Source organism: Paraburkholderia sediminicola (genome assembly GCF_046030555.1).
Classification (GTDB): domain Bacteria; phylum Pseudomonadota; class Gammaproteobacteria; order Burkholderiales; family Burkholderiaceae; genus Paraburkholderia; species Paraburkholderia sediminicola_E.
The window spans coordinates 57,364-115,034 of the sequence record NZ_JAQQCH010000021.1 but is presented as its reverse complement, the minus strand read 5'-3'; the positions used below and the strand labels follow the sequence as shown (position 1 = coordinate 115,034).

The 57,671-nt window shown below is 61.8% G+C and carries 51 protein-coding genes (2 of these 51 only partly in view); 18 read left to right on the top strand and 33 right to left on the bottom strand.

Annotation, left to right across the window (positions count from 1 at the left end; translation table 11 throughout):
* The 14 genes from PQQ52_RS26320 to PQQ52_RS26255 all read right to left on the bottom strand — a co-directional run.
* Positions 1-2,186, bottom strand: the 5' portion of a protein-coding gene (locus PQQ52_RS26320; protein WP_408217838.1) for a thiamine pyrophosphate-dependent enzyme. The gene continues 67 nt to the left of window position 1, outside the view; only the first 2,186 of its 2,253 coding nucleotides appear in the window; it begins with the start codon at positions 2,184-2,186; its stop codon lies off the left edge, out of view.
* A gap of 97 nt (positions 2,187-2,283) precedes the next feature.
* A complete protein-coding gene (locus PQQ52_RS26315; RefSeq protein ID WP_408217835.1) occupies positions 2,284-3,708 on the bottom strand; it encodes an FAD-binding oxidoreductase in 1,425 nt (474 codons plus the stop codon).
* 5 nt (positions 3,709-3,713) lie between these two features.
* On the bottom strand, positions 3,714-5,057 hold the full coding sequence (locus PQQ52_RS26310; RefSeq protein WP_408217832.1) for an MFS transporter: 1,344 nt from the start codon (positions 5,055-5,057) through the stop codon (positions 3,714-3,716).
* Positions 5,058-5,143: 86 nt separating this feature from the next.
* Complete coding sequence (locus PQQ52_RS26305; protein WP_408217829.1) at positions 5,144-5,890, bottom strand: HpcH/HpaI aldolase family protein; 747 nt, start codon at positions 5,888-5,890, stop codon at positions 5,144-5,146.
* A 68-nt stretch (positions 5,891-5,958) separates the two neighbouring features.
* Complete coding sequence (locus tag PQQ52_RS26300; protein WP_408217826.1) at positions 5,959-6,660, bottom strand: GntR family transcriptional regulator; 702 nt, start codon at positions 6,658-6,660, stop codon at positions 5,959-5,961.
* 61 nt (positions 6,661-6,721) lie between these two features.
* Positions 6,722-7,276, bottom strand: a complete 555-nt coding sequence (locus PQQ52_RS26295; RefSeq protein WP_408217824.1) for a flavin reductase family protein — start codon at positions 7,274-7,276, stop codon at positions 6,722-6,724.
* An 11-nt stretch (positions 7,277-7,287) separates the two neighbouring features.
* Positions 7,288-8,385 carry an LLM class flavin-dependent oxidoreductase gene (locus PQQ52_RS26290; protein ID WP_408217821.1) on the bottom strand — a complete coding sequence of 366 codons (1,098 nt, stop codon included), beginning with the start codon at positions 8,383-8,385 and terminating at the stop codon, positions 7,288-7,290.
* On the bottom strand, positions 8,382-9,134 hold the full coding sequence (locus tag PQQ52_RS26285) for an ethyl tert-butyl ether degradation protein EthD (protein ID WP_408217818.1): 753 nt from the start codon (positions 9,132-9,134) through the stop codon (positions 8,382-8,384). The genes PQQ52_RS26290 and PQQ52_RS26285 overlap by 4 nt, the downstream gene beginning before the upstream one ends.
* Before the next feature lie 13 nt (positions 9,135-9,147).
* Positions 9,148-10,566: an amino acid permease gene (locus PQQ52_RS26280; protein WP_408217815.1), complete on the bottom strand. Its 1,419-nt coding sequence runs from the start codon at positions 10,564-10,566 to the stop codon at positions 9,148-9,150.
* A gap of 60 nt (positions 10,567-10,626) precedes the next feature.
* Positions 10,627-11,769, bottom strand: a complete 1,143-nt coding sequence (locus tag PQQ52_RS26275; protein ID WP_408217812.1) for an aminotransferase class V-fold PLP-dependent enzyme — start codon at positions 11,767-11,769, stop codon at positions 10,627-10,629.
* A gap of 52 nt (positions 11,770-11,821) precedes the next feature.
* The gene (locus PQQ52_RS26270; RefSeq protein ID WP_408217809.1) at positions 11,822-12,910 is read right to left on the bottom strand and encodes a porin; all 1,089 of its coding nucleotides are present in this window, start codon (positions 12,908-12,910) and stop codon (positions 11,822-11,824) included.
* Between the two features lie 111 nt (positions 12,911-13,021).
* On the bottom strand, positions 13,022-14,410 hold the full coding sequence (locus PQQ52_RS26265) for an MFS transporter (protein WP_408217806.1): 1,389 nt from the start codon (positions 14,408-14,410) through the stop codon (positions 13,022-13,024).
* 93 nt (positions 14,411-14,503) lie between these two features.
* Positions 14,504-15,688 (bottom strand): acetylornithine deacetylase, encoded by a 1,185-nt coding sequence (gene argE, locus PQQ52_RS26260; protein WP_408217803.1) that lies wholly within the window; start codon positions 15,686-15,688, stop codon positions 14,504-14,506.
* 100 nt (positions 15,689-15,788) lie between these two features.
* A complete protein-coding gene (locus PQQ52_RS26255) occupies positions 15,789-16,991 on the bottom strand; it encodes a pyridoxal phosphate-dependent aminotransferase (RefSeq protein WP_408217800.1) in 1,203 nt (400 codons plus the stop codon).
* A 484-nt stretch (positions 16,992-17,475) separates the two neighbouring features.
* On the opposite strand from PQQ52_RS26255, the gene PQQ52_RS26250 reads away from it, so the two are divergent.
* Positions 17,476-17,619 carry a hypothetical protein gene (locus tag PQQ52_RS26250; protein ID WP_408217797.1) on the top strand — a complete coding sequence of 48 codons (144 nt, stop codon included), beginning with the start codon at positions 17,476-17,478 and terminating at the stop codon, positions 17,617-17,619.
* A gap of 44 nt (positions 17,620-17,663) precedes the next feature.
* On the opposite strand, the gene PQQ52_RS26245 is transcribed toward PQQ52_RS26250, so the two are convergent.
* Positions 17,664-19,001 carry an NAD(P)/FAD-dependent oxidoreductase gene (locus PQQ52_RS26245; protein WP_408217795.1) on the bottom strand — a complete coding sequence of 446 codons (1,338 nt, stop codon included), beginning with the start codon at positions 18,999-19,001 and terminating at the stop codon, positions 17,664-17,666.
* Between the two features lie 360 nt (positions 19,002-19,361).
* On the opposite strand from PQQ52_RS26245, the gene PQQ52_RS26240 reads away from it, so the two are divergent.
* The 5 genes from PQQ52_RS26240 (at position 19,362) to PQQ52_RS26220 (ending at position 26,800) form a co-directional block, all read left to right on the top strand.
* Positions 19,362-19,823 carry a (2Fe-2S)-binding protein gene (locus tag PQQ52_RS26240; protein ID WP_408217792.1) on the top strand — a complete coding sequence of 154 codons (462 nt, stop codon included), beginning with the start codon at positions 19,362-19,364 and terminating at the stop codon, positions 19,821-19,823.
* A 2-nt stretch (positions 19,824-19,825) separates the two neighbouring features.
* A complete protein-coding gene (locus PQQ52_RS26235) occupies positions 19,826-22,039 on the top strand; it encodes a xanthine dehydrogenase family protein molybdopterin-binding subunit (protein WP_408217789.1) in 2,214 nt (737 codons plus the stop codon).
* Between the two features lie 524 nt (positions 22,040-22,563).
* Positions 22,564-25,296: a xanthine dehydrogenase family protein molybdopterin-binding subunit gene (locus PQQ52_RS26230; protein ID WP_408217786.1), complete on the top strand. Its 2,733-nt coding sequence runs from the start codon at positions 22,564-22,566 to the stop codon at positions 25,294-25,296.
* Positions 25,293-25,811 (top strand): (2Fe-2S)-binding protein, encoded by a 519-nt coding sequence (locus PQQ52_RS26225; RefSeq protein ID WP_408217783.1) that lies wholly within the window; start codon positions 25,293-25,295, stop codon positions 25,809-25,811. The genes PQQ52_RS26230 and PQQ52_RS26225 overlap by 4 nt, the downstream gene beginning before the upstream one ends.
* A gap of 2 nt (positions 25,812-25,813) precedes the next feature.
* The gene (locus PQQ52_RS26220; protein WP_408217781.1) at positions 25,814-26,800 is read left to right on the top strand and encodes a hypothetical protein; all 987 of its coding nucleotides are present in this window, start codon (positions 25,814-25,816) and stop codon (positions 26,798-26,800) included.
* Between the two features lie 37 nt (positions 26,801-26,837).
* On the opposite strand, the gene PQQ52_RS26215 is transcribed toward PQQ52_RS26220, so the two are convergent.
* Positions 26,838-27,269 carry an NUDIX hydrolase gene (locus tag PQQ52_RS26215; protein WP_408217778.1) on the bottom strand — a complete coding sequence of 144 codons (432 nt, stop codon included), beginning with the start codon at positions 27,267-27,269 and terminating at the stop codon, positions 26,838-26,840.
* Between the two features lie 267 nt (positions 27,270-27,536).
* Between PQQ52_RS26215 and PQQ52_RS26210 the strand changes: the two genes are divergently transcribed.
* Positions 27,537-28,424, top strand: a complete 888-nt coding sequence (locus tag PQQ52_RS26210) for an SDR family oxidoreductase (protein ID WP_408217775.1) — start codon at positions 27,537-27,539, stop codon at positions 28,422-28,424.
* A 76-nt stretch (positions 28,425-28,500) separates the two neighbouring features.
* Here the strand turns inward: PQQ52_RS26210 and PQQ52_RS26205 are convergent, their stop codons facing one another.
* Positions 28,501-28,989 carry an SRPBCC family protein gene (locus tag PQQ52_RS26205; RefSeq protein ID WP_408217772.1) on the bottom strand — a complete coding sequence of 163 codons (489 nt, stop codon included), beginning with the start codon at positions 28,987-28,989 and terminating at the stop codon, positions 28,501-28,503.
* 220 nt (positions 28,990-29,209) lie between these two features.
* A complete protein-coding gene (locus tag PQQ52_RS26200; RefSeq protein WP_408217769.1) occupies positions 29,210-29,728 on the bottom strand; it encodes a P-loop nucleotide/nucleoside kinase family protein in 519 nt (172 codons plus the stop codon).
* Between the two features lie 209 nt (positions 29,729-29,937).
* Between PQQ52_RS26200 and PQQ52_RS26195 the strand changes: the two genes are divergently transcribed.
* The 4 genes from PQQ52_RS26195 (at position 29,938) to PQQ52_RS26180 (ending at position 34,960) form a co-directional block, all read left to right on the top strand.
* Positions 29,938-30,879, top strand: coding sequence for a LysR substrate-binding domain-containing protein (locus tag PQQ52_RS26195; RefSeq protein ID WP_408217766.1), 942 nt, complete (start codon positions 29,938-29,940; stop codon positions 30,877-30,879).
* Positions 30,880-30,992: 113 nt separating this feature from the next.
* A complete protein-coding gene (locus tag PQQ52_RS26190; protein WP_408217763.1) occupies positions 30,993-32,756 on the top strand; it encodes an L-lactate permease in 1,764 nt (587 codons plus the stop codon).
* A 78-nt stretch (positions 32,757-32,834) separates the two neighbouring features.
* The gene (locus PQQ52_RS26185; protein ID WP_408217760.1) at positions 32,835-34,001 is read left to right on the top strand and encodes a CaiB/BaiF CoA transferase family protein; all 1,167 of its coding nucleotides are present in this window, start codon (positions 32,835-32,837) and stop codon (positions 33,999-34,001) included.
* Positions 33,998-34,960 carry an HpcH/HpaI aldolase/citrate lyase family protein gene (locus PQQ52_RS26180; RefSeq protein WP_408217757.1) on the top strand — a complete coding sequence of 321 codons (963 nt, stop codon included), beginning with the start codon at positions 33,998-34,000 and terminating at the stop codon, positions 34,958-34,960. Before PQQ52_RS26185 ends, PQQ52_RS26180 begins: the two co-directional genes overlap by 4 nt.
* A 19-nt stretch (positions 34,961-34,979) precedes the next feature.
* On the opposite strand, the gene PQQ52_RS26175 is transcribed toward PQQ52_RS26180, so the two are convergent.
* The gene (locus PQQ52_RS26175; RefSeq protein ID WP_408217754.1) at positions 34,980-35,339 is read right to left on the bottom strand and encodes a hypothetical protein; all 360 of its coding nucleotides are present in this window, start codon (positions 35,337-35,339) and stop codon (positions 34,980-34,982) included.
* Positions 35,340-35,518: 179 nt separating this feature from the next.
* A complete protein-coding gene (gcvA, locus tag PQQ52_RS26170) occupies positions 35,519-36,406 on the bottom strand; it encodes a transcriptional regulator GcvA (protein WP_408217751.1) in 888 nt (295 codons plus the stop codon).
* Between the two features lie 110 nt (positions 36,407-36,516).
* Between gcvA and PQQ52_RS26165 the strand changes: the two genes are divergently transcribed.
* The gene (locus tag PQQ52_RS26165; protein ID WP_408217748.1) at positions 36,517-37,359 is read left to right on the top strand and encodes an EamA family transporter; all 843 of its coding nucleotides are present in this window, start codon (positions 36,517-36,519) and stop codon (positions 37,357-37,359) included.
* 53 nt (positions 37,360-37,412) lie between these two features.
* Positions 37,413-38,186, top strand: a complete 774-nt coding sequence (locus tag PQQ52_RS26160) for an SDR family oxidoreductase (RefSeq protein WP_408217745.1) — start codon at positions 37,413-37,415, stop codon at positions 38,184-38,186.
* A gap of 187 nt (positions 38,187-38,373) precedes the next feature.
* Here the strand turns inward: PQQ52_RS26160 and PQQ52_RS26155 are convergent, their stop codons facing one another.
* The 9 genes from PQQ52_RS26155 to PQQ52_RS26115 form a co-directional block, all read right to left on the bottom strand.
* Positions 38,374-39,933 carry a methyl-accepting chemotaxis protein gene (locus PQQ52_RS26155; RefSeq protein ID WP_408217742.1) on the bottom strand — a complete coding sequence of 520 codons (1,560 nt, stop codon included), beginning with the start codon at positions 39,931-39,933 and terminating at the stop codon, positions 38,374-38,376.
* 249 nt (positions 39,934-40,182) lie between these two features.
* Positions 40,183-41,547 carry a sensor histidine kinase gene (locus PQQ52_RS26150; protein ID WP_408217739.1) on the bottom strand — a complete coding sequence of 455 codons (1,365 nt, stop codon included), beginning with the start codon at positions 41,545-41,547 and terminating at the stop codon, positions 40,183-40,185.
* Complete coding sequence (locus PQQ52_RS26145) at positions 41,534-42,256, bottom strand: response regulator transcription factor (RefSeq protein ID WP_408217736.1); 723 nt, start codon at positions 42,254-42,256, stop codon at positions 41,534-41,536. Before PQQ52_RS26145 ends, PQQ52_RS26150 begins: the two co-directional genes overlap by 14 nt.
* A complete protein-coding gene (locus tag PQQ52_RS26140) occupies positions 42,246-43,805 on the bottom strand; it encodes an alkaline phosphatase family protein (RefSeq protein WP_408217733.1) in 1,560 nt (519 codons plus the stop codon). The genes PQQ52_RS26145 and PQQ52_RS26140 overlap by 11 nt, the downstream gene beginning before the upstream one ends.
* A complete protein-coding gene (locus tag PQQ52_RS26135) occupies positions 43,802-44,530 on the bottom strand; it encodes a TonB family protein (protein ID WP_408217730.1) in 729 nt (242 codons plus the stop codon). The genes PQQ52_RS26140 and PQQ52_RS26135 overlap by 4 nt, the downstream gene beginning before the upstream one ends.
* Position 44,531: 1 nt before the next feature.
* Positions 44,532-44,930 carry an ExbD/TolR family protein gene (locus PQQ52_RS26130; protein WP_408217727.1) on the bottom strand — a complete coding sequence of 133 codons (399 nt, stop codon included), beginning with the start codon at positions 44,928-44,930 and terminating at the stop codon, positions 44,532-44,534.
* 2 nt (positions 44,931-44,932) lie between these two features.
* Positions 44,933-45,625: a MotA/TolQ/ExbB proton channel family protein gene (locus PQQ52_RS26125; protein ID WP_408217724.1), complete on the bottom strand. Its 693-nt coding sequence runs from the start codon at positions 45,623-45,625 to the stop codon at positions 44,933-44,935.
* Positions 45,626-45,637: 12 nt separating this feature from the next.
* The gene (locus PQQ52_RS26120) at positions 45,638-47,809 is read right to left on the bottom strand and encodes a TonB-dependent receptor (RefSeq protein WP_408217721.1); all 2,172 of its coding nucleotides are present in this window, start codon (positions 47,807-47,809) and stop codon (positions 45,638-45,640) included.
* 221 nt (positions 47,810-48,030) lie between these two features.
* Positions 48,031-49,722, bottom strand: coding sequence for a glycoside hydrolase family protein (locus PQQ52_RS26115; protein WP_408217718.1), 1,692 nt, complete (start codon positions 49,720-49,722; stop codon positions 48,031-48,033).
* Between the two features lie 392 nt (positions 49,723-50,114).
* On the opposite strand from PQQ52_RS26115, the gene PQQ52_RS26110 reads away from it, so the two are divergent.
* Both PQQ52_RS26110 and PQQ52_RS26105 read left to right on the top strand, forming a co-directional pair.
* Positions 50,115-50,579, top strand: a complete 465-nt coding sequence (locus PQQ52_RS26110) for a YjjA family protein (protein WP_408217716.1) — start codon at positions 50,115-50,117, stop codon at positions 50,577-50,579.
* 312 nt (positions 50,580-50,891) lie between these two features.
* Positions 50,892-51,389, top strand: coding sequence for an acyl-CoA thioesterase (locus PQQ52_RS26105; protein WP_325043564.1), 498 nt, complete (start codon positions 50,892-50,894; stop codon positions 51,387-51,389).
* 108 nt (positions 51,390-51,497) lie between these two features.
* Here PQQ52_RS26105 and PQQ52_RS26100 read toward each other — a convergent pair whose 3' ends face one another.
* Both PQQ52_RS26100 and PQQ52_RS26095 read right to left on the bottom strand, forming a co-directional pair.
* Positions 51,498-52,937, bottom strand: a complete 1,440-nt coding sequence (locus PQQ52_RS26100; RefSeq protein ID WP_408217859.1) for a sensor histidine kinase — start codon at positions 52,935-52,937, stop codon at positions 51,498-51,500.
* A gap of 73 nt (positions 52,938-53,010) precedes the next feature.
* Positions 53,011-53,985, bottom strand: coding sequence for a response regulator (locus tag PQQ52_RS26095; protein ID WP_408217713.1), 975 nt, complete (start codon positions 53,983-53,985; stop codon positions 53,011-53,013).
* A gap of 233 nt (positions 53,986-54,218) precedes the next feature.
* On the opposite strand from PQQ52_RS26095, the gene PQQ52_RS26090 reads away from it, so the two are divergent.
* Positions 54,219-55,091: an intradiol ring-cleavage dioxygenase gene (locus PQQ52_RS26090; protein WP_408217711.1), complete on the top strand. Its 873-nt coding sequence runs from the start codon at positions 54,219-54,221 to the stop codon at positions 55,089-55,091.
* A 27-nt stretch (positions 55,092-55,118) separates the two neighbouring features.
* Here the strand turns inward: PQQ52_RS26090 and PQQ52_RS26085 are convergent, their stop codons facing one another.
* Together PQQ52_RS26085 and PQQ52_RS26080 are read right to left on the bottom strand one after the other, a co-directional pair.
* Positions 55,119-55,673: a TonB family protein gene (locus PQQ52_RS26085; RefSeq protein WP_408217708.1), complete on the bottom strand. Its 555-nt coding sequence runs from the start codon at positions 55,671-55,673 to the stop codon at positions 55,119-55,121.
* Positions 55,674-55,752: 79 nt separating this feature from the next.
* Positions 55,753-56,385, bottom strand: coding sequence for a CGNR zinc finger domain-containing protein (locus PQQ52_RS26080; protein ID WP_408217705.1), 633 nt, complete (start codon positions 56,383-56,385; stop codon positions 55,753-55,755).
* Between the two features lie 177 nt (positions 56,386-56,562).
* Here PQQ52_RS26080 and PQQ52_RS26075 point away from each other — a divergent pair, with 177 nt between their 5' ends.
* Complete coding sequence (locus PQQ52_RS26075) at positions 56,563-57,258, top strand: alpha/beta fold hydrolase (RefSeq protein ID WP_408217702.1); 696 nt, start codon at positions 56,563-56,565, stop codon at positions 57,256-57,258.
* A 79-nt stretch (positions 57,259-57,337) separates the two neighbouring features.
* Positions 57,338-57,671, top strand: the 5' portion of a protein-coding gene (locus tag PQQ52_RS26070; protein WP_408217699.1) for an alpha/beta fold hydrolase. Its footprint extends 521 nt past the window's final position; the window shows 334 of its 855 coding nt (coding positions 1-334); its start codon is at positions 57,338-57,340; its stop codon lies off the right edge, out of view.

The following is a 57,671-nucleotide window of genomic DNA, read 5'->3' as shown; positions in this document are numbered from 1 at the left end:
CGCGTCGATAACCTGTCCCAGCGGCCAGGGTTCGTAATGACTTCCGCGCGATAGAACGACGGGCACAGCACCGCCGCATGCGAAACCTCGCCACACAAGCCACAGCCCACGCAACTGTTCAGCACGGCGGCCACCGGTTCGCGCCGCAGCGGATCGGGGTTGTCGGCCACCGTCAGCGATGGACAACCCGACAGGCGAATACACGAGTGGTCACCCGTACAGGTGTCGGCATCCACGCCGAATCGCTCGCGCACGACCCGTTTGCCTTCGCTTGCCAGCTTCTTCATCAGCGGCTTGACGCGGCGCTGCCGGTTCAGCATGCATTCGGATTGCGCGATGATGACCTTCGGTCCCGTCTCTGGCGTGGTGAGTGCATCACGCAACGTGTCGCGCATCTGCGTGACGTTGTAGGTATGGGTGATCGTCTTGACCCACTTCACGCCGACGCCGCGCACCGCTGTTTCGATCGGATTGTTGGTCGCGCGAATCGCATTGGACGCACGCGACGACAGAATGTCCTGCCCCCCCGTCGCGGCAGAATAGCCGTTATCGACGATCACCAGCACGTTATTGTTCTTGTTGAACACCGCATTGCCAACGCCGCTCGTCAGCCCGTTATGCCAGAAGCCGCCGTCGCCCATCATGCTGATCGTGCGGCGCTGCGTTTCGCGGGTATTGAACGCGGCGGAACCGGCCCAGCCGAGTCCGTAGCCCATGGTCGTCGCGCCGAGATTGAACGGCGGCAGGATCGAGAACAGATGGCAGCCAATGTCGCAGCTGACATGGTGCGGCCCGAGTTCGCGCTCCACCAGTTTCATCGCAGTGAAGATCGGGCGCTCCGGACAACCGGTGCAGAACGATGGGGGTCTTGGGTGCAATTCAGGCAACTCAGGCATCGGGGCAGGCATCGGCTCGGCGACCGGCGCAAGGGCCTGCGGCACCAAAGCGTCGTTCGACACATCCGCAACGGTGGCGACGCGGACCGGCACGGACACCGGCCGCTGCGGCGCGATCGCCGCGAGCACGCCCTCGGACAGCCCCGCCCGACCGTTCCAGTCCGGCCAATAGCGTTCGAAGAACTTCAACAGTCCCTTCATCACCACCACGGGCGTATATTCGCCGGCGCGCGGCAGCATGTCCTTGCCGTGCAGCCGCGCCTCGATATCGGCCTGTCTGAGGATCAGGCTGACGGACTGCTCGACGAACTCCGGTTGACCCTCCTCGATCATCAGCACCGCACGTTTGTTCTCGCAGAAGCCGCGCACTTCATCGTCGACCAGGGGGTATGCGACATTCATCACATAGAGCGGCACATCGGTATTGCCGTGAATGTCCGCAAGACCGAGCAATTGAAGCGCGCGCATCAGCGTGTTGTACATGCCGCCTTGCGTGACGATGCCGATATCGCCTTGCTCACTGCCGAAGAATTCATTCAGTTTTTCACGTTTGATGAAGTCGATCGCGGCCGGCCAGCGGCGCTGAATCTTTTCCTCTTCGTGAAGAAAACTCGCGGGCGGCAGAACGATCCGGCTGACATCGCGCACCGGCTTCTCGATCGCATCCTTGAGCGTGAACGCGGGCCGGACATTCTCCTTCGCGATGAAGCGCCCATGCACATGACACGCGCGGATCCGCATCTGCAGCATGACCGGCGTATTGCTCGCTTCGGATAGTTCGAAACTTTTCTCGACGGCATGGACGATCGAAGGCAGATTCGGGCGCGGGTCGAGCAGCCAGATCTGCGACTTCATGGCGAAGGCGTGCGAGCGTTCCTGCATGATGCTGGAACCCTCACCGTAGTCCTCGCCGACAATGATCAGCGCGCCACCCGTCACGCCGCCCGAGGCGAGATTGGCGAGCGCGTCGGAGGCTACGTTGGTACCCACAGTCGCCTTGAAGGTCACCGCGCCGCGTAGCGGATAGTTGACGGAAGCCGCCAGCGTCGCCGCAGCGGTCGCCTCGCTCGCGCTGCTCTCGAAGTGCACGCCGAGCTCTTCGAGAATATCGTTTGCGTCGGCAAGCACGTCCATCAGATGCGAAATCGGCGCACCCTGATAGCCCGCCACGTACGACACGCCCGATTGCAGCAATGCCTTGGTGACGCCCAGAATCCCCTCTCCGCGAAACTCCTCGCCTGCCGGCGTGCGCAGCTTTTCTACTTCAGCCTTAAACGATCTTTCAGCCATATCAATGCTTTCCTGTGCGATGAGCGTATCGGGCGCGGCACACATGCAGGCCTGCTGCGAGCCGCCGCCCCGTTCATGTTGGGTCGTTCGGTACGGCTCAGTCCGTATCGAGCAATTTGTGCGGGTTCAGAATGTTGTAGGGGTCGAGCGCGGCCTTGATGGCGCGCATCGCGCCGACATGCTCGGGCTTGCGCGTATGGCCGAGTACGTCACGCTTTTTTAGTCCGATCCCGTGCTCGGCGGATACCGAACCGTTGTATTCGCGTGTGAGGTCGTAGACGAGCGTTTCGATTTCCCGCGCCGTTTCCTTCGATATATCCGGACGATGCACGACCACGTGCAGATTGCCGTCGCCGAGGTGACCGTAGACCAGCGCGACGCAGTCCGGCCAGCGTGTTTTCAGCGCCGCCTCGCAACGCTGCGCGACCTCGCCGATCTGTGCGATCGAAAAACTGATATCGAACGCCACCATGCCGGGAATCAGCTTGGGGTACTCGCCCGGTGCGTCGCGGATCGCCCAGAACGCCAGCGCGTCGCGCTCGTTCGACGCAATCGCGGCATCGGTCACGGTGCCGTCTTCGAGCAGATGCGCGAGCACGTTCTCGAAGTCCTCAGCGTGCCGTGTCGCGTCGCCTCCCGTGCTTTCGAGCAGCACGTAGAACGCGTGACGCTGCACCAATGGCGCGCGCAACGCGGGCAACCTCTCGAGCACGAAATCGTAGTAGCCTGGCCACATCACTTCGAAGGCCGATACGCCGGCCGGCAGTTCCGCCTGGGCCACCGTCAGCAACCGCGTCACGGCCGCGTAGTCGGCGAGCCCACACCACGCCGTTGCCACCGAACGCGGGCGGGGCCGCAAGCGCAGCACTGCCCGGGTCATCACGGCAAGGGTCCCTTCGCTGCCGATCAGCAGATTTTTGGTGTCGTAACCGCTGTTGTTCTTGATCATCGGCTGCAACTCGCCGATCACGGCGCCGTCGGCACACACGGCTTCGACGGCGAGCACCTGGTCGCGCATCATGCCGTAGCGGATCACGCGGTTGCCACCCGCGTTCGTCGCCAGATTGCCGCCGATCGTGCAACTGCCTCGCGCGCCGAGATCCAGCGGGAAGAACCATCCGGCCGCCAGCGCAGCCTCCTGGACGGTTTGCAGTGCCGTGCCGGTCTGAACCGTCATCGTGCCCGACACGGTATCGAGCGACTCGATCGCGTTCATGCGTTCGAGACTCAGCGCCACTTCCCCGCCGCACAGACAGGCGCCGCCCGCCAGCCCGGTCAGGCCGCCCTGCGTGACGACGGGCTGCCTGTGCCGATGACATATCTCCATCGCGCGCGCTACTTCGGCGGTACCGCGAGGACGGATCAGCGCACGCGGCAACGCGCTCGGCACACCGCTCCAGTCAGCGAAACTGCGGCTGCCGAATGTGTCCGGCAGCGTCACGACATCGGCGCCAAGCTGCGCGATCAATTCGCTAATGACGTCGGCTGGCGATGCCGCGTCTTCATGGGTGGGCTGGGTCATGATCGTCAGGCGTGTCCGGTGGGAGGTTGGAGTCGAACCGGCTCGCGCGTGTCGTCGCGCAGCACGGCCAGCAGGACCGCGCCAAGCAGGGTGGCGGCGGCGAACAACACCATCGCAAAGTTCATCGACCCCGTGGTCTGCTTGATCCAGCCAACGATATAGGGCGAAAAGAATCCCGGCAGATTGCCGAGCGAGGTGATCATCGCGATCGCCGCCGCGGCCGCCGAGCCGCGAAACAAAGTGGTGGGCAGATTCCAGAACACCGGCAACGACGCCATCAAACCGAACATCGCCAGCGTCAGCACGAGCATCGACAATACGACGTTGTGCAGCACGAGCGGACTCACCGCCCACGCGCACGCGGCCAACACAGCGAGTACGATCAGCACAGGGCGCGTGTTGTGATGGCGATCTACGTAACTGGCGATCCGCATCATCGCGAGTACGGCGATAGACCACGGTATGGCAGTCAACAGACCGATTTGCAACGGGTTATCAACGCCCGCCGATTTGACGATGGTGGGCAGCCAGAATACAAAACCGAAGAACGACATGCCGTAGCAGCCGTAGATCGCACTGAGCAGCCAGACGCGCGGCGAACGGAACACGTCGGCGAGTCGCGCATCCGCCGCACCGGTTTGCTCAGCGGCAAGCGCTTCGCTGAGGGCGAGCTTCTCCTCGGCGCTCAGCCATTTCGCTCGCTGTGGCGTGGCGTCGAGATAGAACAGCGAAGCAACGCCGAGTGCGACTGCGGGCACGCCCTCGATCAGAAACAGCCACTGCCAGCCATGCAGCCCGAGCCATCCCGGCAGACTGTGCAGAATCAATCCCGACGCGGGACCGACAAGGAGCCCCGCCACCGCGATCGCCGTCATGAAGATCGCAGTCATACGCGTGCGATACCGCGTGGTGAACCACTGCGTCAGATAGAAAATGATGCCCGGAAAGAAGCCTGCTTCCGCCACTCCGAGCAGGAAGCGCATGATGTAGAACTGCGTGGGCGTGGTAACGAACAGTGTGGCGGCCGACAGCAGTCCCCACGAAATCATGATGCGCCCGATCCATCGATGTGCGCCGAAACGTTTGAGCATCATGTTGCTCGGCACCTCGAACAGCACATAGCCCGCGAAGAAGATGCCCGCACCCAGCCCGTACACCGTTTCCGAAAAGCCGAGGTTCTGAAGCATTTCGAGCTTGGCAAAGCTCACGTTCATCCGGTCGATCTGCGCGATCAGATAGCAGGCGAACAGAAATGGCATCAGGCGCCACGCGATCCTCGCGAACAGCGCCCGCTCGACTCCGTGCTCAAGCGTCGGCGCGGACGCGAGAGCGGTGCTACGTGCAGTCATCGTGACTCCAGACGAAAGAATGGACGTGTTCAGGCCGCAGCGCACGCATGACGCGTCACCGCACATCTCAACCGCTGTCTGCTTCGTTACGCGGTGCGGGTTTTCAGAGCGGCGCGCGCATCGGCCACACCGCGTCTGACCAACTCGATATCGTTCGCTACCACGGCCAGCGCGTAGCCGGCCTCAAGCCGCATGGCGGCATCCGCGGCGCTGGACGTGAAAATGCCGCAAGGCAGGCCGCTTTCGAGCGCAGCCCGCCGGACCAGTTCACAATCGCGTTCAATCTCGGCCGGCAGCGTCGCGCCGCGCGACATGGCGAGGTCTCCCGTGCCGATGAATATGTAGTCCACGCCCCTCGCCCGCGAGATCGCACTTGCCTGTTCGACGCCCGCGACAGTTTCGATCATCACGCCGACCGCCACTTCACGATTGGCTTCGAGCAGTGTCTCGACGCCACGCAGCAGTGGACGCACACCGCCCGCGGAGCGGGTGCCTTCCGGCGGATAGCGGCTCGCCGACGCGGCATCCGCCGCGGCGCGCCCGCTTTCAATCAAGGGAATCAGGACCGAATGCGCGCCGGAATCGAGCGCCTGTGCGATCGAAGTCGGCGAGTCGTCGGCGCAGCGCACGATGACGCGCGTGCTACTGCGCACGATCCCCACCGCCGCTTCAAGCGATGCACGGTCCCACAAGCCGTGCTGCATGTCGATCACGATTGCACCTGGCCGCGAATGCGCAGCGATTTCCGCTATTGCTGGACTGCCTAGCGCAAGCCAGATGAGGTCGATCGGTTGTTTGTCATGCAGCATCGAAAGAATCGGGGTGTCGCGCACACTGTCTCCTGCTTTGGTTCTGAAGTTCGGCGCCAGCGGCGCCTTTAGCTTTGGGGCGCTGCCTGCGGTCATTCGTCCGCTTTGTCACCGTTGAGCAATGCGAAATACTGTTGCTCGGCATTCAGCATGAATTCGAGCATCGCCACCTTGATCAGCTTCGGGTCGCGTTCGACAAACGCTTCGAGCAACGCCCGCATGCCGTCGATCACGATCTTCTGCGTTGAACGGTTGTTGAGCGTGCCGAGGCGGACCTGCTGCGCGTGATCGACGAAGCGCAGGATGGTCGAACGCAGGCGCGCGTTCTGCACTGCCTCGAGCCACGTGGCACGAAATTCGACGTTGGCCGAGATCATCTGGTCGACATCCTGCTTGTCGTACGCACGGCGTGCCTTCTGATACGCCTTCTTGAGATCGGCTTCCTGTTTGTCCGTGAGCATCGCCGCCGCGCTTGCCGCCGCGGCTGGTTCGAGCAGCCGGCGCACTTCGAAAATCTCGTGAATGTCGTCGCCCGTGATGGTCGGCACGACAAAGCCGCGCGTTGTTCCGACCAGATAGCCTTCGTTCGCGAGCCGCAACAACGCCTGGCGAACCGGCATGCGGGTGCAGTCGAATTCCGCGGCGATTTCGTAGTCGAGCACACGCTCTTCAGTACCGATCTCGCCACGTTGCAGACGCCCACGCACTTCCTGATAGATGCTTTCGCTAAGCGTGGTCGGCTTGAGTGCGGTTCGCCGCGGAAGTTTGACAACCTTGTCATCGGACTGGGCCACAATGATTCCTTTTTCTAATTTACGAATTCTGAATTCAGATTATGGTGAAGGGGCGCGTTAGTCAAGCAGTAGATGCGCTACCTTCAGCTTGCACGGCGGGGAGAGGATGAAATGATCCGTCGCGATAGACGAGTGCCGCCGCGGGTTCGCCAAGCGCAACCGAATTGACTGCGCCGATCACCACGCGATGCGTTCCATAGTCCGTGGTTTTCGCCACGCTGCACTGGAAATTCGCCAGCGCATCCGCGAGATGAGGCGCGCCGTCCGCACTTTCACACCATTCGCCATGATCGAAGCGCGCTTCGCGTGGCACACCGGCCATCCCGCCGAATACACGCGCCAGTTTTTCCTGCTCGTGACCAAGCAGATTCACCGAGAAGCCGGCACCTTCGGTGAGCCACTGCGCGAGCGGTGAACTCAGGTTCACGCATACCAGTAACGCGGGCGGTTCGATCGTCAGCGAACACAGCGCGGTAGCCGTGACGCCAAGCGGTATGCCGTCCGCATTGCGTGCGGCCACCACGCACACACCGGCAGCGAGGCGGCGCATTCCGGCTCGGAACGATTCAGCGAGCGGCAGGTTCGCGGCAAGAAGCGCTTCGGAGGTCGGGTTCATCTTTCGGATCCTCAATCGACGCGCAGGCTGGCTTCACGCATCAACGGCACAACCCGTTCGCAGAAGAACGGCAGTTCGTCGACATAGTTCACAAACGACAGCGCCGCACCGGCAAAGCCGGCCTGATGCATCTGCACCAGCGTATCGACAATCTGTTGCGGCGTGCCGACCAGCGGGAACGTACCCGTGCCCGCGGCGAAGCGCTGCCGGTATAGCAGGTACGCTGCGTCATCGTGGCTCTGGCTAAAGCCTTTCTTCTGGCGCATGTGGTAATCGAGCGCGGCTTCGTCCGCATGATCGCGCGAATAATGGTCGTAATAGGCGCGCGCTTCCGCCTCGGTTTCGCGGCACACGACGTGTCCTACCGTGTAGACCAGCACGTCGCGTTGTACCGCATGCGCGCGCTGACGGATGTCGTCGATGTGCTGACGCCCCGCGTCGAGTTCGGAGAACGTCGTGAACAGGCAATCGCAATGCCGTGCGGCAAAATCGCGTCCCGGCGGCCCGAACGCCGCATTCATCGTCACCGGACGCGGCGTCTGCACCGCCACCGGCCGTGAAATGGCTTCCTTCAATTGATAGAAGCGGCCATCGAAATCGAACGGCTCCGCCGACGTATAGAGCCGCTGCAGGATCTCCGTCCATTCGGCGGCCTGTGCGTAGCCTTCGGGATTCAGTTGCATGCCGAACATCGCGAATTCGTCGGGGTTCCAGCCGCATACGATGTTCAGCCCGGCGCGCCCGTGACTGATGTGATCGACAGTCGCCAGTGCCTTGGCCGCATACAGCGGATGCACGAGCGGCACGTGCACGGTCATGAACAGCGCGATCCGTTGTGTCACCGCGGCAAGCGCGGCCGCAAACGTAAACGTTTCGAACGACCACTGGCGCACGTCGGTCGCGCCGCCGAAACCCCGCCAGCGTGCGATTGGCAGGAAGAAGTCGAGACCGCCCTGGTCAGCGATCTGCGCCGCGCGCTGCACGTCGTCCCAACCGGCGCGCCAGCGTTCGGGAACGGTCGTGAAACTTAAGCCGCCGTCGGCATTAGCCGAGAAGACCCCGACCTTGAAGGGGTTAGGTCCGCGCATCGGATTGGTAATCAGGCTCACGTTGTCTCCCTGCTTCTGGCCGGCTGTAGCGCCAACTGCCACGACCGGCTTGTCATCGGATAGTGGGTACTGTCGCCACCCAGCGACGGTGTATGTAGCGAATGCTCCCGCAACGCCTGTCGCACCGGCGAATGCAACGCGTGGGTCAATGCCGCGCTGTCGTCGAATACGACCTTGTTGCGCTGCGCTGCTCGTGCGCGTGGATAAGGCAAAGCGCTCGGCCAGTGGATCGGCGTGTACACCTCCAGCTCGAGCAGACCGGGAAACGATTGCAACAGCGGCACGTGATGCGTCAGATAATCCGCGAGCCACGCGTCATAGCCAGCAGAGGAAGCGGTTCCTCGTTCGTATGCGACCAGATAGGTGCACCGGTGTGTCTCATGCTCTACCTCACGGGCAGGCGGCGTATAACAACGCACGAGCATTGCCTGCTGTGACACGTCGCACGCCGCGGCTTCCTGCAGGTCGCGGAACACATCGTGTTGCAACAGCCGCTCGAATGCCCCGTTGCTTGCAAGCGCGAGATCGAGCGCCACGGTGTCGTCGAAATAGCATTGCAATACGAGTGTGGGACCACCGACGTCGTCACCACGCGGATCGTTGGCCGCGCCGCGTATATGCAATATATAGCGCGTCAACTGCGGCACGTCGCGCGACCAGGCGCGCAGGCACCGCGCTGCGGCCTCGACGTCGAACGCCGGATGCCGCGCACCGCTCGCATGCCACAACAGGAAATAGCTGATCTGCATGACGGCATTCGCCTCAGGTCGATGCGGCGGCAAGCCCGCTAAGCCGCTTACGGAACAGGAAGTACACAAGCGACACCAGCAGCAGCCATGGCACGCCGACGATCCACGAAATGTTCCAGAAACTCGTATCGAGTCCCATCGTGATCAGAATGGCGGCCAGCAAACCAATACCGAGAATCTGCGCATACGGAAAGAACGGCATGCGCACCGGCAGCTTGCGTCCACGCCACGCGCGCCGGAACTGCAAGTGCGTCACGAGGATGACGATCCACACCATGATCCCGCCGAACAACGCAATGCCGAACAGATAGTTGTACGCCAGCGGGCTCAGGAACGAGATGAGCGCGGCCACCAGTACGCCGAGCCCGGAAACCAGCGTGGCGGCGAGCGGCGTGCCTCTTGCCGTCAGCTTGCCCAGCCAGCGGGGTGCGAAACCGCCTCGGGCCAGCGAGAACATCATCCGCGACGACAGATACAGGTTCGTGTTCATGCTGGACAGCGCCGCGGTGACGACGACAAAGTTCATCAGTCCAGCGGCATGACGCACACCCGCGTGTTCGAACAGCCTGACGAACGGGCTTTGCTGCACGATCTTCGCGCCCGCTTCTGTCCACGGCAGATAGGTAATCATGATGCCGAGCGCGAGGAGATAAAACAGCGTGAGACGCAGCACCATCGAACGCAATGCGTGCGGGATTGCCTTTTGCGGATCGCGCGCCTCGCCCGAGGTCACCGCGACCACTTCAACGCCGTAGAACGAGAAGATAGCCATCAGCACGCCCATCCAGACGCCGCTGAAACCATGCGGCATGAAACCGCCCGGCAGTCCGGTCAGGTTATGCATCCCCACCGGCTCAGCATGCGCGCCGGCACCGAACATCCCCAGTCCGCCAAAACCGAAGATCGCCGCAAGGCCGAACACGATGAACGCGACAATCGCGACGACCTTGATCAGCGCGAACCAGTACTCGAACGAGCCGAAGTTGTTCACCGAGCGGCAGTTCACGTACACCAGCACCGCGCCGAAGGCGAGCGACCACCACCACACCGGTATGCCGGGGAACCAGAAACCCATGTAGATACCGACTGCGATCGCCTCGCCGCCCACCGCGACGACTTCGATGACCCAGTACGTGTAACGCACGACGAACCCGGCCCACGGGTTCAGATACATCTCGGCATAGGTGCCGAACGATCCCGCCGACGGATGGGCAACAGCCATTTCGGCGAGACTGAACACCATGATGACCGCTACCAGCGCGGCAATGGCATAGCTGATCAGCACCGCGGGGCCGGCATAGCCGATGGCAATACCGCTGCCCATGAAGAGCCCGGTGCCGATCGCGCCGCCAATGCCGATCATCGTGATCTGCCGCTCGCTCAGCGCTTTTTCGAGGCCGGCTTCCCGGTTTGTTGCGGGTGTGACTTCCATCTGAAGACTCCCATTAGCAGTGCAAAACGCGAGCAAAGCGCGTCGACAGGAACGTGCGAATCAGTCAGGTAACAGCGTGGCGAGCCGGCTCGCGATCGAATCGTGCGTCAGCACACCCGGCGAAAAGCGCATCACGCGGCCTCGCGTATCGACCACGACACCGCTCTCGACAAGACGGGTTTCCAGTGCCTGCGGGTCGATATGCGCGGGCAGCGTCGCCATCACGCTGCCGCCGCGTGCCGCGTCGGCGCGTGGCGAATGCAGCGCGTAACCCTTGGCGTCGAGCACGTCGATCACGGCGCGGCACAGCCGCAGGTTGCGCTCGCGCAGTCCATCGGCCGCGCCGGACAACCGCCACGCAAGGCCCGGCGCCGACGCCACGAACGGCAGGAACGACGGTGTGCCGGTATCGAACCGGCGGGCTTCCGCCGCCAGCGAAAAGCGCGTGATATCCCAATTGAACGGATCCGGCTGACTGAACCAGCCGGTCATTTGCGGTGCGAGACCGCTGTCGAGCAACGCGGGACACACATAACCGAGGCCCGTGCCGGGCGCCCCGCACAACCATTTCAGCGTGGTTGTCGCAACGAAATCGACCGCCGGACTGGTCACGTCGAAATCGAGAATGCCCGCGCCTTGCGTGATATCGACCGCGATCAGGCTGCCGTGCTTGCGGCCGTGCGCCACGAGCCGCTCGAGATCCGCGCGCTTTGACGCGGTCGACGTGACCCACGTGATGATGGCGAGCGCGACATCGTCGCGCCATGCATCAATGAACGCGTCGTCCGTGACCCACGACGCGCCGCTTGCAAGCGGCACGGTTTCGAGCGTGAACCCAAACGTGCCGGCAAGGCCCGACAGGAGGAAATGCAGGCTCGGAAAGCAATCGGCGGCGATCAGCACCTTGCGGCCCGTCAGTTGCCGGCCGAGCGCCGCGACAAACTTCCCGAATGCCTCGGTGACGTTTTCAGCAGCGAATACGTTTTGCGTATCCGCGTTGACAAGACGTGCCCAGTCGTCGAGCACGCGTTGCCGTGCGGCGAGCCCTTCGTCCCAACGCTTGAGACCGGGTGCGCACCAGCTCGAGGCGAACTGCGCCAGTGCTTCGCGCACCGCCGCTTCCTGACCGGGAAACAGGCCGACCGAGTGGTACATGAGCCAGCCGTCGTGACTACCCGGCGATTGATTGGCGTTCAATTGCATGATGACGTGTGTGTGATATGTCGCAGTGGAGGTCCGAGCGCGGCAGCAGCGTTCAGAACTTGTGGCGCATGCCGAGGCGCAGCAACACCTGATTGCCGTTCGACGATGCAGGGATGCTGATGATCGCGGCGGTTGCGGATTCGCCGGTCGCGTGCATGATGATCGACTGCACGTACACGTCGGTGCGCTTCGACAGCAAATAGTCGAAGGTCAGATTCAACTGGTGGTACTTGTTCGCACCCAGGGTGGTGAGCCCATAGCCGATGCCGTAGATCTGCGCGACGTTATGCGTGTAGTTGAAACCGCCCTGGTAATTGCGGAACATCGCGGAGGGCAGCCCGTTCGCCGACTCGTACTGCGCCTGCGAATACACGCCATAGACTGTCACCTGCGAGAACTGATAGTCCGCGCCCGCCCCCCAGGTCCTCAGCTTGCTGCCGCCGACGGTGACCGGCGTCGCCGAACCCACCAGCGGCGAAATATCGAGCGTGGTTCCGCTGATCTCCGTATAGGCCGCGCCCGCGCTAAAGTTGCCGCGTGCGTAGACACCCGTGAAGCTGTAGGTGCGTCCATTGCCATTGATATTGCCGGCAAGGTTGGAGAAGCCGTACATCGCCCCTAACTTGAAGCCGGCGAGATCGGGCGACATGTACTTGACCGAGTTGTCGACGCGCTGCCCGCTCATCCGGTCGTTGTCGAGCGGATTGTTCGCGTAGCCACCCGCCGACCATGTCGGTGTGTAGTAGGTCTCCAGCGTGTCGCACATGAAGTCGTACTGATGCCCGGCGGTCAGCACACCCCAGCGGTCGCCGGACAAGCCAACCCACGCCTGGCGGCCGAATAGCGCACCCCCCTGCCCCAGTTTGCCGTTCTGTAACTGATAACCGTTTTCGAGGTCGAAGATGGCCTTCATGCCGCCTCCCAGATCTTCAGCACCCTTGAAGCCAAGACGATTCCCCTGCATGACGCCGGTGTCGAGAAATGGCACGGAGTGGCCGCCCTCGTTGCTGGCCCATGTAATACCGGCATCGAGAATGCCGTACAGCGTGACAGTGCTTTGCGCGTGTGCGGCCATCGACATGCCGGCACAGCAGCCGGCGAAGAGCGTGGAGGCAGCAATATTTTTAGGCGTCGGTTTCATCGATCGCGATCAGGTTAGGGGTGAGACGAATGCGTCAGGCGAATTGAAGGAGACGCGCAACACCAACGCGCGTCGGCGGGTGAACCGGCTGCTTTTTCAAAACGAAACGTCTTACTGCGTCCTGCTGTGATCCGTGACCTGAACCGCACCGCCCGCGTCCGGGTGCAAACGTGCCGCGTGCTCGTCGGCGAGGCGCATCGGCGTAGGCAGCAGCAGCACGATGAGGCTGCCGGCCACCGCACACGCCGCCACGCCGAGCATCGACACTGCCGTGTTGCCGGTGAGGTCCTGCGCAACACCCATCAGATAGGGGCCAAACAGACCACCGAGTGCCGCGAGCGCATTCATCAGCGCGAAACCCGCGGCCGCGGCACGGTCTCTCATGAAGTTCGAGGCGAGCGCCCACACCAGCGGTGTCGCACCAATGAAGGCCGCGGTGGCGAGCACGATGCCCGCGATCGAGAAAAACGGCCGGCCGGCGAATATCACGCTAAAAACGAGTCCCACTGCGCCGGCGATGCAGGCGCCGGCGATATGCCAGCGCCGTTCGCCGAAACGATCGGAACTGCGTCCAAGCAACAGCATCGCCACGCCGGAGGCGAGATAGGGAATCGCGGAAATCAGGCCGATGGTCCGGTAGTGCACAAAGCCAGCGGCCTTGATGATCGTCGGCGTCCAGAACACCACCGCATAGATGCCCAGATTCAATGCGATGAGCACGGCACCGAGCAGCCAGACCTTGCTTTCGCCGAACGCATCCCGAATGCGTGCCCGCTGATGCGTACCGCTGCGATCCGCTTCGACGATCGCAAGCAGGCGCTCCCGTTCGGTTTCGTTCAGCCATTTCGCCTTGCGTGGCGAATCCGCGAGTCCGATAAACACCGCGGCGCCGACGATCAGCGCGGGAATCCCTTGCAGCAGGAACAGCCATTGCCAGTTGCGCAGCGAGCCGACATCGGTGAACACATCCATCATCCAGCCCGACAGCGGACCGACGACCACACCGCCGGCCGCCGCTGCCGTGATCAACAGCGAGATCACGCGGCCGTGCCGGCGTTTCGGATACCACTGGGTCAGGTAATAGACCACCCCGGGCAGAAACCCCGCCTCGGCCGCGCCGAGCAGAAATCGCATCGTGTAGAACGCCGCCGGTGTCTTCACGAACAGCGTCAACATCGAAATCACGCCCCACGTGACCATGATTCGTGCAATCCATGCGCGGGCGCCGACGCGATACAGGATCAGATTGCTCGGCACCTCGAACAGCAGGAAGCCGACGAAGAACACGCCCGATCCGAAGCCGTAGACCGCCGCGCTGAAATGCAGATCGTCAAGCATCTGCAGCTTCGCGAAACCTATGTTGACGCGGTCGATGTACGCGACGATGTAACTGATGAAGAGAATCGGCATCAACCGCCACGTCACCTTGCGAAACAGATCGGCGTCACGCGAGGTTTCAATCGTGTCGGGCATCGGCGGTGAAGAATGGGCGGTTGGCATGAATGCGGGTCGTGTGGCTCGAAATGGAACGACGAAGGGAACGACTAAAGGAGTGACGGCGTTAAGGCGAAAACCCAGGTGTAGCGACAGCTGTCAGGCCACACTCACCCGCTCGATCAGGCGGCCGATGAAGCGCTCGCACTGGTAAAGCTGATCGAGTGACACGTATTCGTCGGCCTTGTGTGCCTGATCGATCGACCCCGGTCCGCACACGATTCCCGGCACCCCCGCGTTCTGGAAGAACGATGCCTCGGTGCCATAGGCCACCTTGCCGCCGCGACCGTTCGCGTCGCCGACGAGTGCCATGGCAAGACGGTGAATCTCGTCCGCATCGCTCGCGTCGAGCGCGGGGATATTGCCGACACATTCGAACGAAACGTCGGCGAGGCCGTTGCGGGCGCGCATTTTGGGCAACACGGCAGCGTCGACATACTGTTTGAGCGCGTCGATGAAACGGTCCGGCGAGACGCCTGGTAGGAAGCGGTACTCAAAGTAAAACTCGCAGTCGGCCGGAATGATGTTGCGGCCGTTACCGCCTTCGATCGTGTTGGTCGAGATCGTCGAGAACGGCACGTCGAAGCCCTCGACGCGCTCGCCATGCACCTCTTCTTCTTCCGCGAGATCCTGGATGCGCGCAATGATCCGCGACGCGTATTCGATCGCGTTCAATCCCTTCGGTGTCAGCGACGAATGCGCCGCACAACCGCGCACATGGCAACGGTAAATGCGACCGCCCTTATGGGCAGCAATCACGCGCATGTCCGTCGGTTCGCCGACAATGCAGCCCGACGGCGTCAGCCCCGCGTCTTTCATCGCCGCGATCAGGCCCGGCACGCCGAGGCAGCCCACTTCTTCGTCGTAGCTCAGCGCGATGTGCAGCGGCTCGCGCAGCGTGGCTGCGCCAAAGCGTTGGGCCTGCGCCAGCACGACACCGATAAACGCCTTCATGTCGCACGCGCCGCGGCCATACACGCGGCCATCGCGAATCTGTGCCGTGAACGGGTCACTGGTCCACGCCTGACCGTCCACCGGCACGACATCCGTGTGACCAGACAGCACCACACCGCCTGCGCCATGGCCGAAGGTGGCGAACAGGTTCGCTTTCGAGCGCCCGGCGTTGTAGTCATAGCGCAGCGTCGCGCCGGCCGATTCGAGGCGGTCGGCGGCCCATTCGATCAGCGCGAGATTGGAATTGCGGCTCGTGGTGTCGAAACCGATCAGCTGGCTCAGGCAATCGAGCGTCGCTTGCGATGGTCGGGCGTTGGCAGTGTCTGTCATCTGAAATCCCCGCTACGGTCAAACTGCATGCGTGTTGCACCCTCGCGGGCGCATGGCGCCTGCGATCGATGTGAGTCAGAAGGAACAGCGGCGAGAACCGCTAACCGGTCTGTATGACGGGTTGGGCCACGCGTGCGATGAACGGTGCGAGACGGTCCATGGCTTCGCTCAGGCTGGCATCGCTGCGCGCATAGCAAAGCCGGATGTGCTGCGCCGATTCAGCGCCAAAAGCCATGCCGGGTGCGAGACCGACGCCGGCCTCCAGCACCGCACGCTTGCAGAATTCGAGCGTGTCCGTTACGCCAGCGATCTCGAACATCAGATAGAACGACGCGAGATTTGGCACCACCCGCACGCCGGGCATCCGGGCGAAACGGTCGAGCACGATCTGGCGTCCGCGCCTGCACCGCTCGACGAACAACTTCACGAACGGCTCGCCCTCGGTCAGCGCGAGTGCGGCGGCTTCCTGCGAGAAGGCCTGACCGCCGCTCGTATTGAACTGGATCAGTTTTTCGAAGTCCGCCGTCATGCTTTCGGGGAAGATCATCCAACCCATGCGCCAGCCCGTCATCGCCCAGGCTTTTGAAAAGCTGTTGACGATAAAGACGGGGTCGTCGGGTTGCGCGATTTCGATCATCGAAGGCGCGTAGGCACGGTCGTAGACGATGCGCTGATAGACCTCGTCGGCGATCAGCGCAATGCCGCGCTGACGCGCAAAGTCGAGCAGGCGCTGCTGCTCGTCGCGCTCCATCATCCAGCCGGTCGGATTGCCGGGTGAAGCGAAATAGATGGCGCGGGTATGGCCGTCGCAGGCCGCAAACACCTGCTCCAGATCGAGCGACCAACCGCTTTCGTCGTGGCCGAGCGGCACTTCGCGCACCTCGCCGCCGAGGATCGAAATCGCGCGCAAGATGTTCGGCCACGAGGGCGTGATGCAAACGACGTTATCGCCCGCGCCGACAATCGCCTGCGCGACCAGCATCACTGCATTCATGCCTGACGATGTCGCGGAAATCCGGGCGTCGTCGATCTCGACGCCGCACAGACGCGCGTAATAGTCGCGAATGGCCTGGCGCAGCGGGGGAATGCCGCGGTTTTGCGAATAGAACGTCTTGCCTTGCGCAAGCGCCGCGCTGGCGGCCTCGCAAATGAACGCCGGGGTCGGCAAGTCGCTCTCCCCGGCCCACAAGCCGATCACGTCCGGGCGGCCGATCCCGAGCCGCCACACGTCGATGATGGGTGAATCCTCAAGCGCTGAGATCGTCGGCTTCACGATGCGCGCGGCCTGCAATGCGTCTGGCACGGCTAGTCCTTTCCAGTTTGACCGGGTGATTGTTCATGCGATCACCGGCCGGGGCTTCGAACTAAATTCAACATTCTGAATTCAGATTATTTCTACATAATTTAGGTGTCAAGCTTTTCCCGGCTAGGGGTCTGCACGGATAGGCGGCCGTCAGCGGGCCGGAAGGCCGCTGGGGCATAGATGGGGCATGACTTGCGGGGGAGATGGCGGCGCGCGCCGATGCAGGCGCGGCTGTGGTAAAGGTCGCGCCATAGGGCGCCAAAATCAGGGAAGACGAATGAGGGAGCGGTTTGCGCGCATGAATCGCGGCGTACACGGTCCGGCTGCGCGCCGCATCTGCGAATCCCCAAGCTCTTCATCAGCCTTTCCCTGCAGCCGCTGATGCCCACCCTCTCTGCATCGCCTGCGCCGCAGCGAACATATCGCACCGGTAAGCCGGCGTCAGGCTGAGCCGCTCCGCGCGAATGATCGAGTCGACGTACTGTTGAATGCCGAAACGCGCCGGCATGAAAATCAGGCGGGCATCGGCAAGCCGATGGCGCCGGCACGGTACATGATCGCGTGCGTCGTCATTTCGCTCGGGGCCGTGATGATGCTAGAAGAAACCGGCGGACGCGATCTGGCGTGAGCGTGTCGAGGGCGGTCTGCTGGAAACGCTGATGAAAGATCACCTTAGAAGCCCGCGTCGATCACAATCTTCGTTCCGTCGCTGAACCGGTTGAGGCGGAACGCATACGGGTCGACAAGCGGCGTGTCGTTCGTCACCAGATCCGCCATCAGCTTTCCGGCCGCCGGGCCGATGCCGAATCCATGCCCCGAAAAGCCGGTGCCGATAAAGAGGCCCGGGACCGTATCGACACCGGAGATCACTGGAATCGCGTCCGGCGTCACATCCATGTAGCCCGCCCAGCGCTGCGCGATTCGCGCGTGCGCCAGATGCGGGAAAACCTTGATGAACTCGCGCAAGCCGGCATCGGTGTATCGGGTGATCGGTTCGGGATCGAGCGTGCGGACTGCTTCGAACGTTGTGGGACGGTCGAGCGCCCAATGACGTGGACGGCGCAATTCATCGAAGAAGCGCGCGCCGATGCCGATGCGCAACGAGCCCAGCTGGCTCTTTAGCGCTTCGACATATTTGAAGAACAGGCGAAATGAATCGGGCGTGAGATCGCTATAGGTGCGGAAGCCAAAAGCGATCGTATAGCCGCCGTCAGCGCGCTTGCGAAACGCGAATTTCTCGTCGCTCGCGCTACAGGTCGGGCCGCCGTCAAGCGGCTCGGTGCGAAGCACCGAGGCTTTTACCAGCAGTTGCGGCACATCCACATCCAGGTTGCCGCAGAACAACCGCGACCACGCGCCGCCCGCGACGACGACGCTGTTGCAACGAATCGTGCCGTGCTCGGTGACGACCGCACTGACGCGCCCTGCGCTTGTTTCGATGCCACGGGCGGCGCATGGCGCCAGAATCTTGACACCAAGTTTGCGCAACGCATTCGCGATCGCAGGTGCGGCTTTTTGCGGTTCGGCGCGGCCGTCGCCGGGTGTGTAGAGTCCACCTTTGAACACTTTCGTCGCGCCGGGCAAGAGCTCGGCAACGGCACTTCCGTCGATCACGCGCGTGTCAAACGCGTCGCCCGCTACGTGGCGCGCCTTGTCGAGCCATACGTGATGACTGTCCATCACGGCGTCTTCGTCGGTCATGTAGAGGATGCCGCATTGATTGAAGCCCGTGTCGATGCCGAGCGTCGCATCCATTTTCCGCCACAGCTTCAGGCTTTCGATGCTCAGTGCGAACTCGCGCATGTCGCGATGCGTGACGCGCACCCAACCCCAATTGCGACTCGACTGCTCGCCCGCAATATGGCCTTTCTCACATAGCGCGACCTGCAATCCCTTCTCGCTCAGATAAAGGGCTGTGCTCACGCCAATAATGCCGCCGCCGATGACGACGACATCGACTTGCGCGGGCAAGGTGATGTCGTCAGCGACCGTTTCTACTTTGGGTCCCATTGTGGCTGGTGTCCTGACTGTGAAGACTAGTTATGTTGGTCGGCGATACCGGCCCTTGCCGGGACAGTCGAACGGGCCGAAGCCCGCGCCTTGCGCTGCTGATTAGCGCGGCGAGTTCGCGGCGTGCCGTTTCGCGCGACGCCGTGGGATCGAACCAGGAGGAATTCTGTTTCATGCGCATAGAAATCCGTTGACGGAGTCGAGCATACCCAACTGTTGCCCGGCAGCCACGGACAGCACGCTGGATTTGCAGCATTGTTCAATATATTTGCAGGATTGTGTAAGCGCAACGGCAGACGTTCAGTCACACTGCCGCGTACACCCGGCGCCAAGTTCGGGCTTTCCCCACGGAGAGGTTCCATGTCTACATCGTTTGTCCTCAACGGCAAGAACGTTACGCTCGATGCCGATCCCACTACCCCGCTCCTTTGGGCGATCCGCGAGAACGCCGGCCTGCACGGCACGAAGTTCGGTTGCGGCATGGCGCAATGCGGCGCCTGCACGGTTCATCTCGAAGGCGAAGCCACCCGTTCCTGCGTGCTGCCGCTCGCCGCCATTTCGGGCAAGCGCATCACGACCATCGAAGGCATCGAAAGCCGGCCCGCCAAAGCCGTTCAAGCCGCGTGGGTCAAGTTGCAGGTCCCGCAGTGCGGGTACTGTCAGTCCGGACAGATCATGTCCGCGACGGCCTTGCTTGAACACAATGCCAAGCCCACCGACGCCGACATCGACGCCGCGATGAACGGCAATCTGTGCCGCTGTGCGACCTACACCCGCATTCGCGCGGCCATCCACGAAGCCGCTGCCACCCTGACGGCCTGACCATGACAACCGATCTCGATCTCACAGATTCGGTACGCTCGTCGCGCCGGACCTTCCTGAAAGCAGCCGGCGCCGTCGCGGCGGTCGGCCTCACCGTCGGCTTCGAGTGGGCGGGCACGGGGCGCCGCGCGCTCGCTGCCACGCTGTCCGAGGCGACCTTCGCACCCAATGCATTCCTGCGCGTCGCGCCCGACAACAGCGTTACCGTCATTGCCAAGCATGTCGAGATGGGCCAGGGCGCTTACACCGGCATCGCGACAATCGTCGCCGAAGAGCTGGATGCGAACTGGCAGGACGTGCGTGTCGAAAGCGCACCGGCCGACGCGAAGCGCTACGCGAATCTCGCCTTCGGCACGATCCAGGGCACGGGTGGCAGTTCGGCGATGGCCAACTCGTGGATGCAGTTGCGCGAAGCCGGCGCGAAAGCACGCGCGATGCTGGTCTCCGCTGCCGCTGCGCAGTGGCAGGTGCCCACGTCCGATCTGACGACGCGTGACGGCATCGTTCATCACGCGGCCACGAACCGGACCGCAACCTACGGCTCGCTCGCGTCGGCCGCAGCCCGCTTGCCGGTGCCGGACAAGGTCGCGCTCAAGTCGCCGAAGGATTTTCGTTTGATCGGCCAACCACAGTTGCCGCGCGTCGACGTGCCGCCGAAAACCAACGGCACCGCGCAGTTCACGCTCGACGTGACCTTTCCCGGCATGCTGGTCGCGCTACTGCAGCGTCCGCCGCTCTTTGGCGCGACGGTCGAATCGTTCGATGCGTCGGCCTCGAAAGCCGTGCCGGGCGTCGTCTCGGTCGTGCAAGTGCCGGGCGGCGTCGCGGTGGTCGCGAAGGGCTTCTGGGCGGCGAAACAGGGTCGCGACGCGCTGAAGGTCGAATGGGACGACTCGAAGGCCGAAAAACGCAGCTCGGACGCAATCATGGCTGAGTACCGGCAGCTCGCCGAACAGCCCGGTGCATCCGCCCGGAAAGACGGTGATGCGACGCAGGCGCTCGCGGGCGCGGCGAAGAAAATCTCCGCTACCTACGCGTTTCCGTATCTCGCCCACGCGCCGATGGAACCGCTCGACGCGGTTGTCAAACTCACCGCCGACAGTTGCGAAATCTGGGCAGGCGACCAGTTCCAGACCGTCGACCAGGCTAACGCCGCCCACACGGCGGGGCTCGATCCGCAGCAGGTGAAAATTCACACGCTGTACGCGGGTGGAAGCTTCGGCAGACGCGCGAACACCCAGTCGGACTATATCGTCGAGGCCGTGTCGATCGCGAAGGCGCTGGGCGCGAACGGCACGCCGGTCAAGCTGCAGTGGACCCGCGAGGATGATATCCACGGCGGCCTCTACCGCCCGATGTACTTCCACAAACTCGATGCCGGACTGACTGCCGACGGCAAGCTCGTCGGCTGGCGGCATCGGATCGTCGGGCAGTCGATTCTCGCCGGCACGCCGTTCGCGAGCGTCATGGTCAAGAACGGGATCGACTCGACGTCGGTCGAGGGCGCCGCTAATGTGGCCTACGCGATTCCGAACATCTCGGTCGAATTAACGACCACGCAGACCGGCGTGCCGGTGTTGTGGTGGCGAGTGGTCGGCAGTTCACACACAGCGTTCGCAGTCGAGGCGTTCATCGACGAGGCCGCGCACGCCGCAGGCAAGGACCCGTTCGTCTTCCGCCGCGACCTGCTCACTCATGAACCGCGCATGCGCGCCGTGCTCGAACTGGCCGCGGAGAAAGCGGGCTGGGATCCGGCTAAACCGCTGCCGAAAGGTCGCGGACGCGGGATCGCGGTCGCCGAGGCATTCAAGACGTTCGTGGCCCAGGTCGCGGAAGTCTCCGTCGACAAGGACGGCAACGTGAAAGTGGAACGCGTCGTCTGTGCGGTGGATTGCGGCACGCCGATCAATCCCGACGTCATCGCGGCCCAAATGGAAGGCGGCATCGGTTTCGGCCTTGGCGCTGCATTGCACAGCGCAATCACGCTAAAGGACGGCAAGGTCGAGCAGAGCAACTTCGACGGCTACCAGGTGTTGCGGTTCGCCGAGATGCCGAAAGTCGAGGTGCATATCGTGCAGTCCGGCGAAGCGCCGACCGGCGTCGGCGAGCCGGGCGTCGCGCCGGTTGGGCCGGCGGTTGCGAACGCGATTTTCGCGGCCACGGGCAAACGGGTTCATAGCTTGCCGTTTCCTGCCGCTGCGGAAAAGAGCGCCTGACGGTTGTTTCTCAAGGACCTTTCGGCATGCGCCGTACCCCGCCGGGTGCGGCGTTTTTTTTGGCGACATCGTCAGCTTGCGTAAATCTGTTCTCAGCCCCCTTGAGCGAAAATCATGCGCCGACAAGATGCGAAATTATCCAATGTGGATAGATTAAATAACCGTCTTGCAGTAACGGTTTCCAGCGCATAGCATTATCAAAAATCAATCCAAATATCTAATAACGATGACGCGGGAGCAGACCATGATAAGAGAAAGAGACATCCAGTCCGGGGTTGCCTGAAGCAGCCTGCTGCCGGTGAAATGACCGCCCCTGAAAGCCCAGACGTAAGCGCGGGCTGATAGCCCGACTGCGTACCGATACGACTCAAGTCATATCGGCGGATAAATTCGCCAATCAATTACGAGCCACCAACCCCTGAAACAGGTTGACAATCTGTTTACACAGGCATAGCTCGCCTATACGGCGAATGCGCAATCATTTTGCATAAAGAACGGAATACAATTAATCCGGGGAGTCCCCAATGGCATTCGATATACCTGTTACACGCCGCACTTTCCTGAAAGTCGTGGGAAGCGGCGCGGTAGTCGCAATTTCAATCAGCAATCTGCCTGCGGCGATCCTCAATTCGTCGATGCAGACCGAGCCGGACAATGGGCCCCCGTGGGCGCCTGAGCCAGGCAAGGCGCGCTGGCGAATAGACGGCATCCCCAAGGTAACGGGCCAGAAAATCTACGCGCGGGATTTCAAGGCAAGCGATTTCGTCGGCTGGCCGCGGCAGGAAAACTGGCTGTACGCGTTGCGCTGCAATCGTGTCGACCGGGTGTACGAAGGCTACGACCTGAGCATGCTGCCGCCCGGGTTGCAGCCCGTCGCCATTGTCGACAACGACGCCTTGCTCTCGCGCCAGATCGCGCTCGCGCCGGAGTCCGACCCGATCGCGAGTCAGGACATCTACTGGCTTGCCCGCAAGGGCTATCCCGCAGACTGTTTTGGCCAGCCCGCCGCGATGCTGATCTTTGCGAATTTCGACGTGTACCGTCGCGCGCGCAAACTGCTCGAGTTCAACGACGGCACGATCCGCTATGGTGCGATGGTGGACGTGGGCGACCGCCCCAAGCCCGTCGCTTTCACGCCCACAACGACCTACGTGCGCGACGACGACACGAACTTCAACTACGTCAAAGACTTCCAGACCGGCAGCAACGGCAAACCCACGCCCGAATATCTGGAGGCGCTCGGAAAAGCCAGCGTGAATATCGACGCCACCATCCAGCGCAACGCGGAACAAGGCACATGGTTCAAGGCAGGCGCATCGAACAGTCGGGACTTCCTGACGCCCGCTATCGATCCGATGTTCATGGAGCCTGAAGCCGGACTCGCGTGGTACGACGCCGCCTCGGGCGAACTGCGTCTTGTGCTGGGCACGCAATCCGCCAGCGAGGACGCAGGCAGCGCGGCGTCCCTGTTTTTGAACAGCAAGGTGACCATCAACGGCGTGCACATCGTCGCGTGCTATCCAGGCGGTGGCTTCGGAGGCCGCGATCGCTCGTACTTTCCGCTTTATCTTGCGCTCGCCGCGCCGTTCGCGAAAGGCGCGCTGCGCTGGCAGCAATCGCGCTACGAGCAGTTCCAGGTCGGCCTCAAGCGCTGCGAGACACAGTTCACCGAATCGCTGTGGTTCGACCGTCAGGGCAAGATCCAGGCGCTCAAATGCGATTTCACGATGAACGGTGGCGGCAAGAAAAACCTCTCGCCCTACGTCGCGCAACTGGCGGCGCTCAGCGCGATGAGTTGCTACGAGATCACACGTGCGAATGCCACGGCCGAGTCGCTCTACACGCCCGAAGTATTCGGCGGTTCACAGCGAGGCTTTGGCGGCCCGCAGGCTTTCATGGCGATCGAAACGCTGATGGATGAGGCGGCCGTAGAACTCGGCATGTCGCCCTTCGCGATCCGCAGAGCCAATCTGCTTGGCAATGCCCCTTCGCCTGGCAGAGGTCGTGCCATTACCGGCGCGCCGATCCTGTTCGACCTGCAATTGGGCAATGTGCTCGATCGTCTCGAAGCACACCCGTTGTGGCAGGAGCGGGATAACACGCGCGCGCAACGTGAGGCACAAGGTTTGAAGTACGGCATCGGGCTTGCGATGGCGAACGAAGCGTTCGGCACGTCGGGCGATGGCATGTACGGCATGGTGCAAATCCTGCCGGACAGCAGTCTTCGCGTGCTCACGACTTACACCGATATGGGCAACGGCGCGGCCACGACGCTCGGCCTCGCCCCATCCGAGTACCTGGGGCAGAACGCACAGACGATCGCAATGAGTGTCTTCGAGCCTTTTCAGGCATTGGGCCTGAACGGCACGTCAAATCCGCAGAAGCAAACCGACGTGCGCTACACGTCGGGATCGTCGAGCGCCTGCCTCGGCGCGTTTCATCAATACCACGCGGTGAAGGGCGCGGCGCAGGCATTGCTGTTGGAGAGCGTGCTGCCGGCAGCATGGACGCTCTGGCACGCGAACGTGAAACCGGCCGACGTCAAATGGGTGGATGGCGCGCTAACCGCACGCGGCATCAGCAAGCCGCTTCTCTGGAGCGATTTGGTCGAGCGCATGCGCAGCATGAATCTGCCCACCGTCGCGGCCGTGCATGCCAGTTATGCCGGTTCCTTCTGGACGGGCACCTATCCCTTCAAGTCCGGTTCGGCCGATATCGAATACGACTGCGTCGCGGTAGGCACGAATCCCGACAGTCTGACGCTATTGCAACGAGACCTGCATCTGCCCGTAATCGACGGCGCGAAATTCCAGCGCACGACCTACGCGCCGTCGGCTGCGCTCATCGCGCTGGCGGTCGATCCGGCGAACGGCCGCGTCAAGGTCGAGCATGTCGTGTCGTCGGTAAGCGTCGGGCGGCAGTTGTGTCCGGAGCTGGTAGAAGGACAGTCGCAGGGCGCGGTTGCTATGGGTATCGGCAACGTGCTGACCGAAACCTGTCCGCTCGGCAATGAGGGTCCGGGGGGCGGCCGGTGGAATCTGGACCGCTATCAGGTCTCGCGGTTGACCGACATTCCCATGCAGACCCTGATCGCCCTGCCGCCGCCCAACGGCGATCCCGGCAACGCCCGCGGCATAGCCGAGGCCGTGATGTGTCCCATCGCGCCGGCCCTGCTCAACGCGCTTGCAATGGCAACGGGCCATCGCTTCGGGGAAACGCCGGTGACACCGGAACAGATTCGAGGAGTTCTGCAATGAGCGGCGCTATTCGCATGGTCATCAACGGGCAGGCTGTCGAAGCACAACCTGCCGACGGCGACATGAACCTGATCGACTTTCTGCATGAGCGGCGCGATCTCACCGGCACCAAGCTGTGCTGTGGAATCGGCGTGTGCCGTGCGTGTACCGTCGGCACGCGAAATCTGCCGGACGCGCCGATGGAAAAAACGCTCGCCTGCTCGACGCCGGTGAGCGCCATGCAGGGCATGCACGTCTATACCGTTGAAGGACTCATGCAGGACGGGAAGCTTTCACCGCTTCAGCAGAGCTTCCTCGAATCATTCGCATTCCAGTGCGGTTACTGTGCGCCGGGTTTTCTGATGGCGGCCACCGCGATGCTCGATCACTTGCAGTCGAATCCCGTCGACGTCAGGCAACTCGACGAAACGATCGAGAGCTGGGTTGGCGGCAACATCTGCCGCTGCACGGGCTACGTCAAATACATCGAAGCGATCCGCAAGATCGCGGCGCCTTATACACGCAACGGAGCATGACAATGACAACCTGTTTGCGCGTACTGGTGCTGCTCCTGATGTTCGCGGCACGCTCCACCTTCGCCGCCGGCACAGCGGATCAGACGCTCCTTCAATATGGCCAGCAGTGCGTCGACGAAGCCGGAGAGATTCCCGCTTTCAACTGCAACGCAGGCACCACCGTGCCGATAACGGTGAACAACCGCGTGCCCGCGCGTTACTTCACGAACATGACCTGCGACCGCCCCGCGTTGCTGCCCTATGAATCGCCCACTTCCGGCCCGTGCACACCCTACTCGAAGATCATCAACCTGTCGCACGGCGCAACGGAAATCGCCGCGTTCTGCCGCCGCAAGATGATTCGCGCGGACAAAAGCCCGCTCTACGACGAAGTCGACATCGTGCTGCACAATACGGCTAACGGCAAAACGTGCTGGTTCCATGCAGAGCATCCGGGCAGTGCCGTAGGCTTCAACGCTTCGCGTGTGCCGCCGCCCAACGAAAAAACACCGCCGCCGGGTCATGTGTCCGCGGAAACATTCTGGTGGCCGCCCGCCGCGACCGCGACGAAAAAGTGCGTGTCGTGCCACGATGCGAGCCCCGTGATGTACAGCCCGTGGCTCGGCCAGGTATGGGACAAGGTGCCGACCGACCCGTGGGGCAGATACGTCAATATCGGCGACGCCTTCGCATCGTGGACCTCGCTTGCGATCAGCACGCCCGGCAACACCTGTATCGGCTGCCATCGCATCGGCAATCAACATAGCTGCGACATTTATGTCCCGCTCGCGGCAGGCATGCTGCCGCCGCCGAAGGGCAGCGACAAACTCGCCAGCAGCTATCCGCTGAACCATTGGATGCCGGTCGACAACAATAAGAGCAAGGCGGAGTGGGATGCAGCGAGCGTCGAATCGGTCAAAAATCTGCTGACCTGTTGCTCCGAGCAGGGGAAGAACGACCCGAAATGCCACTTCACGCCCAATGCGCAAGGCAGTGCGAAGGGCGGCTGATGGAAACCGAAGGCAATGAGCGCGAGAAAAGAAACGCCTACGCCTTAAAATCGGCAAGCATGACGCCCTCCTGAATACGCATGAGGGCGTCCGCCACATAGTCGACGATGGGCGTGGGTGGATTGTCCGGCTTCGCCCAGACAAAACCGGAGCATTTTTGTGGCTCCATGTTGGTCAGAACGCCTTCCCATGATCGGCACGACAGAAAAAAGCTGATGCGGTTCTGATCCGAATCGCGACGCATGACGAGTCTGAAGTTCAGCGCCCCAGGTGCAATCGTCACGCCGGCCTCTTCCTTCGACTCGCGAATCGCACACTCCTCTATCGATTCATGAGGCTCAAGATGGCCGGCAACTAGCGCGTACTGACCGTCCCTGAATCCGGTGTTAGCTCTCTGGAGGAAAAGGCATTCGCCCTTGTCATTGAGGAACAGCACATTCACGTCGACAACGCTTTGCATTCGGGTCATTTTTTAGGCACCTTGGTACGACAGTTTCACGCAACACCCCGTGACATTAGCTCATCCAGTACTTATCGGGCATCCTGCGGTCCTCTTCGGAAAGATACGTCGATGACGAACACCTTCCGGCTCGGGAGGTCGGAATGCATGACGACTCCACACTTGATTTCTCTTGCGCTTACAAGCCTGTTAATCATTTTAATAGGATGATCTCACTACTTTTAACGAGTAAGGAATGATCGGATAGTACGGCTCTGACTACCAAGGAGCTTTGTCATGCGTATCTTTCTCACGGGCGCAACCGGATTCATCGGTTCGGCCCTCGTCCCCGAGCTCATCAAGGCTGGTCATCAGGTGATCGGTATGACCCGTTCGGAAACCGGTGCCCAAGCGCTCTTTGCTGCAGGGGCCGAGGTGCACCACGGAAGCCTGGAAGATCCCGAGAGCTTGCGCAGTGGTGCCGCGAAAGCAGAAGGCGTAATCCACACGGCCTTCGATCACGACTTTTCAAGGTTTGTCGAGAATTGCGAAAAAGACAAACGTGCTATCGCGGCGCTCGGCGCTGCCCTCGCCGGCTCCGATCGTCCTCTCGTCATTACCTCCGGGACCGGAATAGGCAACCCTGCGCTCAGCCAGCCTGCAACCGAAGACGTCTTCAATATCAATCATCCCAATCCGCGCATCGCGTCCGAACTTGCGGGAAATGAGTTGTTGGAGAAAGGTGTCAACGTGTCGGTGGTGCGACTTCCGCAGGTTCACAACACAGTCAAGCAGGGGCTCATCACGCCACTCGTCGCGATCGCTCGTGAAAAAGGCGTCTCAGCCTATGTGGGCGAAGGCCGTAACCGCTGGCCGGCGGGCCATTTGCTCGACGTGGTGCGTCTTTATCGTCTCGCCGTGGAAGCGCGCGAACCGGGCGCACGCTATCACGCGGTCGGCGAAGAAGGCGTCAGCAGTCGCGAGATCGCTGAGGCCCTTGGCCGAGGGCTGAATCTGCCGGCTGTTTCCATCGCACCGGAAAAAGCGGCCGAGCATTTTGGATGGATGGGGATGTTTGTCGGCATGGATTTTCCGGCTTCCAGTGCCCAAACGCAGGCGCGACTGGGTTGGCATCCGGGCGGCCCGAAGCTCATCGCCGACCTCGACGAAATGCGCTACGTTTGATTATCTTCGTTGGTGAGGCAGGGTTGCGGAGCCCTGCCTGCGTCGGGGGCCGGCACCTCATCCGATGTGATGGACTTCATCCATGCTCAATGCCGACCAGCCGCGCGTCCAGCCGTCGCGCCAGCGCTGCGCCGCCTTCGCGCATCACTGCGTCGTGATTCCATTGGAAAACCGGTCGCAACAACGGCGCCAATGCATTCATCCATGCGCGGGTCGTATGCACGCACCAGTCGTAGCGGACCACGGTAAGCTCGCCTCCGTCGGTCGAAAAGCTCCACCGGCCGACGCCTTCGACGTCACCACTGGCTTGCCCCTCCAGCGCGACCAACGGGTCGACACGCGTCACCCGCATATCGAACACGAGGCGATAGGGCAGCCAGCCTTTCCACGTATAACGTTGCACGACGCCCACGCCCTGCTCGGAACCCGCCTCTAGCTGGTCCACGCGCTCGACATTATTCCACCATTCGGGCCAGCGCGCCGAATCCTGGATTGCCGCCCAAACTTCCTGCATTGGCGCATCGATGCGCCAGGTGGTGGAAAAGCGGTATTCGACCGTCTGCAAGCTGCCTCCGTTCCGGGTGTTCTGCTGGAGATTTTGTCAGATGCTCACTGCACTCGCCATCGGCGGCGAAACAGCACCGCATTCCCAATCCTCGATATCTCGTCGTGTCATCTGCAACAAAACGTAGGACAACCAGGGGCAGCCGAGGGCGATCCGCGCATGAAAGCCCCACTCCAGAACCCGAAGCTTGACGCTGCCGATCGGTCTGATCGAGCGCGGGTCATTGCGTAGGAGCGTGCCGCACGATCTGAAAACCTTCGGTTGCCGAAGGCGGGACAAAGTACTGCGTTATCTGGTCGAATTCGGCATCGGTCGTTTCAAACGGATGCTCGCCTGAGGCATTCCGCGCACTGAGACGGATCTTGCACACTTCGTCACTGACATCCAGAAAGTGAAGCCGGTGTTCTACCCCGGTTCCACTCAATAACTCGCGTGCCCACGCACGGCTGTCAACGGTATTGAAGGGGAAATCCAGAATCACGGACACCCCGGCCGACAGGAGCCCCCGGACGTGGTCCGAGAGCACTCGTCTGATGCGCCCCGAGCAACGTACATAGTCTTCCAACGCGAGAACCTCGCCTGGATAGAGGTGCGCCATCCAGACGTCCTCGCTGATGATCAGAGCGTTCTCCGTGCACGCCAGGTGCTTTGTCAGCGTTGATTTCCCCGACGCGATTTTGCCGCAGACCATATGCAGAACGACTGCCCCCTTCAAACTGTCCTCGTTCCTGCTCATCATTTCCAAGTCCTCTGGTAGAGCCCAGAAAGCAAAAACCCGCCTTCTGGGCGGGTTGCTTGCGAACTTTCAAGTCGAGAGCTATTCCGCCAAAACATTCGTGGCGGTAATAATCGATTGGATGTGGAACCTGTTCATGCGGAAAATAGTACCGTGATGAACGGGAAGGAGCAAGCGATAACCCGGCTTGAACCATGAGTTAAGCTTCTCCTATGGACATCCGCCAGCTCAAATATTTCGTTGCGATCGTCGATTGCGGCAGCCTCTCGAAGGCGGCCGAGCAGCTTTGTGTCGCTCAGCCTTCGCTCAGCCAGCAGGTCGCCGGACTCGAAACCGAACTGAAAGCAACGCTACTGTTGCGCAGCCATCAGGGCGTGCAGCCGACCGAAGCCGGTCGCGCACTCTATCTTCGCGCACGCGACGTGCTCCGCCAGATGGCGCAGATTCCACTTGCGGTGCGCGTGAACGGCACGGAGTCCGGCCAGGTCGCAATCGGTCTGCCGACCAGTGTTGCGGTCGTGTTCGCGCTGCCACTGTTCGACTATGTGCGGCGTCACTATCCTGGCATCCGCTTGCAGATCGTCGAAGGGATGAGCGGTTATCTTGCCGAACTGATGGCGAATGGCCGGCTCGACATGGCGATCCTGTTTCGCGAATCGGAAACGCGAGGCGTCTCGGTACATCCGCTTTTCGAAGAAAAGCTGTTCGTGTTCGGACAGATCGATGGCATCGGCCCAGCGCAGGACGTACCGTTGCGCCAGCTCGCAAGCGTGCCAATGGTGCTGCCAGGCGCGGCGAATGGCTTGCGCGTGCTGATCGAACGCGCCTTTGCGCGCGAAGGCGTCGAACCCGACATCGTCGGCGATGTCGATTCGCTACCAACCATGCTCGCCATCGCGCGTCAAGGCGAGGTGGTGACGATCGTTTCGTCGGATGCATTCGGGCGTAATACCGCGGACCAGCATCTGATCCATCGGCTGGTCGATCCGGAAATCAGCCGCCCCGTCGGCTTGTGTGTACCGAATGCGCTGCCCACCAGCGCCGCGTCGCTGGCGATTCAGAAGGTCGTCACGCGCCTCGTGGCCGAACTGATCGAAAGCGGCATCTGGTCCGGCGTGCTGCAACGCAATGACGCCGGAACGGCGGAGCTATAGGCGTCACCTATACCCGGTAGCTCGAATCGGTATTTCACGCCGACTCTGCGTGCGTCTAAATTGTGGCCTTCGTAGTCGATAAAAGACGCTCGCACAGAGCTCGAAGGAGACGCATGTACACCCAGATTTTCGACCCCGTCGCGCATTCAATAGGGGCTTCCGCCGCATTCGCCGCCCTTCCCCTCCTCACCCTCTTCGTTCTACTCGGCGTGCTGCGCTTGCAGGCGCGCTGGGCGGCGCTTGCCTCGCTCGCGGTCTCGATGGCGGTCGCGCTCTTCGTGTACGGGATGCCCGCCAGCCAGACAGCCAGTGGCGCACTCGAAGGCGCCGCGATCGGATTCTTCCCGATCATCTGGATTGGCATCAATGCAATCTGGCTGTTCAAGCTGACGCAGGAAAGCGGCCACGCCGACGTGCTGCGGCGTGCACTCGCCCGCGTCAGCGCCGATCAACGCGTGCAGGCGGTGTTGATCGCGTTCTGCTTCGGCGCGCTGCTGGAAGCGCTGGCCGGCGGTGGCGCACCCGTGGCAATCTGTGCGGTGTTGCTGATTTCGATCGGCGTCGAGCCGTTAAAGGCCGCAGCGGTTTGCCTGATCGCCGACACCAGCCCGGTCGCGTTCGGCGCACTCGGCTTGCCCATTACCGTGCTCGCCAAGATCACCCGTTTGCCGGTTCATGAGATCAGCGTGATGGTGGGACGGCAAACGCCGTTACTGTCGCTCTTCATTCCGCTGATCCTCGTATTTATCGTCGACGGACGACGCGGGATGAAGGAAGTCTGGCCGCTCGCACTGGTCACCGGGCTGGTGTTTGCGCTCGCGCAGTTTGCGGGATCGATGCTGCTGCCAGTTGAACTCGTCGATATCGTCGCCGCCCTGATCTGCGCGGGTGTTTCCATTGTGTTCCTGCGCGTCTGGTCGCCGGACGTGTTGCGCCCCGACCTGGCTGGAACGGCAACCGGGATGGCCGTTGCGAATTCCGCCGGTCATCAACGCCTTGAACCCAGTCGCGATCTGGCAGGCGTGTCTCACAGTGCCACCATGACGATGCCGATGCCAGGCTCGGGCACGGCCTCGCATTTCCATCACGCAACCGGGCGAGGCAACGCCCCTGCCGGCACGGCTCAGGCGCGCGATTCACGCGCCGAGGTTCTGCGCGCGCTCGCGCCCTACGCCGCCGTGATTCTCGTCGTCGCATCGACGCAGATCGGCTTTGTCGGCCATGCACTAGGCGCCATCACCTCGACGTTTGCATGGCCCGGCCTGCACGTCATCGATCCGAACGGCGCTGCCGTATCGGCTGTCAATGCCAAATTCGAATGGCTGCTTTCCGCGGGTTCGATCGTATTGATCGCCGGTTTGCTGTCCGCGCTCATCCTTAAAGTCAGCGCGCCTGTTGCAATCCGGACCTATCTGAAGAACCTGCATGAACTGCGCTGGGCAGTCTTCACGGTGTGTTGCGTGGTCGGTGTGGCCTACGTGATGAACCTGTCCGGCCAGATCGTGACGCTTGGCATCTGGGCGGCCAAGGCGGGCCCGGCTTTCGCGCCGGTATCGCCGGTTCTCGGCTGGTTTGCGACCGCGCTCACCGGCTCGGATACGTCCGCGAATGCGCTATTCGGCATGCTGCAACTCACCACCGCGCATCACACTGGCCTATCCGACATTCTGTTGACGGCGGCCAATACGTCGGGCGGCGTGGTCGGCAAGGCGATTTCGCCGCAGAACCTCGCGGTCGGCGCGGTGGCGGTCGGCATGATGGGCAAGGAAGGCGTGCTGTTCAGGCGCGTGGCCGGCTGGACCGTTCTGATGATCGCGGCGCTCAGCCTGCTCGTCTATCTCCAGTCCACACCCGTTCTGAGCTGGATGGTGCCGTAATCGACCATGCCATCGCAGCGCGGTAAGAAAAAATTGAGCACCTGCTTTACGCATTGAAATATCGAGGATATGCAGAAGATGAACCATCCACTCAACGACATCACGGTCGTCTCGATCGAACAGGCCATTGCCGCACCACTGGCAAGCCGGCATCTGGCCGATTGGGGCGCGCGCGTCATCAAGATCGAGCGCCCGGAGGTCGGCGACTTCGCCCGCAACTACGATACCGCGATGGATGGCCTATCGAGCCAGTTCGTCTGGACCAATCGCTCGAAGGAAAGCCTCGCGCTCGACATCAAGACCGATCGCGGACAGGAAACGCTTGAGGCGCTGCTCGGCCGCGCGGACGTCTTCATCCAGAATCTGGCGCCCGGCGCCGCGCAACGCCAGGGGCTCGACGCGAAATCCCTGATTGCCCGTTTTCCGCAACTGATTGCCTGCGATATTTCCGGTTACGGTTCCAACGGGCCGTACAGCGACAAGAAGGCCTACGACCTGCTGGTGCAATGCGAGACCGGCTTCCTGTCGATCAACGGCACGCCCGCGACGCCCTCGAAATGCGGCCTCGCGATTGCCGACATCGCGACTGGCATGTACGCGCTGAACGGCATCCTGATGGGCCTGCATCAGCGCTCGCGCACCTGCAAAGGCATGGCGTTCGAGGTCTCACTGTTCGACGCGTTGACCGAGTGGATGAGCTATCCGGCGTACTACACGCGTGGCCGCGGTGAGCCGGTTCCGCGCAGCGGCGCACGGCACGCGACCATCGCGCCATACGGTCCCTTCGCGACCGGCGACGGCAAGACGGTTTTCTTCGGTATCCAGAACGAACGTGAGTGGCTCAGCTTCTGCACAGTCGTACTGGACGATGCGGCTATCGCGGTTGAACCGCGCTACGTCTCGAACTCGTTACGGGTCGCCAATCGCGAGGCGCTGGAACAGACGATCGAGCAACGCTTCGCCGCGTGGAGCAGCGCGGAAGTGCTGGCACGGCTGGATCGCGCGTCGATTGCGAACGGCATGATGAACGACGTCGAGGCACTGCTTGACCACCCCCAATTGCGCGAGCGCAATCGTTACCGCAGCGTCGAAACCGAGAGCGGACCGCACGATATGTTTCTACCCCCCGTTACGATCCCGGGGCTCGAACCCGTCATGGGTCCCGTGCCGGCAGTCGGCCAGCATACCGAGGCCATTCTGGCGGAAATCGAAGCGGACGCACGCTCGCAACGGAGCGGCTCATGAATCGATTCGAATCCGATCCGAACCTGAAGCCGCGCTCACGTACGACGCGCACCGTGCTTGCTGTGCCCGGGCATCGCATGAAAATGTTGCACTCGGCGGCGGCGTGCCCGGCCGATGCGGTGTTCATCGATCTTGAAGACGCCGTGCCCGTCGACAAAAAAGACGAAGCGCTCAAAACGGCCGTGCAGGCGCTCGCCGAACTCGACTGGGGCGACAAGACCGTCACGGTCAGAATCAACGCGAACGAGCACGGTATCGATGAAGATGAAGTCCGGACCCTGGTCGCCGAAGCGCCGCGGCTCGATTCCATCCTCATTCCCAAGGTGGAATCGACAACCGTCATTGCACAGGCGGAGCGGTTGCTGGCCGCGCGACCCGAGTCATTCGCGCCACTCGAAATCGAGGCGTTGATTGAGACGGCGCGCGGTGTCGTGAACGTCGATAGCATTGCCGGGTCGAGTCACTGGCTCACCGCGTTGCATTTCGGCGTCGGCGACTTTTCGGCGTCGATTGGCGCGCGCAACGTCGAGATCGGCGGCACGCACCCCGGTTATGCCGTCACACTCAAAGATGAAGCGGGCAACTACGCCGCCACACCACTCGACTTGTGGACGTATCCGATGATGCGGATTCTGGTCGCCGCCCGCGCGTTTGGACTGCGTGCGATCGATGGTCCATGTGGCGCGTTCCGCGATCCTGTGCTGACGCGAGCATGGGCGCTGAAAGCCGCGGCGATGGGCTATGACGGCAAGCAGGTCATCCATCCCGGGCAGATCGAGGCGACCCGCTTGGCATTTTCACCCACAGAGGATGAAGTGCGTGACGCCCGCCGAACCGTGGAAGCGCTCGAAGCGGCGCAAACCGCGGGCCTCGCGGCGATCTCGCTTGACGGCAAGCTGGTCGATTTCGCGAACGTGCGGATGGCGCAACGGATCCTGGCGATGGCGGAACGGGGATAAGCAGAGCCCCGGGCGCCGTTCAATTCGGCGCGGGGACTTTCGCGCTTTCGGCGCGGCATGCGCCTTTCATGCTCGAGTAGAGCTGTTGCTGCGTGACATGGCTTTGATAGGTGGTATCGATACCTTCGTGCACGCGCTGCTTGTAATCGTCGGGCGCATGCATTGGCGTGATGACAGCGTCGAGGCGCGCATGCGCTTCGCTGACGGGGACGCCGTCATCGCGCCACTTCGCCGCGGCCGATGCCGTCTGAGCCACGAGATAGCATTTCTGCTGCTGCGACATCAGCGACAGCGCGGGCCCCATGCTGTCGTATTTCGCGGTCGCGCACCCCGTTAGAAACGTTGCGCCGACAAGCACCATCTGGAATCTTTTTTTCATTGCACCCCCCGGAATTCAGACGAACATTTCGATTATTCCCGCTGAATCGATCCTCTGCGCTTCAACCATCCGATTCGCCGATGACTCAGTTCTCGTTCGTGCCTGTGTAAAGCGTAGCACAGGGTAAGGAGGATCGGCGCACCCCGAGTTCACTGCTACATAGCCGAACGCGTCGCTGCTCAACGCATGCCCTCGCGCTCGAGCCACGCGCGAAACATCACAACCAGATCATCTTCGGACTTCCCATCCGGAACGTAAGTGCAATAGCTCCGCGATGGCAGACGAGGACCGGCGAACGGCGCAACCAGCCGGCCGGCAGCAAGGTCGTCTGATACAAGCGCAGTCGGCCCCATGGCGATGCCTATTCCGTCGATGGCAGCTTGCAACGTGAGATAAAAGTGGTCGAAGGTCACGACCGCTGCCGACTGAAGTCCAGGAATCTGCGTCTTCGCCAGCCAGTCCGGCCAAAGCCGCGGCAGGCTCGACGTGTGCAGCAACGTATGCTGCCGCATATCCTCAGGGATCCGAATCGGTAAGCGCCGCAACAGTGCCGGACTGCAGACCGGGAGCCGCTCCTCGGACAAAAAAGGCCGCATCGAGTAGCCATAGAACGTGTCCGGGCCGCCCCGGATCACGACGTCGTAGCGATCGTTCAGACTCTCCACCGACTCGTTCGACGTCTCCACCCTGATGTCCACGTCGAGATGCTCGACATGAAATTTCGCCAGTCTCGGCACCAGCCAGCGTAACGCGAATGTCGCGGGCGCATTCACGGACAGCGTTCGTGAGATCGTTCCGGGGAAGCCATATCTCGCGGTTGCCTGCGAAAGCTGACCAAACAAAGGGCCGATTTCCTCCAGATAGGTCTTCGCAGCCGGCGTGAGCACCACGCGCCGGTTATGCCGTTCAAACAACGGTGCGCCAAGCCACTCCTCGAGCAAACGCACGTGCTGGCTCACCGCACCGTGAGTGACGTGCAATTCGGCAGCGGCTTCCTTGAAGCTGCCGAGCCGGCCGGCGGCCTCGAAGGCACGCAATGCATTGAGCGGAGGCAGTACCCGTTTCATTCGCAATAGTTTATCTAACGTGAGCACCCAATTTATCTGGTTTGTTAGCCCGCCACAAGATAGATATCCTGCTTACATAATCCTTCACCCATTTCCACTCCGCAACCCGCATGCTCAGTTATACCGGCGGTTTCGTCCTCCTTGCCGCCCTGCTCCATGCGAGCTGGAACGCGATGCTGCATGGCAATCGTGACCGGTTCCTGTCCATGACGTGGATGAGCATCGCCATCGCGGCGGTCTCTACGGTCGTGATTCTGTTCACACCGTGGCCGGCCGGCGCCGCCTGGCCGTACATCGTCGCATCGGGGCTCGTGCATATCGTCTACAACGTGACGCTCATTCGGTCGTACCGCCGCAACGATCTGGCGCAGGCGTATCCGGTCGCGCGCGGCTCGTCGCCGCTGCTCGTCACGCTCGGCGCGGCGCTCTTCGCGCATGAGGCGATCGGTCCGTTGCACGTGCTCGGGATCGTGATGATATCGGGTGGCATCATCGCCATCGCGCTGGAGGGGAGCCACGTGTCGCGTGCGGGTTTGCTGGCTGCGCTGACGACCGGCGTGACGATCGCCGTCTATACCGTGATCGACGGCATCGGCGTGCGCTTATCCGGCGGCCAGGCACTCGCCTACACCGCGTGGATGTTCCTGTTCTATTGGCTGATGCCGGTGCTGTTCATCGCAACGCGTGGGCTCGCGGCGCTGTGGACGCCGGTACGGGCGGCGCCAATGGCAATCGGCTCGTCACTCGTCGGCGGCCTCGTGTCGATCGCGGCGTATGGCATCGTGATATGGGCGTTGCAGTCGGGTGCGATGGGCGCGGTATCGGCTTTGCGCGAGACCAGTGTGGTGTTTGCGGTGCTGATAGGACGAATGTTTCTGCGAGAAACGGTCAGTGGAAAACGCTGGCTCGCCTGCGTGATCGTCGCGGGTGGAGCGGTTTGTCTGGGGCTTTGAGATTGCCTGAAATGCCTCTTCACCCATTTTAAATTTCCGTGAGGAATATCGATATGCCAAAGACTCCAGACCGCGTCCCGCAGGCGCCGCTCATTCTGATAACGGGTGGCGGTCGTGGCGTAGGCGCGGCGACTGCGCGGCTCGCTGCCGCACAAGGTTACGATGTAGCGATCAGCTTCGTCTCGAACGAGTCTGCCGCCCTTGCGGTAGCGGCTGAGGTAGAAGCTGTCGGGCGCCGGGCTTTACCCGTGCGCGCAGATAGCGCGGATCCAGAGCAGGTTGCTCAACTATTCGCCGCGATTGACCTCGAGTTCGGCCGGATCGATGTGCTGGTGAATAACGCCGCGATCATTGCGCAGCAGTCCCGGCTAGAGGACCTCGAATTCGAGCGGATGCAGCGTATCTTCGCGGTCAACGCGATCGGCCCTATCCTCTGTGCACAGCAGGCGGTGAAGCGCATGTCGTATCGTCACAACGGGCGGGGCGGCGCCGTGATCAACATCTCGTCAGCATCGGCCCGGCTCGGCAGTCCAAACGAATATGTCGACTACGCTGCGTCGAAGGGTGCCATTGAGACATTCACGACCGGCTTCGCCAAGGAAGTCGCGCGGGATGGAATACGCGTCAACTGCATTCGCCCTGGGCACATCTACACTGAGATGCATGCTAGCGGCGGAGAGCCGGGACGGGTAGATCGCGTCAAAGACTCGATCCCCATGGGAAGAGGCGGTCAACCTGAAGAGGTTGCGCGGGCAATCCTATGGCTAGCGAGCGCCGAGGCGTCCTTCATCACCGGCACGTTCCTCGATGTCACTGGCGGCAAGTAAGCAACAGCGTGCGACGCCGGGCGCTTGCCTCGACGCATCGTGCCAGGCATCTGTGTTTTGTGCGCCCGTGCCTGACCAGCCTCGCGAATATTCATCCCGATCGGGTCGCGCCGCATGCCGTCTTCGTAGACACGCAGCGAAAAGCGACGCGCTCAATGCCCGAAGCGCGTCGCCGTCCCACCCATCGTCAGACAGTCTCGCCTTGCAGCCGGAACACGTTGACGACGTCGCGTAGCATCTGCGCCTGCTCCTGCATCGACTGCGCGGCGGCAGCGGCCTCTTCGACCATCGCCGCGTTCTGCTGCGTCGTCTCATCCATCTGCGCAATGGCGACGTTCACCTGCTCGATGCCACGGCTTTGTTCGTCGGAGGCCGCCGAAATTTCGCTGATGATGTCGGTGACACGCTTTACTGCCTCAAGCAGCGAATGCATTGTGCCGCCCGCTTTTTCGACGAGCGCCTTGCCGTCGTCGACCCGTTCAACCGAGTCCTCGATCAGGCTCTTGATCTCCTTCGCCGCATCCGAGCTGCGGCGCGCAAGATTGCGCACCTCCCCCGCGACCACCGCGAAGCCGCGCCCTTCTTCGCCGGCACGCGCCGCTTCGACAGCTGCGTTCAACGCGAGAATATTGGTCTGAAACGCAATGCTTTCGATCACGGCAATGATGTCGACGACGCGCGCCGAACTCGCCGCGATGTTCTGCATGTTCGCGACCACCTGCTGGACGACCTCACCGCCTTCGCCCGCGAGCTTCGATGCGCTGAGCGCCATCTGGTTCGCCTGCAATGCGTTGTCGGCATTCTGCTTTACGGTCGCCGTGAGTTGCTCCATGCTCGCTGCGGTTTCGCCCAGCGACGAGGCCTGCTCCTCGGTACGCGCCGACAGATCGAGATTGCCCGCTGCGATCTGCTCCGCCGCGACAGTGATCGTTTCAGTGCCGCCGCGAATGCGCCGCATCGCCTCAGCCAACCGGCTCTGCATGCGCTGCATCGCGAACAGCATGCTTTGCTGATCGTCGCGACCGAGTGCAACAGGCCGCGACAGATCGCCGTCCGCGATGGTTTCCGCCACGTGTGCGGCATAGGCCGGCTCGCCCCCGAGACTGCGTTTCACGTTGCGGATGATCAGCACAAGTGCAATCGTGCTGGAACTCCCGATCGCAAGAATGGTGATCAGATAACGCAGCAGATCGGCGCGGAACGCTTCGTTGATATCGTTCACGTAGACGCCTGAAATCAGATACCAATCCCACGCGTCGAGGCGTTTGACGAAGCTGATCTTCGGCACGTGTTCAGTATTGCCGGGCAATCTCGCCATGTAGTTGACGAACCCTTGTCCTTGCGATTGCGCGAGCTTGACCATCTCGACGAACAGGAGCTTGCCGTCGGTATCCGCATAGTGCGTGACGTCCTTGTTGCGCAGATCCGCGAGCGTCGGATGCATGATGACGACCGGCGTCGCTGTCGTGATAATCATGTAGCCATTGCCGGGATAGCGCATCACCGACAGTCGCGCCATGGCCTGCTGCTTCGCCTGATCGAGCGTCAGTTCATGCCGGTCGACGAGCGCCGCGTAGTCGGCCACGATCCCGTACGCGCATTCGACCACGTTTTGCACCGCCGCCTTGCGCGCCGACAGCATCGTCGTGCGCGACTGCCACGCGGCCCAGCCGCCGAGACCCAGCAGGCCAAGCCACGTAATCAATAATGCAAGCCACAGTTTGGTATTCAAGCTGAGTCGGTTCACGCCGTTTTCTCCATAGCCATCCATCGCCGGCTCAACCGCCAGGCTCAGTGTTCAACCGCCCTGACGGCGCAACGAGTGCGAGCCGTCAGAGGGTTATCGCTGATTAACGGCGCGGCGGCGCATTTCCTGAGTCGGGAAACACCCGAACGGGACGATCCACTGCCGCGCGTTGCTATCGATCGGCTTTCAATGAGAACGAGGCGTGAAGCGCATGATTGTCAACAATCCGCGAAGCTGAGATACAGAGGGTTACTGCGCCGTCCCGAATCGCAGCAGTACTTTGCAACCGGGCTGGTTATCGCCGATTGTGATCTCCGCGTCATGAACCCGCGCAATCGCCGCAACGAGGCTTAAGCCAAGCCCGTGTCCCGCCGTTGCCTGCGCGGCCGCGCCACCACTGCGGTAGAAAGGCCTCAGTACCGCTTCGCGCTCGCCGGGTTCGATGCCGGGCCCCGTGTCAGCCACCCGCAGCATGACGAGCCCGCCGTCCTGGCTCACCTCGAGCGTGACCGCGCCGTCTCTCGGCGTGAACTTCAGCGCATTGTCGAGAAGGTTTTCGACTACGCCGAACAGCAGATCGACGTCGCCCGTCACTTCCACCGGCGTCGAAGCCTGCAGCTTCATCGTCAAACCCCGCTCATGAGCAAGCGGTTCATAAAGTTCGACGACATCGCGCAGCACCGTATCGAGCGAAACCGGACCGAAACTCGCCTGGCGTCCTCCTGCTTCGATCTCCGCGATCCTGAGCAGCGCCGTGAAGCGATTGAGCACCACGTCTGAATTCGCAATCGCGCTGTTGATCGCGGCTGCATAGTCCTCCGGCGTGCGCGAGCGCCTGGCGGCACGTTCAAGTCCCGCGCGCAACTGCGTCATCGGCGTGCGCAGATCGTGGGCGATCCCGGCGCACACACAACGCACTTCCTCGACGAGGCGTTCGATCTCGTCAAGCATCGTATTGACAATCGACGCCAGCCGGTCGAGGTCGTGGCTCGTACCCCGTGTCGGCAGACGGCGATTCAGCTTGCCCGTCATGATTTCACGGCTGGCCTCGCTAATCGCGCGAATGCGCCGGTTCGACATCCAGTTGAGCGCGGCACCGCAGCCGATCGCCAGCAGAATCGTCAGCGTCACGCCCGCGCATAGCGTCTTCACCAGCGTGCGGTCGAAAACAATGATCTCGTCGATCGAATGTCCGACCACGATCCGTACGCCACTGGTGGTCGGCACAATGATGCCGCGATAGTGACCCTCCACCGCCGCGTCGCCGTCCTTGAAGGTCTGCGTGTAGTCGAAGGGTTTGCGGTCCGGCTCCGCAGGCAAGCGAGCAACATTGCCCGCAAGCCACTGGTGGTTCGCATCGAACACACCATACGGCCTGCTGTTGGCGATGTCGCGGCGGCTCAACGCCGCGATGCTGGCGATCGCCTCGGCGCGGCCGATGGTGTGGAATTCGGCCACCTCACCCAGCAAACGCTCGTCTACCTCATGCAGCAGGTAGCTGCTCGTCAGCCAGTACAGCAGCGTGAAGAGCGCGATCGCGGAGCTGACGAAAACGATCAGCAGCCAGCCGACACTACCCGCGTTGACCCGTGCCGCCCGTTTAGCTTTCCGCATGAATGATATAGCCGGCATTGCGCACCGTCACGATCATGGCCGGCAGGCGCCCATTGCAACTGACCTTGCGGCGCAAATTGGAAATATGCATATCGACGACATTCGTCTGCGTGTTGAAGTGGTAATTCCAGACCGACTCGAACAGCATCGCGCGCGTGACGACCTGGCCGGCGTGGCGCATCAGGAACTCGAGCAGAGCCAACTCGCGCGGTTGCAGTTCGAGCGTCTGTCCGGCACGCTGAACGACGCGTGTAGCGGGGTCGAGCGTCAGGTCGCCGACGCACAACTGTGACGGCTCCGCGGCCGATGAATGGCGGCGCAGCAGCGCGTTCAGCCGTGCGGTCAGCTCGAGCCCGTCGAATGGCTTGGTCACGTAATCGTCCCCGCCTGCCCGCAATCCGCGCACGCGTTCATCGACTGCGCCCAACGCGCTCAGGATGAGCACCGGCGTGCGCTTACCGACGTTGCGCAAGGTGGACAGAATCGACAGGCCGTCGATGTCCGGCAGCATGCGGTCGAGCACCACGACGTCGAAGTCGCCGTTCAGGGCGCGCAGCAAACCGTGATGACCGGTCGACACGCATTCGACTTCGAAGCCGTAGTCTTCGAGCGCGGCATGGATTTCAAGCGCGACGTTCGGATCGTCCTCGACGACCAGAACGCGCGCCGTGCTCCCGCAGAGCAGGGCAATCGGCAGTTCACTTGCCAAGTGGATGGATTCCTCGTTGATCCTGAGCCAGTTGCCGTGACTGCACCCACGTCGCGGCCGGCAGCACGGCCGTGCCTTCCTGCGCGACCGCCTGTAACGCGGTGGGCGGCAGCCCGAGCGCGGCCAGTATGGTGGGCGCGACCTGGGTGGTCGAGACGGGGTAAGTCACGTGGCGGCCCGCGTCAGCCAGATGCGGACTCGCAAGCAGTAACGCCACCGCTGTATCGTCGTTATGAAAACCGCCGTGCTCGGCGAGTTTGCCATCCTTCGGTGGCGTAAATATGACACCGTCGCGCGATACCACGACGATGTCCGGCGTGCGGCTGTCTTGCGACGGCGGCGGAAAGCGCAATGCCAGCCGGTCGCCGCTTAGCACGTCCGCGATGCCCAGCGCTTTCGCCTGGCTGCGGAGCGCGGCGCTGATCCGTTGCGTGGCGGACGCATCGCGCAGCCAGATCAGGGCGCCGTGATCGGTCGTCAATTGCGCGAGCGCGCCGGGGGCGGCGTCGGCGATCACCTTTTGCAAGCGGCGCTCGTCGATCTTGTTGAGGCGGCCCGGATCGATCGGACCGTTGCCGTGCTTGGCCGTCACGATCACCAACGTGTCGTCGCGCACATGCTGTTTCTCCAGTTCAGCCACGAACTGGCCGATCAGCTGGTCCGCATGACCGATCGCGCGATCGACGCCCGGCGTCAGAGCGCCATCGGCATCGCGATAGCCATACAGTTTCTGCGCCACATTCACCGCCTGCAGATTCAGCCCGAACACGTTCGGCACGGCTGTGTGCCGGCTGCCGTCGTGAGTCAAGCCGTCGATCTCATTGATGATCGCGCGCGCCTTGAGATCGTCGTAGTCCTCGGTCTTGCCGAGCGAACCGGTGATCTCACGGGTCGACACGCTGCTCAGGCCTTCGTAGTTGGCGCCGATCTCCGGCAGGAACAGATCGTCGACACCGTGGCCGGACGGCCCTTCGACCAGTTCGTAGGTCGGGTGCTTGTCGGTCCAGGCGGTGTAGCCACCCGCTTCACGCACGGCTTCGAAGACCGTATTGACGCGCAGGAACGCATGCGGATAGACCGGCGCGCAAGCGTGCCTCGGATCGCGCGGCAGTTTGACCGGATCGATGGCGTCGTGGCCGTCGGCGCCGATTGCGTCGAGCGATTCGTCGTAGCGAACCCGAGTGCCCGTCCGGCTGCAATCGCTGCCCGGCGCCGCAAGCTGTCGGTCGTAGGAGTCGTCGTAGTACACGCCGGTCACGGCGGGCGTGCCGCCGGTGACGAGAGCCAGCAAGCCGGGAAACGAATCGGCCGGCTCGACCGTATGGGCGTTGGTGTAGTCGACGCCCTGCTTCGACAGATTCGCCAGCGCGCTATCGGGATGCGCCTGAATGAAATTGGCGAGGTCGCCGGTATGCAGGCCGTCGACGCTGATCAGCAGCACGTGCTGCACCGGCGCACCGGGCGGCAGTACGCCCGCGCGGGCAGTGCCTGTGACGGCAAGAGCAGAAAGCGAAAGTGCGGCGGTGATGGCGGAAAGAATCGGTTTCATTCGGTTTCGTTCAGATTGAAAGTGACCCACAGTTGTTCGGAGAGCGTCTTTCCCGCAAAGGCGGATTCCGGCTTCGGACTCACCGCGTCGCGCACCGCTGCCAGCGCGGCGCGATCAAGCAGTCCCACGCCACTGGAGATGACGACCCGCGCGCCGGAGATCACGCCGTCGTGGTATTCGAACGCCACACGCGTACGGCCCGCGATACCGCCCATGCGCGCCGACTCCGGGTAATGCAAGGCGGACTGGATGGCGGCACGTAATGCGGCTTCGAAGCTCGCGCCCGGTGTGGCGGGTATGGCGGGTGTCGCGGGTGCCGCAACCGGCGGTGGTGCCGGATGAGAGACAGCAGGCGGCTCGGTCGGTGCGGTCGACGGCACCGCGGGTGCCGGATCTGGCTTGGGTGGTACTGCCGGCGCGGGAATATGCACAGCCGGACGCTGCGTTACCGCATGCTCGGCGCGATGCACGGGCTGAGGCAGGTGCGTCACAGGGCGCGGCGCAGCTTGCGGCGCGGGCGGCAGCGCTGCTGGTATGGGCGCGGGCGTAACCGCCGGCGCAAGCGTCAACACCGTCGCCGGCAACTCGGCCTGCACACCATGCCGATGCGTCAACAGCAGATACGCACCGGCAAGCACGCCGGTCTCCAGGACGAGCGCAAGCGCCGCCGCCAGATAGATGCGCCGTCGCTCCGGCGCGCTGACATGCGCAGAGATCGTGGCCATCTCACTTCGCCACGGGTTGTGCGGCCAGCGCGATTTGCGACACGCCCGCGGCGCGGCACGCGTCCATCACGGCAACGAGTTTCTGGATTTGCGCCACCTTCGAGCCGGCGATGGTCACTGCGGTATGCGCCGGATCGGGCCGCGCCGACAGCATCGCTGTGAGTTCCGCAGCCGATACCGCGTTGCCCTCGACGGACATCGCACCATCGTCGGACAGCGTAACCATCACCTTCGCCGGTGGCAGTGCCTGAGTGCTCGCGCTCGACGGCAACTGCGTTTTCAGACCCGCATTCGGGATCATGTGCAGCGTGATCATGATGAAGAACACCAGCAGAAAGAACATGATGTCGATCATCGGAATGATCTCGATGCGTGCTTTGCGCGCTTCGAAGTACTTCATCGTCACGCCCCTTGCGACATAAACTTCCCGGCGACGGCACGCGGCGCTTCGCGCTCGCCTCTGACCACCTGTTCATGCGCACCGCCAGCCATACGATTCACGAGCGCCACCTTCAAGGTGTCCAGTTGATGCACGACGGAGCGAACCCGGTTATGCAGCCCATTGAAAAACACCAGACCCAGCATCGCGACAAACAGACCCGATGCGGTGGCGACCAACGCTTCGGCGACGCCGCCAGTTACCTGAGTCGGTGCATTGCCCGGGTTCGACAACACCTGGAAGGCGTTGAACATGCCGATGATCGTGCCGAACAGGCCAAGCAACGGCGCGAGCGTAACGATCGTATCGAGCACCCACAGCAGCCGGTCGATGCGCGGTGCTTCACGCATGATGACCTCGTTGAAGCGTGCGTCGAGTTCCTCGCGGTTGTGCGTGGTTTGCAGACGCGTGGCCGTCGCGAAGAGCCGTGCGACCGGCAAGTCGCGATATTGTTGTGTCAGCGAAGCAAGCGTCGCCGCGTCGAGATGATCGAGCCGGTCGATCTGGTCGAGCGCGGCGTGACCGCATGCCGCGAGGCGATGCAGGAACCAGAAGCGCTCGACAATCACTGTCAACGCGACGAACAGCATCACGACGATCGCGTACAGCACGCCTCCGGAATCGTTCGCGAGATGCACCAGGGTATCGACATTCATTGAAATCTCCATTTAGAAGTCGGTGGACAGCGAGGCGACCACCGCGCGGCTGGGAATCGTCCAGTACAGCGGCGTGCTGGCGGCGGCGGTATAGCCGGCGAGCGCGTCGATGCTGGTGCGGTTAAAGAGGTTGTCGAGTTCGAGTCCGATACGCGTGTTGTGCATCCACGCGGCCGGACTTCCGATCGTGTAGACGGCAGAGAGGTTGGTCACCATAAAGCCGCCGATCGGCTGCGTGTCGCCGGTATCGCCGAACTGATGGCCGACGAACTTCGTGATCAATGAGCCGTAGAGCGGGCCGCGTTCATAGATCACACCCAGTGCGGCCGTGGATTGCGGTGCGTTCGGCATCCACGTGTTGGTGCTCTTCTGCTTGGCTGAATTGAAGGTCAGGTTGCCGTACAGGCTGAAACCGAGTCCGGCATAGAACGTCGCTTCCGATTCGAAGCCCTTGTAGACCGCGCCTCCCGCATTCGAGAACGTCGCGTTGCCGCCCACCACGCGGCTCGTCACCGCATTGCGGAAGTTGATGTAGTACAGGTCGGCCGATAGCGTCAGGCGATCGGTCTTGTACGTGGTGCCGATCTGGTAGTTATCGGTCTGCTCGGGATCGGGCTGGCCGGAAACGGACGGATTCTGCACGTAGAACACATTGAGGTTCGGTGCGAGGAAACCTTGTGCGTACTGGATGTACGCACTCCAGTTCGGGTTGATCCGCTCATGGAGCGTCAGCGACGGCAGCACCTTCGTCCAGGTATGGCTGAAGTCCACCGCCGCACCGGACCCCTGATCGAGCGGCGTGTCGATATTGCGATTGAACGACACGTATTTGACGCCCGGTGTCACAGTCAGCCCGTGCGGCAATTGCCATTCGTACTGGATGAACGGCTCGAACGTGAGAAACGTGTCGTGCATCGTGAAGTTCAATTGCTCGAGCGCGAAATTCAGCGAATCGTCCACGTTCATGTTGTCGCGGAAATTCGACTGGTGCGTGAGCCATGCACCAAGCTCCAGCTTGCCCGGACCGATCTGCCGTTCGGCATTCACAATGTCGCCGAACGCGCGGTAGTTGTTGGCCATCTGCTGGCCGGGCACGTTGTTCTGACCGAAGGTCGTGCCGTTCGGCGTTTCGCCGTTCGGATCCAGTCCATTGAAACCGTCGTGGTAGTACGCGTAGGTGTACAGCTTGTTTTCGATCTTCCAGTCCGCGAGTTTCGTTTTTATGCCGATGTACTCGAAGTCCGTGCTGATGCGATCGAAGTTGTAACCGTAGTACGACTGGCTCGACGGGTCGCCGCTCAGGCCGAAGTTGGGACCGAACTCACGGATCTGCGCCGCCGTCGCGCCAAGCGACACGTTCTGGTGAATGCGGCTGTAATCGGCATACAGGGTGAGCAGCGTGTCGTCGCCGAGCGGCTTGTCGAGCTTGAAGAAAAAGTTGTCACGCCGCTGCGCCGCGTTGGTCAGATAGCCATCGCTGCCGATGTGGTTGTAGCCGACCACCGCGCGCGCATCGCCCCACTGCTGCATGTCGCCGGTATTGAATTCGGCACCGCTCATCCAGGTATTGAAACTGCCATACGAACCGAAGACCGTGAATTTCGGCGTCAGGGACGGTTCCACCGACTGCACGGCAATCGTGCCGCCGAACGTCGCAAAACCGATCTGCGAAGCGTCGCCGGGGCCGCGATCCACCGCAATCGCACCAATATTGCGCGACGAGAAGAACGACGTCGAATGGTGGGTGAAATCGTTGGAGTCGCCAAACGGAATACCGTCGAAGGTCACGTTGTACTGGCCGTCCTGAAAGCCGCGAATCGACAGGCTTTGCGACTCCATCAGGCCTGCGCCGTTCGGATCGATATTGGACACGCTCGGGGATATCTGAATGATGTCGCTATAGTTCGAACTCGGCGCCGTGCTGTTTTCGATGTAATGGCGGCTGATAATGGACTTCGGCTCACTCGCGCTCAACGATCCCTGCGACGGCGCCTGAGCCGGCGCTGATTGCGATTTGCCGGAGGGCGCCGCGGCAGCAGCGGACGAAGCGCTCGCCGTGCTCTGCACCGAGCCGAGATCCCCGGTGGTCTGGGCGAAGGAAAGCTGCGTGCCGGCTGCGCAGAACGAAGCCAGAACCAGCTGCGTAAGCGGTTTCTTGCGGAGCCTTGAACGTACCCGTTGCATGTTTCATGCGTCCTTGTTTTGAATGACCGTAGAGTGATCAGCGAATAGGGACATGCTAAAGACGGGGCGTTAATCGATCGTGATGGATACCTTACGAACCTAATCAATTTGCATGCACAAAAAAAACAGAGCGGCCGCCGCGGTTTTTCAACCGGGGCGGCCTCTTCTGTGATCCATTTGAGCGCGGCGCTGCCGCGCCGCGCCTGAACAGAACCTGCTCGTTACTGGTTGTTGATATTGTTCGGCGCCTTCGGCAGCGACTTGCTGGCCGTCAACACCACATTGCCGATCTGACGGTAGTTCAGCAGATTGGTGTTCGGCGTCTGAACGCCGTAACCAGCAAACGTCACGCTCATATGCGTCGCGTCGATCTGGATGGCCGTCGGCGCATAGAGACGTTGAGCGAACCACGTTTGCGTCGGGATCACCGGCGTCTTCGCCGGAATCGTTACCGTTGTCTTCGTGCCGCCCTGGTTGGTCGTCGTGATCGAGTTGATCGATGCGATCGGGCTATTGATGTCGTTATAGACCGTCCACGTCTTCAGGTCGCTCGACTCCGCATAGCCGATGTAGTGGAACGCGTCCGAATCGCCGTCCAGACAGTTGCCGCCCGAGAAGTACAGACCCCAGCGGCTGCCGTCGCCGTTGATATCGATCAGCGTGCCGCGCGGGCTGATCCAGCGGGTGCCGTTGTAATCCACCGTGGTCGGATCGTTCAGGCCGCTCACCACGCCAAGATCGGTGAAGTTCACGCCGTCTTTCGTCGTGGCCAGACGCACGTTCGATATATCGTGGTTGGTTTTGCCGCTAAATGGCGCCTTCGTACACTGGTTGGCGGTCGGCATAGCCGTGCTGCCGGTGTTGTCGCCATTCAGGATCTTTTGCACGTACAGCACCGTGGTCGGCTTGGTCGGGTCGGTGTTTGGCACGACGGCCATGATCCCGTCCGGGTTCAACAAACCGGTTGTCTGCTGTACGACGACCGGGCTCACCGAGCCCGCCGTGTTGGTCGTCGCTGTCGCCACAGCGGCGATATCCTGGCCACCCACGTTCGTGTTGTTGGTGTTCCAGATCGGGAACTTGGCGCTGGCAAGCGGCAGCGAGATCACGTTCAGCGGCGCCACGTCGACCTTAGCCGGGTCGCGGTTCAGCGTGTAGAGCATCTGACCGGTCGCGGCCTGCGTGCCCGGCAGTTGCAGGAGCGATGCGTGACCCCAGCCGTTGTCGGCGGTGGTCGCTGCATTGGTGCCCGTGATCGTCGCGGGACACTCGCCAGGATTGAGTTCCAGCACGTTCTGCATGAAGTACCAGGTCTTGCCGTTGTCGTCCGACTCGGCAGCGACGACCGACTCGTTGATGTCCTTCGGACGCCAGTCGAACAGCCCGATGATCGGCGTGGTCGTGCCATTCACGTTACCCGTCGTCGTCAGGTTGCTGGTATAGACCAACGGGAAATAGAACGGCGCCATGTTGACGAGCGGATCGGTCGGCGGGATGACGAACTTCGAGCCGGTGGCGTACGTCTTGCGAACCGGCGGCGTAACCGTGTAGTCACAATAGCCGGCGGCCGTGTCGGGAACGGTCCCCGTCGTCAGGAACAGGTTGGTCGTGTTCTGCGTGTTTTTGGGGTCGAGCGCCAGCTTGTCGAGCGTGAACGGTGTCGCACCGGCGCCCTTGCCGATCGACGTACCCACGTTGATTTGTGCGGCAACCGGCTGCACGCCGCTATCCAGCGACCACTTGACGCTTGCGGCCACAACCGCCGGACTTGAAGCGGAGACAGGTGCCGACGCACTGGCCGGCGCGGACGCCGCGCCCGGCGACGACGCGGCCGTGGAGGCCGGATCGCTGTGAAGACTGCCGCCACAGGCGGCGACCAGCGCGCTTGCCAGCGTTATCGCTGACAGCGTCATGAACGAAGCGTTCCTCATACTTCCCCTCTGCATGTTTTGATTAATGGAATCGACAGGCCAAACCCAAGCCCGCGGTGCACGCATGAAGCGCGCGCTGCGGGGTACTGAAAAAATGCGTGGAATGGTTGCGACTGCAGAGGTGCGATACGCCGGTTGGCGCATGGCAAGCATGGAGTGGTTCTGCAGACCCGACCTTGAACGTGACCGCATCATGCGAAAACGTCATGTCGGTGCCGGGTCAGCGAACTTACGTTTCTAAATTCAGGTTCCCGGGAAGATGTGCGACTTCCCTATTACTGCGTCGCGCAATAGGTCCCGTGCCTGCGCCGTCGGCCGCCCGGCTGAAAAGAACTATAGTAGAGAGGATTTCCAGCCAGCAAAGGAGTTCGAGTATGAAAGCACGTATGTATCGCACCACCGCTCTAGGGATCCTGTTCGCCGCATTGCTACCTGTTTCGGGCGCCCAGGCGCAGCTTGGAAACCTGCTCAATCAGAGCGGAGGTAGTGGAGGCGGATCGTCCGGTGGCCTCGGGAGCCTCGGTAGCATGGGCAGTGCCTTGTCAGGCCAGTCATTGACCTCTGGCAGCACCAGCAATGTCGCGGGCGTGCTGGAGTTCTGCATCAAGAACAACTATGTCAGCGGCAGTGGCGCGTCTTCGGTCAAGGACTCGCTGATGAGCAAGCTGCCTGGCGGCTCCAGTTCCGCCTCGTCAGACAGCGGCTATACCGACGGCGCCAAGGGCATCCTGAGCAGCAGCAGCGGCCAGCAGTTGGACCTGAGCGGTGGCGGCCTGAAGCAACAGGCCACGAAGCAGATTTGCGACAAGATTCTTGCCCAGGGCAAATCCATGCTGTGAGCATGGCATTGAGAAATGCGTAGTGGGTAGAAGCGCCGGAGCGCGGGTGTGACGCACCGCACCCTCGCCCGCGTTCTCCGCCGGCACGTTACCGGCCTTTCCAGAGCGATTTTTCAGGTACGACGGGTTTCAACCTGCGCGGCGATGGCGCGCGCAACGCGCTCGATCCATGAGAAGTTCAAGATTTCTGCGCCGCATGTTTGTCAGCCAATAGCCATGCGGCCCACATCCCCAACAGAATGGGATGTGCCTGCCGTACAGGGAGGCATGCGTGGTTGCCGCAAGCAGCCGTTCCTGCAAAAGGAAAATCGTATGTTGATGCGTGAAGCAATCCCTACCGCCCTGACCCGAGGTTCCGCCCTTCTTTCCGAAGACCCGACGACGACGGCCTCGCTAAAGACCTTCCACCATACGTTCGATATTTACCTGAAGGACTCGAACGCGTTCATGAACACGTATTTCTCACGTTACTTCGAGTGGCAAGGTGTGTGCCGCGAGCGGTGGTTTCATGAGTGCATACACAACGACCTGCTGGGATCGGACGGCATGTTCGTGACCAAACGCGCACACCAGGAGTACGTCCACGAAACATTCCCGTTCCAGCACGTGGATTGCTATCTGAACACGGTGCAGGTCAAGCAGTGCTCGGCCTATCTGCTGTTCCGCTTCTGCGTGGATGGCCGTCAGGTTTCACAGGGTTACCAGCAGATCCTGTATGCCGGACGGGACCGGAAGATCAGGCGGTTCCCGGAAGGGATCGTCGAGCGGGTCAAGGAATATGAACTGCCGACAACGGCACTCGCCGCCTGAGCGCAGCGACTGACCTTCGCCGTTCAGCTTTTCCGCTGGGTTTTATTGCTGGGTTTTATTGCTGGGTTTTTGTCATTGAGATTCACCGCTAACCTCCAACCCTGACTTTCACTCCTGACGCCGGCGCATGGAACGCGCCGGCGCTTTGCTCTGCGCGCGGTCCGTCGGCGAACCCGGTACCGGCAAGCGCACGGTGAACGTGGTGTGCGCACCGCGCATCGAACTGCATTCGATACTGCCGCCCAGAAGCTCCGCAGCGCGGCGGCAGAATGCGAGCCCCATGCCGGCGCCGCTTCCGTGCCGCTTGGTTGAGAAGAAGGCGTCGAAGATATGCGGCAACACATCGGGCGAGATGCCCGGCCCCGTGTCGCGGAATCGCAATACACAGAAGCCCTGCTCCTGAACCGCACTGATGCCGATCTCGCCCTCGCCGCTCACGTGTATGGCGTGCAACGCGTTTTTCAGCAGATTGAACAGCACAAAAACCGCCAGCGTATCCGAGCCCGAAAAGCATAAGGCTGCGTCGATCGGCGCCACCGTCACGCATGCACGTTCGCCACCACGGAATGGATAGCGTTCCAGCGCCGACGTCACACATTGCTGCATGGAATGAGGACTAAAGCGTGTGCGGTCCAGACGATCCAGCGTGAACGAAGCGAGCGCCATCTCGACCATGGCGCTGGTGCCCGATACCTCCCGTCTGATCGCTGCGGCGAGCTGGCTGACACGTTCGGGCTGTCCGGAATGCACCTCCTGGTCGTCGTAAAGCCCATGTGTGACGGCCAGCCGGTAACCTTTGAACACGTGAGACCATACGCTGGCGATTTCGTCGGCATGCATGGCGATCGTTGCAAGCGGCGTGGCGATTTCGTGCGCGATGGTCGCCGCGAGCGCGTAGGGGTGGATCAGGTGATAACGGACAATCGTGATCGCGAGAAGCCCCAGGCTGAGGGCAATGAACAGCACGCCCGGGGGATAGAACGCGTAGCCGTAGTTGACCGCGTAGTCGACTGCTGCGAACGAGTACAGGCAAAGGCTCGCAAAGCAGAGATCGAGACGCCTGCGCGCTTCGCCACCGGCCTGCTTGCGGGCGGCGAGCAGAAGCTGCCCGCTGCGGCCGGCGAGCAGCACGGTCTGCACGACGTGCAAGGGATGCAACGGCCCGGCGCTCGGATAGTAGCCAAAGAAGTAATGCCGGTAGCCGGCGATAACTTCGTTGCCAGGCAGCAGCACGGCCAGGACAAGACACATACCGTAAGACGCGAGCAATACCGGCTGCTCACGACGCCTCGCCGCCACCTCCGTGACGAAGTGATAGAACGTGGTGGGCAGGAAGAGAATGAAGAGATAACCGACCCTGACCAGCACGCTCGCAATGTGGGGATTTTCCGTCTGGAATAGCAAGGTCCATGTGCCTTGCCAGGCAAACGTTGTCGCACACATTAAAAGAAATGGCGCGGACAGACGCGTCACCCCTTGCGTGATGAGTACGTAAAGGCCGAACACCACGAACAGCGCAGACACAAAGGCAGTCGGAATGGCGTACATGTGGCTCAATGTGTCTGGAAGCATTGGGCTATTCCGACGTTTTTATCGCAGAGTACGCGAAAGGACAGTCCCGTCATCCGTGGGCTTGCTGATTCCGGTCACTCCGCCATTGCGAAAACGTCAGTGTGCTCACACCCACGTCGGTCGAATCTATCCGGGTCCAGCAATAGAAAGCGTCGTCCCAGCCCGGGATGGTTTGCGGCGTGACCGTCTTGAAGTCCGTTCCGGGACGAAAGGCCAGATGCGGCCAGAAAACCGGCATCCACTCGCGCACCGCCATTTGCCTCAACAGATCGGCCGGCCCACTCTCGTCCGCCACGATCTCCGCCTGGGAGATCCAGTCGTTCTCGGCCCACGCCAGGAAAACACTCGGCGCGCCCGCACGGTCGAACATCAGGATGGCATTCTGCTCCGGACGCCAGTAGTACTCGACGATGCCTTCAGCGGCAACCACCGCGTCGATGACCTTTTTGGTTCTCGGATCGCAATAGGTCATACCGTTTTCGCCTAAGCCGAGCCACCCTGCCTCCGAACAATGCCTGTTTCTGGCATCTTTTAGAAAATGCACCAGCCGATTGGCAGAATCCGCATCAGTCTTTCTCAGATACAAATCGACGATGCCGGCATTAAAGGCCTTTACCGCGACAGTCTCATCCGCAACGCCAGTCAGGAGCACTTTCGCGCACCGCAAATTGGATATGGACGAAAGGAATTCGACGCCACTCAGTCCAGGCATGTCGTAATCGACGACCACCGCAGCCACCTCCGCGAACCGGGAATCCCGGGCCAGTATGTCTCGCTCCGCCGAGCTTTCGACATACCGCTCCAGGCCCGTCTCACTCAGACAGGCCGACGCAGGCGCAAACTCCAGCGAATTCTCGCGAGCATGCTTGCGAATGAAAGCGAGTGCGGTTTGAGGTCGCGTGAAAAACAGATTGGTGGAAATATCCGGAAAGAATCGGCGCAACGCATCAAGGTAGCTATCGCTGTCGTCCACGAAAACGACAGATGACGGATAGAAAACTGGGGGTCGAATAAAATTGTTCATGTTTTTTCGTGGAATATGCGGCGTGCCTCGCATCGGCTTACACGCCGGCTTCTCTCACGCTGGCTCCCGGGCCGATTCTCGCTGAACCATATAGTACCGGGGTCTTTGAATGAACAGTGCAATCTTGCGCGGCCTTTCCGTCATAGTATGCGGATGGAATAATTTAATTTAATCGGCTCGAGTCTACGGACGCCGGCCGACCCGTGTGGCATGAATCAGGACGGAGCAGGCGAATGCGTAACTTCGACGAAAACAACATCACCGCCGCGGTCATCGATCGACTTGCCGCATGCAAGTCGCCGCGCGCCCGGCAAATCAGTGAGTCGCTCGTCAGGCATTTGCATGATTTCGTGCGAGACGTGGAACCCACGCAGGACGAATGGGGCGACGCTATCGCATTCCTGACCGGCATCGGTAAGATGTGCTCCGACACGCGGCAGGAATTTATCCTCCTTTCCGACACCCTGGGCGTTTCGATGCTCGTGGATGCCATCAACCACCGGCTATCGAAGCACGCGACCGAAACAACGGTGCTCGGCCCGTTCTACGTTGAGAACCCGCCCGAATACAAACTCGGCGATGTCATCGACACGCGCCCCGGGCCCGCTCTGTTCTGCGAGGGAAAAGTGACGGATATCGACGGCAAACCGCTGGCTGGCGCGATCGTCGACACCTGGCATTCCGACGCGCAAGGGTTCTACGATGTTCAGGCCGAAGCCGGTCTGGAAGGTTTGACGGGACGGGCCCGCTTACGCACGGATGCGGAAGGCCGCTTCTGGTTCCGCTCGATCGTGCCCAGGTACTATCCGATTCCGCACGACGGCCCGGTTGGCAAGATGCTCGACGCGCAAGGCCGCCACCCCTATCGCCCCGCTCACGTGCACTTCGTGGTGAGCGCCCCCGGCTACGAAAAACTGGTCACGCATGTGTTCCTCGACGGCGACCCGTACCTCGATTCGGACGTGGTGTTCGGCGTCAAGGATTCGCTCATCAAGGCGCTCGTTCGGCAGCCACCTGGAACGACGCCCGCCGGCCATCCGGTCGATTCCGAGATCTCGCTGCTGCACTACGACTTTGCACTCGCCCGGGAGGCGAGCGCGTCGTGAAGAAGTCCTCATCAATGCACAAGCCTGCTAATTACACGTGGTGGTGACCCCTCTCATCGTCGTGCAATTGCGTATCTCCCAATGGCTTTCATCGGTGATTCCCGTGCTGCCCCCAATGCCGGTCGGACGATGTTGAGGCCGGAAATGGAGGTCGACTCGCGCAAAATTGTGATTGGCAGGTGCGGCAGGTAACGGCGAGGCAGCCGCTATCGCGCGCTGCACCGCGGCGTCCCACGACTGATTGCCGCTGGAGCGCAGCGGCGCGACCGAATGGACCGAACCGTCCGCGTTGAGCCGGATAGAAATAATCGCCTCCGGATTGTCGGCGACGGTGCGTAAATCGACGGACATATTGCTTGCCAGAGTACAACCCACATAGCGGCGCCATTGCACGCCGGATAGTTGATCGAACGTTGGCGGCGGCTCGCCAGTGCCCGCGACGCGTGCGAGACAGCGGCTAGTTACGTCGGCGGCCGACGGCAGCGCGGGACCGTTTTCACCTGGTGAGCCAGTCGTACATGCGGCCAGGAGACACAGCGCGAATGAAGCAAGGGCAAGCAGCCAGCGATTGTTGTTATTCATAGGCGGTTCCGCTTATCAGTCATTCGTCGGCGATTCTGGATGTCGGTTTGCGATTCCTGGCGGTCACTGCAGCCGTAGCCTAGCTGATTTCCTGCTCCTTGAGCCGCTTGCGGTGAGCGGCGACCTTCGCGCGGTTACCGCAGATCGCCATGCTGCACCACCGGCGAGCATGACCCCGCGTGTGATCCGCAAACATCAATGTGCACTTTGGACCTTCGCACGCTTTCACGTAGGTGAAGTCCTCGTCACACACCAGCCTCGCCAGCGCTTCGGCAATGGGCATCAGTAGCGACTCCGGCGACTGCCAGCGCCGATTCGCGCGAAGTTCGAAGCTCGTCACACCGCCCGACGCATTCGTAACGATTTCACCATGCTGCTGGTCCTGCTCGAGCAGTTGATTCAAGGGCTCCAGCTCACGCAAATCTTTGGCGGGCAGCGGCCGCCCCTTCCTCTTCCGGACAAAGCCCCTGAACCACTCGCGCAGTTGCCGCGCGCGCGCGGCAACTGCGTCGAGTTCGGCAGCCGTCGACCGGATCCGTATCGCTTCGAGAGCCGCGTGAGGCACGAACCCCGCCTGGTCCAACCAGGCGAGCAGGCCTTCTCCGTCGCTGATCCAGTCGACGGCTTCATCGACCGGCGTCGCGACCGAGTTCAGGAAATCGAGGCCTGGCGCATCGGCCACCCATATCGCGGGCATCTGACGGTAGTCCATTTCTCATGACAAATATGAAGTGACGATGATTGCATCGTAACCACTAAAAATGTACTTGACAAGTTACATCGATGATTTGTAACCTGTAAATACCAACTAATCAGGTTACTCTGTGTACGGCGCGACGCGGCGTGCGTGCCTCACAAACAGCATTCAATTCTTTCAAAGGAGCGAAAAATGTCTATTGGCAACGTGAGCGTGGTGCTGGTGCACGGGGCGTGGGCGGATGGCTCAAGCTGGAGCAAGGTCGTCGAACGCCTGGCGGCGCATGGCATCAAGTCGGTTGCGGCGCCATTGCCGCTCAGCTCTTTGCAGGACGACGTCGCCGCCCTTGATAGAACGCTGGAACGCATCGAAGGTCCGGTTGTACTTGTAGGGCATGCGTACGCCGGCGCCGTGATCGGATCGACACGCGCCGATAACGTGAGGGCGCTGGTCTACGTCGCCGCGCTCGCGCCTGCCGAAGGCGAAACGGTGGGCGATGTGTTCTACCGTGGCGAAGCGCACCCGCAGGCACCCAGGTTGTCGCCGGATCGGCATGGCCTGATCTGGCTGCCGGAGGAAGCGTTTGCGGCGGCATTCGCACAGCACGCGAGCGCGCAGGAGTTGGCGGTGCTCGCGGCGATTCAACGCCCCATTTCAGTTTCGTGCATTGGTGAGGCAGTTGGGCGTCCTCTGTGGCAGGACCGGCCGAGCTGGTATCTGACTGCCGAGGAGGACCGGATGATCAGCCCCGACACGCAACACTTCATGGCACAGCGCATGAACGCGCGCGTGCATTCACACGTAGTCGATCACACGCCGATGGTCACCGCCCCTGACGTGGTCAACAACGTGATCGTCGAAGCGATCCAGGCTGTCTCGGCTCGTTAGAGACACCTGAAACCTGTCATGCCGACACATGTTCGCTGCATGCCATTTCAAACACACTTACCCAACCGGGAGTCAACCCATGTCCGCCATTGCCTATCGTTACGCTGATGTAGACCACGTCAAGGTGTTCTATCGCGAAGCGGGTCGTCCGAGTGCGCCGAAGCTGTTACTGCTCCACGGTTTTCCGAGTTCGAGCCACATGTTTCGGGACCTGATCCCTCTGCTTGCCGAACACTTCCATATGGTCGCGCCCGATCTGCCTGGTTTTGGCCAGTCGGACATGCCGAACCGCGACGCTTTTGCGTACACGTTCGACAACATCGCCAACGTGATCGAACGCTTCACCGAGCAGATCGGTTTTGACCGCTTTGCCATGTACGTATTCGACTACGGCGCGCCGACCGGCTTTCGGC

Bases quoted from the DNA above. Each gene is read 5' to 3' on its own strand.
- PQQ52_RS26315 (WP_408217835.1), bottom strand. From the start codon at position 3,708: ATGACCCAGCCCACCCATGAAGACGCGGCATCGCCAGCCGACGTCATT.
- PQQ52_RS26310 (WP_408217832.1), bottom strand. From the start codon at position 5,057: ATGACTGCACGTAGCACCGCTCTCGCGTCCGCGCCGACGCTTGAGCAC.
- PQQ52_RS26295 (WP_408217824.1), bottom strand. From the start codon at position 7,276: ATGAACCCGACCTCCGAAGCGCTTCTTGCCGCGAACCTGCCGCTCGCT.
- PQQ52_RS26285 (WP_408217818.1), bottom strand. From the start codon at position 9,134: ATGCAGATCAGCTATTTCCTGTTGTGGCATGCGAGCGGTGCGCGGCAT.
- PQQ52_RS26280 (WP_408217815.1), bottom strand. From the start codon at position 10,566: ATGGAAGTCACACCCGCAACAAACCGGGAAGCCGGCCTCGAAAAAGCG.
- PQQ52_RS26275 (WP_408217812.1), bottom strand. From the start codon at position 11,769: ATGCAATTGAACGCCAATCAATCGCCGGGTAGTCACGACGGCTGGCTC.
- PQQ52_RS26270 (WP_408217809.1), bottom strand. From the start codon at position 12,910: ATGAAACCGACGCCTAAAAATATTGCTGCCTCCACGCTCTTCGCCGGC.
- PQQ52_RS26265 (WP_408217806.1), bottom strand. From the start codon at position 14,410: ATGCCAACCGCCCATTCTTCACCGCCGATGCCCGACACGATTGAAACC.
- argE (WP_408217803.1), bottom strand. From the start codon at position 15,688: ATGACAGACACTGCCAACGCCCGACCATCGCAAGCGACGCTCGATTGC.
- PQQ52_RS26245 (WP_408217795.1), bottom strand. From the start codon at position 19,001: ATGGGACCCAAAGTAGAAACGGTCGCTGACGACATCACCTTGCCCGCG.
- PQQ52_RS26240 (WP_408217792.1), top strand. From the start codon at position 19,362: ATGTCTACATCGTTTGTCCTCAACGGCAAGAACGTTACGCTCGATGCC.
- PQQ52_RS26235 (WP_408217789.1), top strand. From the start codon at position 19,826: ATGACAACCGATCTCGATCTCACAGATTCGGTACGCTCGTCGCGCCGG.
- PQQ52_RS26230 (WP_408217786.1), top strand. From the start codon at position 22,564: ATGGCATTCGATATACCTGTTACACGCCGCACTTTCCTGAAAGTCGTG.
- PQQ52_RS26225 (WP_408217783.1), top strand. From the start codon at position 25,293: ATGAGCGGCGCTATTCGCATGGTCATCAACGGGCAGGCTGTCGAAGCA.
- PQQ52_RS26220 (WP_408217781.1), top strand. From the start codon at position 25,814: ATGACAACCTGTTTGCGCGTACTGGTGCTGCTCCTGATGTTCGCGGCA.
- PQQ52_RS26215 (WP_408217778.1), bottom strand. From the start codon at position 27,269: ATGACCCGAATGCAAAGCGTTGTCGACGTGAATGTGCTGTTCCTCAAT.
- PQQ52_RS26210 (WP_408217775.1), top strand. From the start codon at position 27,537: ATGCGTATCTTTCTCACGGGCGCAACCGGATTCATCGGTTCGGCCCTC.
- PQQ52_RS26200 (WP_408217769.1), bottom strand. From the start codon at position 29,728: ATGATGAGCAGGAACGAGGACAGTTTGAAGGGGGCAGTCGTTCTGCAT.
- PQQ52_RS26195 (WP_408217766.1), top strand. From the start codon at position 29,938: ATGGACATCCGCCAGCTCAAATATTTCGTTGCGATCGTCGATTGCGGC.
- PQQ52_RS26190 (WP_408217763.1), top strand. From the start codon at position 30,993: ATGTACACCCAGATTTTCGACCCCGTCGCGCATTCAATAGGGGCTTCC.
- PQQ52_RS26185 (WP_408217760.1), top strand. From the start codon at position 32,835: ATGAACCATCCACTCAACGACATCACGGTCGTCTCGATCGAACAGGCC.
- PQQ52_RS26180 (WP_408217757.1), top strand. From the start codon at position 33,998: ATGAATCGATTCGAATCCGATCCGAACCTGAAGCCGCGCTCACGTACG.
- PQQ52_RS26175 (WP_408217754.1), bottom strand. From the start codon at position 35,339: ATGAAAAAAAGATTCCAGATGGTGCTTGTCGGCGCAACGTTTCTAACG.
- gcvA (WP_408217751.1), bottom strand. From the start codon at position 36,406: ATGAAACGGGTACTGCCTCCGCTCAATGCATTGCGTGCCTTCGAGGCC.
- PQQ52_RS26165 (WP_408217748.1), top strand. From the start codon at position 36,517: ATGCTCAGTTATACCGGCGGTTTCGTCCTCCTTGCCGCCCTGCTCCAT.
- PQQ52_RS26160 (WP_408217745.1), top strand. From the start codon at position 37,413: ATGCCAAAGACTCCAGACCGCGTCCCGCAGGCGCCGCTCATTCTGATA.
- PQQ52_RS26150 (WP_408217739.1), bottom strand. From the start codon at position 41,547: ATGCGGAAAGCTAAACGGGCGGCACGGGTCAACGCGGGTAGTGTCGGC.
- PQQ52_RS26140 (WP_408217733.1), bottom strand. From the start codon at position 43,805: ATGAAACCGATTCTTTCCGCCATCACCGCCGCACTTTCGCTTTCTGCT.
- PQQ52_RS26135 (WP_408217730.1), bottom strand. From the start codon at position 44,530: ATGGCCACGATCTCTGCGCATGTCAGCGCGCCGGAGCGACGGCGCATC.
- PQQ52_RS26130 (WP_408217727.1), bottom strand. From the start codon at position 44,930: ATGAAGTACTTCGAAGCGCGCAAAGCACGCATCGAGATCATTCCGATG.
- PQQ52_RS26125 (WP_408217724.1), bottom strand. From the start codon at position 45,625: ATGAATGTCGATACCCTGGTGCATCTCGCGAACGATTCCGGAGGCGTG.
- PQQ52_RS26120 (WP_408217721.1), bottom strand. From the start codon at position 47,809: ATGCAACGGGTACGTTCAAGGCTCCGCAAGAAACCGCTTACGCAGCTG.
- PQQ52_RS26115 (WP_408217718.1), bottom strand. From the start codon at position 49,722: ATGACGCTGTCAGCGATAACGCTGGCAAGCGCGCTGGTCGCCGCCTGT.
- PQQ52_RS26110 (WP_408217716.1), top strand. From the start codon at position 50,115: ATGAAAGCACGTATGTATCGCACCACCGCTCTAGGGATCCTGTTCGCC.
- PQQ52_RS26105 (WP_325043564.1), top strand. From the start codon at position 50,892: ATGTTGATGCGTGAAGCAATCCCTACCGCCCTGACCCGAGGTTCCGCC.
- PQQ52_RS26100 (WP_408217859.1), bottom strand. From the start codon at position 52,937: ATGTACGCCATTCCGACTGCCTTTGTGTCTGCGCTGTTCGTGGTGTTC.
- PQQ52_RS26095 (WP_408217713.1), bottom strand. From the start codon at position 53,985: ATGAACAATTTTATTCGACCCCCAGTTTTCTATCCGTCATCTGTCGTT.
- PQQ52_RS26090 (WP_408217711.1), top strand. From the start codon at position 54,219: ATGCGTAACTTCGACGAAAACAACATCACCGCCGCGGTCATCGATCGA.
- PQQ52_RS26085 (WP_408217708.1), bottom strand. From the start codon at position 55,673: ATGAATAACAACAATCGCTGGCTGCTTGCCCTTGCTTCATTCGCGCTG.
- PQQ52_RS26080 (WP_408217705.1), bottom strand. From the start codon at position 56,385: ATGGACTACCGTCAGATGCCCGCGATATGGGTGGCCGATGCGCCAGGC.
- PQQ52_RS26075 (WP_408217702.1), top strand. From the start codon at position 56,563: ATGTCTATTGGCAACGTGAGCGTGGTGCTGGTGCACGGGGCGTGGGCG.